Here is a 42,628-nt window from a genome sequence, read left to right on the forward strand (position 1 = left end):
GTGCTCACCTGGGACGGTTCCTCGGGGGGCTGGGGCGGCACGGCGGATCACCGTCCGAGCCAGAACGTTTGGCCGGGGTCTTGGTGCCTTCGGGGCGGCGGGGCCATCGGGGCCGCCGCATGGCTGCCGCGCGGGCCGGCCGGCGCGCTCGTGCCACAATTCCGGGGAACCGTGACCGGGCGCCGACCTGGCGGCGCGGTCGGGAGCGGAGCAGCGGCAGCATGCACGAGACGCGTCGCCGCATCGTCCAACTCGCGCTCCTCGGCGCCCTCCTCCCGGTCCGGACCGCGGCGGCCGGGACGGGTTCCGATCCCGGTCCGGCCTCGCCCCAGGCCGACGTGACCGAGCGGGCGGATTTCGCCGAGCGGGCCGACGCCCTGGTGCGGCCCTACGCCCGGGCCGGGATCTTCTCCGGCGCCGTGATCGTGGCCCGCGACGGGGCGGTGCTGTTCCGGCAGGCCTACGGCGCCGCGCAGCGCGAATGGTGCGTGCCCAACACCCCCGAGACCCGGTTCCGGATCGCCTCCCTGACGAAGCAGTTCACGGCCGCCGCGATCCTGACGCTGCAGGAGGCCGGGCGGCTGCATCTCGACGACCCGGCCGCGCGGCACATGCCGGGCCTGCCGACGACCTGGGCGCCCATCACCCTGCGGATGCTCCTCGACCACACGGCGGGCCTGCCCAACGTGACGGCGCTCCCCGACTACCCGACCACCCTCGCCCGGGCCGCTCGGACCCCGATGGGGGTGGTGGGCCGACTGTTTCGCGAGGAGCTGCTGTTCCCGGCGGGCTCGGCCCAGGAATACAGCAACACCGGCTACATCCTCCTGGCGGCGATCGTCGAGCGCGCCGCCGGCGCGCCCTTCGCCGAGGCCCTGAACCGCCTCGTCCTCGCTCCCGCCGGCCTCGCGGACACGGGCGACGCCGACCCCGAGGCGGTGATCGCGCGGCGCGCCGCGGGCTACCACCGGGTCGCCGGGCAGTGGCGGAACGCGCCGCCCGTGGTGCCGGCGGCCGCGCTGGGGGCCGGCGGGCTCGTCTCCACCCTCGACGACCTCGTGGCCTGGGACGCCGCGCTGTTCTCCGGCCGCGTCCTGCGGCCGGCCGCGCTCGCCGAGATGGTCCGGGACGGCGGCCACGGCTACGGGCTCGGCCTCTATGTCGGCCGGGCCTACGGCGAGCGCCTCCTGTCCCATGGCGGGTTCCTGAACGGCTTCTCGGCGATCAAGGACAGCTATCCGGATCTCGGTCTGAGCGTGGTGGTCCTCGGCAACACCGAGACCGCGCCGGCCCAGACCCTGTCCCGCCGCCTCGGCGCCCTCGCCCTCGGGCGGCCGGAGGCGACCGAGATCGCGGTGCCGGCCGCCGTGCTCGACCGCTACGTCGCCTTCTACCGGACCGGTCCGCGCGCCGTGGTGTCCCTCGCCCGCGAGGGGGACCGGCTCGTCGCCCGCGGGGCCGGCCCGGGGCGCCTCGTCCTGGCGCCGGAGAGCGACCGCGTCTTCGTGGCCCCGGACGGGACCCGCATCGCCCTCGACATCGAGCCCGACGGCCGGGCGACGGGCCTGCTCCTCGACCTGGCCGGCGGCGCCCGTTCGGGTCCGCGCATCGACGCCCAGACGGCGCGGCGCATCGGCAACCGCCGCCTGGCGCGCCTGACGCCGCCCTGAGACCGGTCCGGGTCGCCAATCCGTCCGAACGGGTCTACCATCCGGCCCGCGCCGCGACGCCATCGGGCGCACCGATCATCCGAGCCGCGCCCGTCCGTTGGCCAAAAGTCCACCTTGATTTGGCGCGGCGTCTGGCCTTGGCTGCGGCCCATAAGAACAATCAGGAGGATACGCGATGAACAAGCCGGAATTTCTCAACCAGGGTACGAAGTCGCCCTTCTCGGCGCGCTACGAGAACTTCATCGGCGGCCAGTGGGTCGCGCCGGTGGCGGGACGCTACTTCGAGAACACCTCCCCGATCACCGGCCGGGTGATCTGCGAGGTCGCCCGCTCGGATGCCGCCGACGTCGACAAGGCCCTCGACGCCGCCCATGCCGCCAAGGAGGCCTGGGGCCGCACCGCGCCGGGCGAGCGCGCCCGCATCCTGAACAAGATCGCCGACCGGATGGAGGAGAACCTCGACCTGATCGCGCTGGCCGAGACCTGGGACAACGGCAAGCCGATCCGCGAGACGACCCACGCCGACATCCCCCTCGCCATCGACCATTTCCGCTACTTCGCCGGCTGCGTCCGCGCGCAGGAAGGCTCGATCTCCGAGATCGACCACGACACCGTCGCCTACCACTTCCACGAGCCCCTCGGCGTCGTCGGCCAGATCATTCCGTGGAACTTCCCCATCCTGATGGCGGTGTGGAAGCTCGCCCCGGCGCTGGCGGCCGGCAACTGCATCGTGCTCAAGCCCGCCGAGCAGACCCCGGCCTCCATCCTCGTGGTGGTCGAGCTCATCGCCGATCTGCTGCCCGCGGGCGTGCTCAACATCGTCAACGGCTTCGGCCTCGAGTGCGGCAAGCCGCTGGCCTCCTCGCCCCGCATCGCCAAGATCGCCTTCACGGGCGAGACGACGACGGGCCGGCTGATCATGCAGTACGCCTCGCAGAACCTGATTCCGGTGACGCTCGAGCTCGGCGGCAAGTCGCCGAACATCTTCTTCGCGGATGTCGCCAACGAGGATGACGACTTCTTCGACAAGGCGCTGGAGGGCTTCACGATGTTCGCCCTCAACCAGGGCGAGGTCTGCACCTGCCCGAGCCGCGCCCTGGTGCATGAGTCGATCTACGACCGCTTCATGGAGCGGGCGATCAAGCGCGTCGAGGCGATCACGCAAGGGTCCCCCCTCGATCCCGCCACGATGATCGGCGCCCAGGCCTCCTCGGAGCAGCTGGAGAAGATCCTCAGCTACGTCGACATCGGCCGCCAGGAAGGCGCCGAGTGCCTCACCGGCGGCGAGCGCAACGTCAAGGAGGGCGAGTTCGCCGAGGGCTTCTACATGAAGCCCACGGTGTTCAAGGGCCACAACAAGATGCGCATCTTCCAGGAGGAGATCTTCGGCCCCGTCCTCTCGGTGACGACCTTCAAGGACGATGCCGACGCCCTGAGCATCGCCAACGATACCCTCTACGGCCTCGGCGCCGGCGTCTGGACCCGCGACGGGAACCGCGCCTACCGCTTCGGCCGCGCCATCCAGGCCGGCCGCGTCTGGACGAACTGCTACCACGCCTACCCGGCCCACGCGGCCTTCGGCGGCTACAAGCAGTCCGGCATCGGCCGCGAGAACCACAAGATGATGCTCGACCACTACCAGCAGACCAAGAACATGCTGGTCAGCTACTCGGCCAAGAAGCTCGGCTTCTTCTAGGACCCGTTCAGGCCACGCAGACCCGCGTGAGACTTGCCCCGGCCGGATGACGGCCGGGGCTTTTTCGTCTTCCGCCCTATCTCTCCCGAATGACCCGCCCCGGAGACCGCCCGATGAGCGAGACCGCCCTCGACCCGACCACCGCCGACCAGGCCGGCGCCGACGGGACGCCCCTGCGCGTCACCGCGACCCCCGCCGCCATCGCGCTCATCGAGGAATTGCGGGCCGAGCACGGCCCCGTGATGTTCCACCAGTCGGGCGGCTGCTGCGACGGCTCGTCGCCGATGTGCTATCCCGTGGGCGATTTCCTCACCGGCGACAGCGACGTCCATCTCGGCACCGTGGCTGGGGCCGATTTCTGGATCAGCCGGCCGCAATTCCAGGTCTGGAAGCACACGCACCTCATCCTCGACGTGGTGCGCGGCCGCGGCGGCATGTTCTCCCTGGAGAACGGGCGCGACCAGCGCTTCCTGATCCGCTCCCGCGTCTTCACCGAGGCCGAGAACACGGCGCTGGAGGGCGCCTGCCGGATCTGAGGCCTCAGGTCCGCGGCTTGGCCGCCCCGCCGGCATTGCAGCGCTTCATCGCCGCGAAGGCGTCGGCGGCGCCGGTCAGGTCGAACCCCGCTTTCCAGCCCTTGCCCTTGATCAGGATCTCCTCGGATTCCGCGGCCCTCTCGGCAAGGGGGGCCGGCAGGGTCCCGACGAGCTGGGTGCCGTTGCCGGTCCAGGTCGACTTGGCGCTCACGGTCTTGCCGCCGAGTTCGGTGGCGGCCACGATCTTCTCGTCCCTGTCGTGCCGCCACTTGCCGTAGGTCAGCACCACGACGAGCGCCTTGTTCTCCAGCGCGAAGGTGACGGCATTGTCGGCGTCGTCATCGTCCTCGTCGACATAGGCCCGCACGATCACGCAGGACGGACTGCCGGTGATGCTGGTGGCCCGCTCCACCTGCCAGCCGTTCAGGCTCTCGAACAGGGGACGCTCCTGGGCCCCCGCGACCCCTGCGGGAACGAGACCGGCGAGGAGGCCGAACAGCCAGGACCGGGTCGGCGACGGGCGCTTCATGAGGGGGGCTCCGGTTGGAATGGGGGTTTGGTCGCGGCTCAGAGCTTGGCGCCGGGCACCGGCGGCTCCGCCGGCTCCGTCGGCTTGGCCGCCGACCTGGCGGCCTCGCGGGCATCCATGAAGGTGGCGAAATCCTCGGGCGTCCGGGTCGAGAATGCCAGGATGGGCTGCGGATCGTCCGAGAGGTCGCGGAAGGCGGCGCAGAGCTCGCCGTCCGGCTTGGCGAAGGTCGGCTGCAGCTTGCCCTGGATCTCGCCCAGGACCGGCGCCATCTCGGGCGCCAGGGCGGCGAGCTTGGCATCGAAATCGGCCCGCTGCCGCGCCGTGGTGGGGATCTCGCAACTGGCGAGGAGCTTCTGGAAGATCAGGCCCATCCCGTAGACCTTGATCCGGGTCTCCGGGGGCCGCGCGGCCGCCCTCTTCTCGCTCTGGCGCCGCTCCGTCTCGGCCGCGAAGGCTTCCGGGGACAGGACGAGGTACTGGCCGAGGGCTGTGCCGAACCCCGCCGCATCGTCCGGCTTCGGGCAGAACGGCTCCTTCGGGTCGTTGAAGCGCTTGCCGAGTTCGATGTCGATCAGTGCCTGGATCGGGCTCATCTCCGGGCGCATCGCCGCGAGCTTGGCGTCGAGCTCGGCCCGCTGCTTGCCCGTGCTCGCGACGTCGCAATCCTTCAGCGCCTTCTGGAAGAAGAGCCCGCTGGCATAGTTGGCGATCCGCCCCTCCGACGGGAGTTCCGCCGCGGCCTCCGCCGGACCTCCGTTGCAGCGCTTCAGGGCGTCGAAGGCTTGCGCGAAGGCCGGGATCTTGAAGTCGGCGTCGCCGTCCTTGAAGCGCAGCACGATGGCGTCGGCGTCGAGGAGATGGGGCAGGAGCGTGTCCGGGAACTCGCCCGTCATCTGGGTCCCGTCCGCCTTCCACTTGGAGCGCGGGTCGATCACCTTCCCCCCGGCCAGGAGCACGACGGTCCGGTTGCCCTTGTCGTGCGACCAGCCCTGGTAGCCGAGGGAAAGGATGAGCAGGCCGGGATGGGTGGCCACGACCACCGAGCTGGCATTCTCGTCGTCCGGGTCCTGGTAGCCGCGCGCCATCAGGCACTTGGCCTTGTCGCCCCCTCCGCTGCGGCTGATCTCCCAATCCTTGACCTTGGCGACGGGAACGTCCTTGGCCGACGCGGCGGTCGCGCCGAACCCGAGCCCGGCCGCGAGCAGGGACACCAGAAACCGGGAGAACATGGGCAGCTCCGCATCGCCTGCGCGTCCGGGGACAGGTGCCCGGGTCAGGTTTGCCGATGTAGCGTGCCGAGCGTGGAGAAAGTCTTGCTCCGCCCGGCCTCGCCAATGTTCGCGTCGGTCAGAGCTAATGAAGGCGTAATGTCGCGCAGTCCGGAGGCCGTCGAATCTCACCGCCGGTGCGGATCGATACTGATTCCTGCCTTCGCCGGGGCGGCGACTGGCACATCTTCGCGCCGAAGCGGATCGAACAGGGGCGTCCGAGGCCGTTCGCGGTCGCGTTCCGGTCACGTCGAAGGCCCGTTCGCCCGCGCCCGAGGGCTGGCGAACAGGGTCGCCGAAAGAGGACGGCCAGACGTGAGGGTGCCGAGGTCACGCCTCTGTGCGGCCTCGTCGCTCCCCGGGCGGCCCGGGGAGCGACGTTCCGGTCACGGCGACCCGATCGGCCGCGCCGCCCGTTCGTTCAGGCGCGGCTGACGCTGGCCGCGGTGATCTCGGAGAGCTTCGTGGCGCCGACCTGCCGCATGATGGTCTCGAACTCGCGCTGCATGATCGCCAGCACCGCCGTGACGCCGGGCTCGCCGAAGGCGGCCAGGCCCCAGACGTAGGGGCGGCCGATGCAGACGGCGTCGGCGCCGAGGGCCAGGGCCTTGATGACGTCGGTGCCGCGGCGGATGCCGCCATCGACGAGGACGGGCACCCTGCGGTTGACCGCCCTGACCACCTCCGGCAGCGCATCGATCGTCGCTTCGAGGCTCTCCTCGGCGCGGCCGCCGTGGTTCGAGACGATCAGGGCGTCGATGCCGTAGTCGAGGGCCTTCCGGGCATCCTCGTGGGTGACGATGCCCTTGAGGACGAGCTTGCCCTTCACGATGCCCCGCAGGCGCTTCACGTAGTCCCAGGTCATGCCGGTGCCGTAGAGGTTGGTGACCTTCGACACGTCGATGCCGTCGAACATCGGCTTGCGGCTGACCTCGTTCTTGAAGCCGGGGGTATGGCAATCCGAACAGTTGCGCGTGTCCAGCCGGCGCTCGCGGAAGAGCGTCTCGGTGTTGCGGCCGCCCTGGCGGTCGACCGTGAGCACGATGGCGGGGGCGCCGGCCTTCTCGGCCCGCTTCACCAGGGCCTCGGTCACCGCCCAGTCGTCGGTGGGGTAGAGCATGTACCAGACCGGCGCGCCGCGCTCCTTGATCACGTCCTCGATCGCGGTGCTGCCCACGGTGGACAGGATCATCTGGTGACCCTTGACCTTGGCGCCGCGCGCCACGGCCGACTCGGCCTCGGGGTGGAAGGCGCCCTGGCTGCTCACCGGGGCCAGGACGATCGGGCTCGCCCAGGTCTCGCCGAAGATCTTCACCGTGGTGTCGATCCTGCGCACGTCGATCAGGCGGCGCACCCGGATGCGAATCTTCTCGAATCCCTCGCGGTTCGCCTTCAGGGTCTCGTCGCCGTCGACGCCGCTGGCGAGGTAGCCGTAATGGGCCGGAGGCAGGGCCTTCTTCGCGGCCGGTTCGAAATCGAAGACGTTGAGGGCCTGGCTCGGATCGTCGATGATCGCGCCGATATTGGCGGGAGACTGGCGCAGGACGTCGTAGCTCTGGGCCATGGCGGCCTCGCTGCCGAGGACCGAGAGACCGGCCAGCGCGCTCGCCATCGATGGCGCCACCACGGGGCTGGCCGACAGGAACTCCAAGAACGCGCGGCGGTGAATTCGTTTTTCAGTCTCGGAGCCGGACTGACGGGGAAACGTCTTGGACATGAGGCAGGCTCACAGAACGATCTCGTGGAGATGTTGTCCTGCACCAATCGTGTTGCGCTGCGCAAGCTCCGCAAGTGGATCTATATTTCTATATGTCCATAAGATTCGAGAGATATAGTACTAAGATCAGTATTCACGCCCTATCGGGTGCGTCGGAGGCTCGCGGAGCAAGGTCTCGTCAGTCGAGAATTCGCAGCCGTTCCCTCCCGCTCTGCGTCGAGCGCAGCGCGATCAAGCTTCGACGACTCGGTTTTCGCGGCGGGCGTCAGGCGTCGCGCGGGTCGAGGGCGGCACCGGCCGGACCGCGATATCCGGAGGCGAGCACGTAGAGCTCGCTCGAATCGGCCCGGCTCGCGTTCGGCTTCACGTGGCGGACGCTGGCGAAGTCGCGTTTCAGGTCGGCCAGCAGGGTCCCCTCGGTGCCGCCCTGGAACACCTTGGCGAGGTAGGACCCCCCAGGCGCCAGGATCTCGCGGGCGAACTCGGCCGCCGTCTCGGCCAGGCCGATGATGCGCAGGTGGTCGGTCTGCTTGTGGCCGGTGGTGTTGGCGGCCATGTCGGAGAGGACGAGGTCGGCTGGGCCCCCGAGCAGGTCCGTCAGCAGCTTCGGCGCCTCGGGGGCGAGGAAGTCCAGGGTGATGAAGTCGACGCCGACCATCGGCTCGATCTCGAGGAGATCGATGCCGACGATCTTGCCGCTGGCGCCGACGATCTTGGCCGCCACCTGGGACCAGCCGCCCGGGGCCGCGCCGAGATCGACGATGCGCTGGCCGGGCTTCAGCAGCTTGAAGCGCTCGTCGATCTCGATGAGCTTGAAGGCCGCGCGCGAACGGTAGCCCTCCCGCTTGGCCCGGGCCACGTAGGGGTCGTTGAGCTGGCGCTCGAGCCAGCGCTTCTGCGAGGCGGTGCGGCCCCGCCCCGTCTTGACCCGCTGCTTGAGTTCGCCGCGCAGACCCGCGCCGGCACCACGCCTGTCACTCACCGGTAGCTCCCACGGCGCCAGACGCCGTCCTCGCGCATCATGTTCATCAAGAGGCCCTCGCGCAGGCCGCGATCGGCGATGCGCAGGCGATCGGAGGGAAACGCCCGCCGGATCGCCTCCAGGATGGCGCAGCCCGCCAGCACCAGGTCCGCGCGGTCGCGCCCGATGCAGGGATTGTCCGCGCGCTGTTCGAGCCGGGTGTCGAGGAGGTCGTCGATGGCCTCGCCGACATCGGCGTCGCTCATCCACAGGCCGTCGACCCGCCGGCGCTCGTAGCGGGCGAGGCGCAGGTGCATCGCCGCCAGCGTCGTCACCGTACCGGAGGTGCCGAGCAGGTGGAAGTGCCGGGCATTGGCCGCCGGCGCCGCCCGGATGGCGAAGCGCGCCAGGAGGTCGGCCACCTCCTCCACCATGCCCTCGAAGGTCAGGCGGGTGACGTTCGAGCCGCCATGGCGCTCGGCCAGGGTGACGACGCCCACGGGCAGGGAATCCCAGGCGCGGATGCGCAGGGTCGGGTCGGCGGAGGGGTTCGTGGCCGCCCCGTCGAGCCAGGCGATCTCGGTGGAGCCGCCGCCGATGTCGAAGATCACCACCGATTCGGAGTAGGGGTCGGCCAGGGCGGCGCAGCCCGTCACCGCGAGGTAGGCCTCGGTCTGGCGGTCGACGATCTCGAGGTCGAGACCGACCTCGTTGCGCACGCGCTCGACGAACGCGGCCCCGTTCACCGCGAGGCGGCAGGCCTCGGTGGCGATGATCTTGGCGCGCACGACGCCGCGGGCCTGCATCTTGGCCTTGCAGACCCGCAGGGCCTCGAGGGTGCGCTCGATGGCGGCCTCGCTCAGGCGGTCGGAGCTGCCCAGGCCCTCGCCGAGGCGGACGATGCGCGAGAAGGCGTCGACGACCCGGAAGCCGTGGCTGGCCGGCTCGGCTACGAGGAGGCGGCAATTGTTGGTGCCGAGGTCGAGGGCGGCATAGGCGCTGCGACGGTTCGCGCGTCCCGGGGTGCCCGGCGCATCGGCGTGCGCGTCCGGTGCCGATGACGGCGTCTTCCCGCCGCTCGGGCGGGCCGGCATGGTCGCGGCGCTCTCTTCCCTCATCGGCCGAGCCGAAATCCCCGATCGTGGTCCCAGGCGGAGAGCCGGACCAACACGTTCTCGCGACGCTACAGGTCTCCCCGGTAAACTGCAAAGCCTCGATCGCCGGGGCGCACGGATCGGGGATGATTTCGGCGGCTGGAACGGAGCGTCAGCCGAGCTTGCCCGCGGCGGCCATGCGTGGCACCGGCCGGAGCAGGCTCTTCACCTGGGAGAAGGGACGGGGCCGGTTGATCACCTCGTCGAGGCGCGACCACAGGGTCTTGGGCGAGAACGGCTTGGCGATGATCTCGTTGACGCCGAGCGATATCGCCCGGTCGACCACGTTCCGGCGCGGCTGCGCCAGCATCAGGATGATCGGTACGGTGGGCGACGGCGAGGTGGTAGGCGTCCGGGCGAGCCGGATGAACTCCTCGCCGGAGAGGATGGCGAGATCCCAGTCGATGATCGTCAGGTCGGGCTTGCTCTCGGCCAGGACGCCGAGGGCCTCCGCCCCGTCCGGCGCCTCGAGGACCCGCTTGATCCCGACGCGCATCAGCATGTCGCGCACGATGCGGCGGATATACAGGCTCTCGTCGACCACGAGCGCGGAGAGATCCGGAAAACTCGGCGTGGCGATCATCGGTGCGGCGTCGGACCCGGTGGCTCGGGGCGGACCTGCCCCGTGCCCACCCTAGCGGCCGAGACTTTGCGTTTTGCTAAGATCGGCCGGACAATCGATTCGATCGGGCCGTCGGAGAATTGCCCAAGGCGCGGGCACCGCGGCCGGCACGGGCACGGGTGCGTAAAAAAGCTACGCATTTTGCCGCAGGAAAGTTACGGAACCCTCGCCAACCGGGACAGATGCATCTTGCGATCAAGGCGTCTTTCAGTCAGGACTAAGGCGTTATTCTTGGTCACCGCTGCTGGGAGTAATGATAGTGCGGAGCGTGGGCTGTCTGGGATGGCGCGCACGCGGTTATCGAAACTGATGGTCGGCGGACGGTTTTTGCGAGCTTTCTATGGGACGTGGTCGTGATTTTCGGGGGCCGCAGAAGCGCGGCTTCGATGAGGGTGGAGCCGAGCCGCGTTGGCCGGATCAGGCTCCTCCGAGCGGCGGTGGCTACGGTGGTGGTTTCGGCGGTGGCGGCGGTTTCGACCGTGGTCCGTCGCGCGCCGCCGCGGCACCCTCTGGACCGGAGCGCGATGCGACGGTCAAGTGGTTCAACAAGGAGAAAGGCTTCGGTTTCGTCGAGCTGGCTGACGGCTCGGGCGATGCCTTCCTCCACATCCGCGCCGTCGAAGCCGCTGGCCATGCCGACCTCCTGCCCGGCACGCGCCTGACGGTTCACACCGCCCAGGGCCAGAAGGGTCCGCAGGTGACCGACGTCACCAGCGTCGACACCTCCACGGCCGAGGCCGCTCCCATGCGCGACGCGCGTCCGCCCCGCAGCGGCGGCTTCGGCGGCGGCGACCGCTTCGGCGGTGGCGGCGGCTATGGCGGCGGTGGTGGCTACGGCGACCGCGGTGGCGATCGTGGCGGCGGCCGCTTCGCCAGCGGCCCGTCCACCGAGATGACCGGCACCGTGAAGTGGTACGACCCGGCCAAGGGCTTCGGCTTCGTCTCCGTCAACGACGGCGGCAAGGACGTGTTCGTGCACCGCTCCGCCCTCTCCCGTGCCGGCCTCGACTCCCTGGCCGAAGGCCAGCAGGTCGTCCTCGGCGTCGTCGAGGGCCAGAAGGGCCGCGAGGCCCAGAGCATCAACGTCGACGATTGATCGTCCCGGGCTGGCCGCGCTGCGGCCACCTTTCACGGCATGACTGAAGCGGCGGCCCCCATCCGGGCCGCCGTTTCGCGTTTCACCCCATGACATCGCCATGACATCGCCTTCGGAGACCGGGATGCGGACCGCCCTCCTCGCACTGATCGGCCTCGCCGGCCTGGCGGCCAACGCCCCGGCCGCGGCGGAGGACTTCACGGGTTTTTATGCCGGCGTGAATGCGGGCTACGGCTTCGAGACCGGCGGGCGCGATCGGCCCGGGCTCGCCGCGCCGGGTGCGCCGGGCGACGGCCCCGCGACTGCGGCGGATGCCGGGCTTCCGCCGAGCGCCCGCGACGCGTCCCGCGCCCTGCAGTCGCGCAACCGCGCGTCCCAGGGCGCCGCCGCCCTCCCTCGCTGAGGGACCGGCCGGCGGGGTCTTTCCGCGGGCTCGCCCACAACGGGAAAGGGCCGCCCTCGCGGGCGGCCCTTTCCGTATCGTCGACGATGACCCGGTGGGATCAGCGCGAGTAGAACTCGATCACGAGGTTCGGTTCCATCTGGACCGGGTAGGGAACCTCGCCGAGGTTCGGCACGCGGGTGACGCGGGCCGTCATCTTGGAGTGATCCACCTCGATGTAGTCGGGCACGTCGCGCTCGGCGAGCTGCGCGGCCACGACGACGATCTCGAGCTGCTTCGAGGAATCCTTGACCTCGATCAGGTCGCCCGGCTTCACGAGGTAGCTGGCGATGTTCACGCGCTGGCCGTTGACCTTGACGTGGCCGTGGTTGACGAACTGACGGGCCGCGAACGGGGTCGGCACGAACTTCGCGCGGTACACGACGGCGTCGAGGCGGCGCTCGAGCAGGCCGATCAGGTTCTCACCGGAATCGCCGCGCAGGCGGATCGCCTCGGCGTAGTAGCGGCGGAACTGCTTCTCGGTGATGTTGGCGTAGTAGCCCTTGAGCTTCTGCTTGGCGCGCAGCTGCGTGCCGAAGTCGGACATCTTGCCCTTGCGGCGCTGGCCGTGCTGGCCGGGGCCGTACTCGCGGCGATTCACGGGGCTCTTCGGGCGGCCCCAGATGTTCTGGCCCATGCGGCGATCGAGCTTATGCTTCGCCTGAATGCGTTTTGACATCGCGGTTCCTCTCGCAATGGAGATCTATCGAGGAACGCGCCCTCCTCTTTCCGCCGGGCCCGGGAGCCTGAAGCGGAACGACAGGACGGACATTGCCGCCCACGGGTGCGCTTGAAAATGCAGCGGGGCCCCTCGTCGGAGCCCCGTTACCGGCGCCTCGTTAGAGCACGCCACCGCCGCCGTCAATGCCGAGCCGGCTGCCGATCGTCTATTGCAGGCCAAGGGGCATGGCCTCGACGGCGACGCGGCCGATGCCGCGCTCCTCCAGGGAGCGGCGCAGCGGCGAGGTCAGGCCGGCGCCGCTCGTGAAGGCGCCGAGCACCGCTGCGTCGTCCCGGCCCGGGGCGCGGGGGCTCGGCCCGATCAGCTGCGTCACGCGCCGGGCGATGGCGGGCGCGGGGTCGATCCAGGTCACGGGCCAGGGCGCGAGGGCCTGGAACCGGGCGAGCAGGAGCGGATAGTGGGTGCAGGCGAGGCAGACCACGTCGGTGCGCCGGCCATCCTCCAGGGTGACGAAGCAGGGTGCGATCTCGCGGGCCAGGGCCGCGTCGTCGACGGGCAGCCCGGCCAGTTCGGCTTCGGCGAAGCCGGCGAGGTTCGGGGCGCCCACCAGGGTGACGGCGCACGCCCCCGCATAGGTCTCGATGAGTTCGTGGGTGTAGGCGCGGGCCACGGTGCCGGGGGTCGCCAGCAGGCTGACCACCCGGGAGCGCGTCGCCTCCGCCGCCGGCTTGATCGGCGGCACCACGCCGACGAAGGGCGTCGCGAAGCGCTGGCGCAGGGCGGGCAGGACCAAAGTCGAGGCGGTGTTGCAGGCCACCACGACGAGATCCGGGGCGTGGAGGCCGATCAGGCGCTCCATCACGCCAAGCACCCGCTCCACCAGCACCGGCTCGGACAGGCGCCCGTAGGGAAAGGCGGCATCGTCGGCGGCGTAGACGTAGGCGGCATCCGGCCGGGCGCGCCGGACCTGTTCGAGCACCGTCAGGCCGCCCAGCCCGGAATCGAACACCAGGATGGTGGGCGCCGGCGCCACGTTCCGCGCCACCGCCGCCGTGGTCGCTCCTGCCATGAGATCGATCCGCATCCGAGCCCGGCCCGACTGTCCCGCGTCAACGGGTCAATGTCGGCCCCGGAGGGTTAAGGGGTGGTCACCGTGGCGGCAAAAAGGCGATCGATCCGGCGGCGGAGCGTGGCCGCGACGAAGGACCCCGCCGGGCTTCCGTTGCCGAATGCGCGCGCGGCCATATCTCCCCTCTCACGTTCGAGTTTGAACATCCGAGTCTGGGAGTGGTCGCCATGGCAGCGACGGCAGCGTTTCGCGAGACCTCTGGGGCCGAGCCCGGTCGATCCGCCTTCCCGCCCCCGCCCCTCTCGGCTGCCCCGGTGGATCGCGCGGCCTGGATCGCGGCCTTCCACCATGTCCGCGACGAGACCGAGCGCCGCGCCGCGCCGCTCTCCCCGGAGGACCAGCAGGTCCAGTCGATGGCCGATGCCAGCCCGACCAAGTGGCACCGCGCGCACACGACATGGTTCTTCGAGCAGTTCCTGCTGCGCGAGTATCTGCCGGGCTACGCCATCTACGACGAGCGGCTGCACTACCTGTTCAACTCGTACTACGTCGCCGCCGGTCCGCGTCAGCCGCGCATCCTGCGCGGCCTGATCACCCGCCCGACGGCGGACGAGGTCGCCGCCTACCGCGCGCATGTGGACCGCGCCGTCGCCGCGCTCCTCGGCCAAGCCTCGGCGAGCGCCCTAGAGGCGGTGCTCCCGGTCCTCGAGATCGGGCTCTACCACGAGCAGCAGCACCAGGAACTGCTGGTAACCGACATCCTGCATGCCTTCGCGCAGAACCCGCTCGGACCGGCCTACGACGCAGGCTGGCGCTTTCCCGAGGCCCAGGGCCGGTCGGGCAAGGCCGAGCTGCGCCGGGGCATCGAGCCGATCGGCCATGCCGGCGAGGGCTTCTCCTTCGACAACGAGTCGCCGCGCCACGATGCGCTGATCCAGGGCGGCACCATCGACCGGGCCCTGGTCACCAACGCGCAGTGGCGCGACTTCATGGCCGATGGCGGCTACGCGCGCCCCGAACTCTGGCTCTCGGACGGCTGGATCGCCGCCCAGGCCGAGGGCTGGGAAGCGCCGGGCTACTGGCGGGAAGCCGAGGGCGGCTGGGCCAGCATGACCCTCGCGGGCATCCGCCCGGTCGATCCCGCCCTGCCCGTCACCCATATCAGCTACTACGAGGCCGACGCCTATGCCCGCTGGGCCGGGCGGGACCTGCCCACCGAGTTCGAGTGGGAGGTGGCGGCCCGCGCCGACCTGCTCGGCGACGCCTTCGGGCTGGTCTGGCAGTGGACCCGCAGCGCCTACACCGCCTACCCGGGCTACCGCCCGGTGGACGGGGCACTCGGCGAGTACAACGGCAAGTTCATGTCGAACCAGTTCGTCCTGCGCGGCTCCTCGGTGGCGACGCCGCGGGGCCACGCGCGGGTCGGCTACCGCAACTTCTTCTATCCCCATCAGCGCTGGCAGTTCACGGGCCTGCGCCTGTCGGACGCCCGGGCCTGACTCCCCGACCCCGTTCCCTGAATCGTCGCGTACCCGGAGACGTCCCTTGACCATCAATCCCGTCTTCACGGACGCGACCCCGATCGCCGCCATCGACGCCGAGCGCCAGTTCCTGGACGACGTGCTGGCCGGCCTCTCGGCGCCGCAGAAGTTCCTCTCGGCGAAGTACTTCTACGACGCGGCGGGCTCGGACCTGTTCGAGGCGATCACGCGGCAGCCGGAATACTACCCGACCCGCACGGAGCTCGGCATCCTCGATGCGCAGGGAGCCTCCATCGCCGCCGCCCTGCCGGCGCGGGCCAACCTGGTCGAGCTCGGCAGCGGGTCGACCATCAAGGTCCGGCGCCTGATGGCGCATCGGCCGGATCTGGCCGCCTACGTGCCCGTGGACGTCTCGGAAAGTTTCCTCCTGAGCGAGGCCGAAGCCCTCGCCCGCGATTTCCCGACCCTGACGATCGCCCCGGTCGCGGCCGATTTCACCCGCGCCTTCACCCTGCCCGCCGGCCTCTCCGAGGGACCGGTGGCCGGGTTCTTCCCCGGTTCGACCATCGGCAATTTCGAGCCGCCGCAGGCGACCCGGCTCCTCGCCCATTTCGGGCGGGTGCTCGGCGCCGGCGCGACCCTGATCATCGGCGTCGACCTGGTGAAGGAGAAGGCGCTGCTCGATGCCGCCTATGACGACGCGGCCGGCGTGACGGCGGCCTTCAACCGCAACCTGCTCGTGCGGATGCGGCGGGAACTCGGCGCAGAGGTCGATCTCGACGCCTTCGCCCACCGGGCCTTCTTCAATCCGGAGGCGTCCCGCATCGAGATGCATCTCGTCAGCCTGAAGGCGCAGACGATCCGGATCGCCGACCGGGCGATCGCCTTCGCCGAGGGCGAGACGATCCACACCGAGAACAGCTACAAGTACACGGTCGAGCGGTTCCGTGCCCTGGCGGGCGAGGCCGGCTGGCGGGCCGAGGCGGTCTGGACCGATCCCGACCGGCTGTTCTCGATCCACGCCCTCCGGCGGGGCTGAGGGATCAGCTCTTCTTCTCCATCATCGCCTTGACCTGCATCAGCTGGTCCCAGAGCTGGCCCGGCGAGGTTCCGAGGAAGTCGAGCGCGGCGGTGACGCCCCAGTAGATCCCGACGACGATCAGCGGGACGAGAATCCAGCCCAGGATCTCCTCGCCCCGCCGGCGGCGTCTGCGCCGCAGGCGGCGCTGCTCGCGGGCCGTGAGCTTGGGGGCCGGGGGCTGCTTGGTCGCGATCGGCGTGAGGGGGCCCTCGTGCAAGTCGTTCATCGGGGACGCCCCTCCTCAACCGATCTCAGCGATGGGGAGGCGTATCCGGCCAGTCTCTCGCAGTACCCGCTCTCCGTTCCCGCGCTTGCTAACCATCCGGCGACCCCGTGTCGACCGCCGGACGCGGTTTTTCCGCCACCCGCGGGGCCTGAAAAAAACGGCCCCTCCCATCGGGAGAGGCCGGTTCGATGCTCGCTGGTCCGCCCCGGGCCGATCGCCGTGACCGGTCCCGGGCCGTGACCCCTTAGGCCTTGACCAGCGGCACCTTCGGAACGGTGCGGACGCCGCCGGACCCGCCGCTCGGGCCGCCCTTGTCGTCGCGCTTGTCGTTCGTCTTGCGGGCGGAGGCCTTGGCCTTCGTGCGCTTGTGCTTCTTGGCCGCGTTGGCGACGTCCTTCTCGGGCTTGGGCGTGACCGGACCGGCCGGGAACTCGAAGCCGAGCCCGTCCTTCTCCGCGCCCTCGCCCTTGCGCAGGACGACCCGAACCGCGCCGCCATCCTTCAGCCGCCCGAACAGGACCTCGTCGGCCAGGGGCGTCTTGATGGTCGACTGGATCAGGCGGGCCATCGGCCGGGCGCCCATCGCGTCGTCGTAGCCGTTCTCGGTCAGCCACTCGCGCGCCTCGTCCGAGAGCTCGATGGTGACGTTGCGGTCGGCGAGCTGCGCCTCGAGCTGGAGGACGAACTTGTCGACCACCTTCGCCACCACGTCCTTCGGCAGGTGGCCGAAGGAGATGATCGCGTCGAGCCGGTTGCGGAATTCCGGCGCGAACAGCTTGTTGATCGCCTCGACGTCGTCGCCCGTGCGCTTGGCCTGGGTGAAGCCGTAGGCCGAGCGCGCGAGGTCGGAGGCGCCCGCATTCGTGGTCATGATAATGATCACGTTGCGGAAATCGACCTGCTTGCCGTTGTGATCCGTCAGCTTGCCGTGGTCCATGACCTGCAACAGGATGTTGAACAGGTCCGGATGCGCCTTCTCGATCTCATCGAGGAGCAGCACGCAGTGCGGGTGCTGGTCAATGCCGTCCGTCAGCAGGCCGCCCTGGTCGAACCCGACATAGCCGGGGGGCGCGCCGATGAGCCGGCTGACCGTGTGCCGCTCCATGTACTCCGACATGTCGAAGCGCAGCATCTCGACGCCGAGGGAGGCGGCGAGCTGCTTGGCGGCCTCGGTCTTGCCGACGCCGGTGGGGCCCGCGAACAGGTAGGAGCCGATCGGCTTGTCCGGATCGCGCAGGCCGGCACGGGCCAGCTTGATCGCCGAGGTCAGGGCGTCGATGGCGTTCGGCTGACCGTAGACGACCCGCTTCAGGTTCTCGGTGAGGTTCTTGAGAACCACCGCGTCGTCCTTCGAGACGGTCTTCGGCGGGATGCGGGCCATGGTGGCGATGGTCGCCTCGATTTCCTTGACGCCGATGGTGCGCTTGCGGCGCGCCTCCGGCACCAGCATCTGCGAGGCGCCGGTCTCGTCGATGACGTCGATCGCCTTGTCCGGCAGCTTCCGGTCGTTGATGTAGCGCGCCGACAGCTCGACCGCGGCCTTCACGGCCTCGGTGGTGTACTTGAGCTTGTGGAACTCCTCGAAATACGGCTTCAGGCCCTTCACGATCTCGATCGCGTCGGGAATCGACGGCTCGTTGACGTCGATCTTCTGGAAGCGGCGCACCAGGGCGCGGTCCTTCTCGAAGTACTGGCGGTACTCCTTGTAGGTGGTCGAGCCGATGCAGCGTAAGCTGCCGTTGGCCAGCGCGGGCTTGAGGAGGTTCGAGGCGTCCATCGCCCCGCCGGAGGTGGCGCCGGCGCCGATCACCGTGTGGATCTCGTCGATGAAGAGCACCGCGTTCGGATGCGCCTCGATCTCCTTCATCACCTGCTTCAGGCGCTCCTCGAAGTCGCCGCGATAGCGGGTGCCGGCCAGCAGGGTGCCCATGTCGAGGGAGAACACCGTGGCCTCGATGAGGACCTCGGGCACCTCCTTGTTGATGATCTTGCGGGCGAGGCCCTCGGCGATGGCGGTCTTGCCGACGCCGGGCTCGCCCACGAGGAGCGGGTTGTTCTTCTGGCGGCGGCAGAGGATCTGGATCGTGCGCTGCACCTCGGCCTCGCGGCCGATGAGCGGGTCGATCCGGCCGTCGCGGGCCTTCTTGTTGAGGTTGACGCAGTAGGCCTCGAGGGCGTCGCCCTTCTTCTTCGTGCGGCCCTCGCCCTCGTCGCCGCTCGGACGCTCGGAGGCGGATTCGTCATCCGCCCCGCGCACGGGCTTGGCCTCGGAGGCGCCGGGTCGCTTGGCGATGCCGTGGCTGATGTAGTTGACCGCGTCGTAGCGCGTCATGTCCTGCTCCTGCAGGAAGTACGCGGCGTGGCTCTCGCGCTCGGCGAAGATCGCCACCAGCACGTTCGCGCCCGTGACCTCCTCCCGCCCGGAGGACTGCACGTGGATCACCGCGCGCTGGATCACCCGCTGGAAGCCGGCCGTCGGCTTGGCATCCTGGCGGCCGTCCCCGATCAGGTTCGACAACTCGGTGTCGACGTATTCCACGAGGCTGCGCTTGAGCGTGTCGACCTCGACGTTGCAGGCCCGCATGACGGCCGCCGCGTCCTGATCGTCCACGAGGGCGAGCAGGAGATGCTCCAGCGTCGCATATTCGTGCCGGGGCTCGCCGGCGAGCGCCAGGGCGCGGTGGAGAGCTTGTTCTAGGCTGCGAGAGAAGCTGGGCAAAGCGTGGCCTCTGTGTGGGGTGCCTATTTCTTTTCCATAACGCACTGGAGAGGATGTTGGTGTTTGCGGGCGAAGTCCATGACCTGCGTCACCTTGGTCTCCGCAACTTCGTACGTGAAGATCCCGCACTCGCCGACACCGTTGTGGTGCACGTGCATCATGATCTGAAACGCGACTTCCTGCGACTTGTTGAAGAATTTCTCGACGACGTGGACGACGAACTCCTGGGGTGTGTAGTCGTCGTTCAGCAAGAGAACCCGGTAGAGGCTCGGTCGCTTGGTCTTCGGCTTGGTGCGGGTGATGATGGCGGTCCCGGACCGTCCGTCATCCGTACCGCCGGGCTCGCGTGGCTCGTCCGCCGCCCGCACATCCGCGAAACGCCGGTGAAGACTGTGGATCTCGGGGCCGTCCGCGCGTGAGGATTCGCTGCCCCGTATCAGGACGTCGGTCATCTGAATCGCATCGACCCCTTGGTGCGGCATGCTGCTCGTTGGCTGCTCATCCGCGGGTCGCGCCGGCGAGGCGCGCTCGCATCGCCAGTAATCTATAGGGCGTTCGGTCGCTTCGCCAGTCGGCTGCGCGCACTTGTCCGAGACTGCCACGGTCCGGCATTGCGTGGGGGCTTTCGGGGCACCGGCCCCCGTCGCCAGGTCCTGAACGCGGAGGGCCCCGCGCGATCGCTCGCACGGGGCCGGAGGGGAGAATCGGGAAAGCCTCCTTGGCGCGGCCCGACCGCGCCCGGGAGGCCGGACGTCAGGCGGCCTTCTGGTCGACCGCCGGGAAGCCGGGGAGCTTCGGGAAGGAGTTCAGGTCGAATGCCTTCGGGTTGAAGAACGTCTTGGGATCGAAGAAAGCCTTCGGATCGAACAGGGTCTTCATGTCGAACGGCGCCTGGGCCTGCAGCGGGGCGCCGACCTCCTGGGCGAGGCCCTGGTAGAGCTCGATCATCACCTTGGCCTGGCTCTGGAGGCGCTCGAAGGAGGCCTTGAGGTACTCGGCCTGGATCTCGAGGGCGGCCTGCAGCGTCCGGGCCCCGGCCAGCTTCTTCATGGTCTCGGCGCCGGCGCTGTAGGATTCCTTGGCGAAGTCGGCGATCTCGATGCCGGCCGTCTGGTTGGTCTTGGCGAGCGACGAGACGCCCTTCATCATGGTGGCGAGGCCGGTCTTGTTCAGCTCGGCGGCCTTCTCGTACATTTGGGTCATCTGGTGATCCTTCCGCCCCGTGGGGCTTACCCTGATGTGCCGGGCAGATGCCCGCGAGGCCGAACGCGGCCCGTGCCGTTTATGTGTGCGATGCACCATGAAACGTCAAGCGATATATTGCAGTGCACCATGGGCCGCGATCCGGCGAATTGGTCCCGCAGCATTAACCGGGCCGTAACTGCGTCCACCTAGCCTGATTGACAGATGTTGCGGGGTAACGGCGGCACGGTCGCCCTCCCCGCCGAGATGTTGCGGTGCAAGCCGGCCCGCGGGTCGTGCATGTCGAGGCAGTGAGTCGTGATGCGTAGCCATACTCCCCGCGACGGCCGGGCGCCCGCCAGGGTTCCCGCTCTCACGGCCGCGATCGCGGCGGCGGCCGTTCTGGCCGCCCTCGCCTCTCCGGCCGAGGCGCGCCGCGGCCATCACCATCGCGGTGGCGGGGGTGGCGGCTACAACCCGCCCTACGCCGCCATGGTGGTGGACGTGAAGACGGGCAAGACGCTGCACGCGATCAACGAGGATTCGCTGCGCCACCCGGCCTCGATCACCAAGGTGATGACCCTCTACATGCTGTTCGAGCAGCTGGAGCGCGGGCGCTACACCCTCGAATCGCCGCTCACGATCTCGTCCTTCGCCGCCTCCCAGGCGCCCTCGAAGCTCGGCCTGCGTCCGGGCTCGACCATCGAGGTCGAGGACGCCATCAAGGCGATCGTCACCAAGTCGGCCAACGACGTGGCCTGCGCCATCGGCGAGAACATCGCCGGCTCGGAATCCCGCTTCGCCGAGATGATGACGCAGAAGGCCAAGGCGCTCGGCATGAGCCGCACCCACTACGCCAACGCCTCCGGCCTGCCGGATGCGGACCAGATCACCACGGCGCGCGACCTGACGATCCTCGCCCGGGCGATCCAGGACCGCTTCCCGCGCTACTACCGCTATTTCCAGACCCGCTCCTTCGCCTTCCGCGGCCGGGTCATCGGCAACCACAACCGTCTCCTCGGCAACGTCCAGGGCGTGGACGGAATCAAGACCGGCTACACCCGCGATTCCGGCTTCAACCTGATGACGGCGGCCAAGCTCGACGACCGCCAGATCGTGGCGATCGTGCTGGGCGGCAAGTCCGGCGCCAGCCGCGACCGCATCATGGCGGACCTCGTGCGCCAATCCCTGCCCCGCGCCTATGCGGGCGCCCGCCAGACCCCCGCCACCACCGAGGTCGCCGAGCGCGCCCGCCCTGCGGTGGTCGCCGACGGCGCCTCGCGTACCCGCACCCAGGTCGCCTCCGCGGACGACGAGGAGGACGTGGAGACCACGGCCTCGACCCTGCGCGCCGGCCAGCCCCTCGACATCTCACCGAACCGCAGCGCCACGACGACCCCCGGCAGCGCCGGCATGAAGTGGCGCTCCGGTGCGCTCCCGGCCTCGGCCCAGGCCTATGCGCCCGCGAACGGGCAGGCCGCCTTCCCGGCCGGCGGCAAGACCGACGCCCGCCTCGCGTCCGTCGACGGCCCGCGCAGCGAGGGCCCGAAGCCGGTGGCCGGCGCGCGCATCACCCCCACGGCCTGGGTGATCCAGCTCGGAGCCATGGACGACGAGGACAAGGCGAAGTCCATGCTCTCCGAGGCCCGCAGCCGCGTCGGCAGCACGCTGGCCAAGGCGTCGCCCTACACCGTGAAGGTCGAGCATGGCGGCGCCACGCTGTTCCGGGCCCGCTTCTCGGGCTTCGCCGAGCAGGACACCGCGCAGGACGCCTGCAACGCCCTGAAGCGTAACGGCTTCAACTGCTTCGCCACCCGCAGCTGAGTTCACGCTGACGGGTTCGCAAGGGACCGGGATCGCCGTCGCGCGACCCGGAACAGCAGACGGCCGCCCGGGCTCCTGTCGCCGGACGGCCGCACCTTCGACATTCCCTGTCTGGCAACGCGCGTGGAGTATCAGCGATGTCGGTTGTTAAGCCTGTCACGGGCCGCGTTGACGCGGGCCGCCTGCTCGGCCGTGCCTCCCTGGTCGGGGTGCAGCCGTTTCATCAACGTCCGGTGAGCCGCGCGGACCTGCTCCAGGGTCGCCCCGCGCTCAAGCCCCAGGATCTCATAGGCCTCCTGCTCCGTCATCGCCCCTGGATACGCCGCGCGGCGCGGCCCCGGGTCGGGATCGCCCTGAGCGTGTACACGCCATCCGGGATGCCGGCGGTCGAGATACGCCTCTAGGCGCCGCGCCGTCGCCGCGTCGCGTCCGAACAGGGCGAGGAGGGCGGGCAGCGGAATCACCGAGAGCGGCTGACCGGCATAGGGCCCGGCCAGGGCGACCCCCTCCCCGGCCGCATCGAAGCGGATGGTCGCGCCCGTGAGCCGCCGCGGATCGTAGCGGGCGGCGAAACCCCGCACCCGCTTGTCCAGGCCGCCCACGCCTTCGTGGAGCCAGACGGCACCGGCGCCGAAGAGGATCGCGAGCTCGATGCGGCCCCGCACCAGGAACAGCCCCGCCGCCGCCAGGGCGACGTAGCCGCCGACCCGGCGCAGGACGCGGCTCGTCAGGGCGGGGTGCCGCAGGCGCAGGGTCCGCCCGAACCACCAGACCAGAAGAAGGGCGACCGCTCCGGCGAGAAAGGTCACCGGCCGATGCCGTACTCGGCGCCGACCCGGCCGCCGACGCGCAACTTCACGCCGCCGAGGTCGCGAAAGCCCTGCGCGTCCGGTGCCGACGGTCTCGGACGGGCGCTCGCGCATCCCGGCTGCGGCGGCAGGCGGACCCCTTCGGGCGCGTTCTCGGGGCAGAGATGCGGCGGCGTGCGTTCGACCGCGCCGGCACTGAGGACGCCGGCGAGCCAGAGCAGGACGACGAGGGGAGAACGGGGCCGGATCATGGATCGCCTTCGCTGATCGATCCGTCGCTTTAGCGAGCGCCGCGCGTCGTGACGAGGGGGCGGCCTCAGAGCCGGCTCTCCGCCACGTCGGTGGTGGTCACGCGGACGCGGCGCGTTCGCCCGTCGCGCTCCACGGTGAGGTCGATCGCGTTGCCGAGGCCGGCGGCCTCCATGGCGGCGGTGAGGTCCGCGAGGCGGTGGACCGGTCTGTCGCCGGCCCCGACGATGATGTCGCCGATCTCGCCCGTCTGCGCATCGACCCCCTGCAGGCCGGCGGCGGCGGCGGGCGAGCCGCGCAGCACGCGCAGGACCACGACGCCGTCGATGCCGAGCCGGGCGGCGGTGGCTTCCTGCCCGGCGATGATGCCGATGCCGGGATTGCGGGTCCGGCCGTTGCGGATCAGCTCGGGCACGACCCGGTTCACCACGTCGACGGGGATCGCGAAGCCGATGCCGGCGCTGGCGCCGGAGGGGGAGAAGATCGCGGTGTTGACGCCGATGAGGCGGCCGGCGGAATCGAGGAGCGGTCCGCCGGAATTGCCCGGGTTGATCGCCGCATCGGTCTGGATCACGCCCGAGAGCTCGCGGCCCGCGCTGGTGGGCAGGCGCCGCTGCAGCGCGCTGATCACGCCGGTGGTGAGGGTGTGGTCGAGGCCGAACGGGTTGCCGATGGCGAAGACCGATTGCCCGACCTTCAGGTCGGACGAGGTGCCGACCGCCAGGGGCTGCAGCGGGGCGGTGGTCCGCCCGAGGCGGAGAACCGCGAGGTCGTAGCTCGGCGCGGCGCCGACGAGGGTGGCCGACACCACCTCGCCCGAGGACAGGCGCACGGCGACGGAGCTGCCCCCTTGCGCGGCGGCCGCGACCACGTGGTTGTTGGTGACGATGTGCCCGGCCGCGTCCCAGATGAAGCCCGTTCCCGTCTGCGAGCCGCCGCCCTGCTCACCGGTCTCGTCGTCCACCCCCATCAGGGCCCGTCCCCTGGCCGCGGCCTGGACGAAGACGTGGACCACCGACGGGCTGGCCCGGGCGAAGAGGTCCACGGTCGCGGTCTCGGCCGGCGCCAGGTCGCCCCGGGCGGTGATCGCCCGCGGGGCATCGGCGGAGAACAGGAAGCCGGTCAGGTAGGGCTGCGCCACGAAGAGCGCGAGCAGGACGAGGGCCGCCCCGGCCGCCCAGCGCAGGAACCGATCCGCCGGCCGCGGCGGGTAGGAATCGGGCATGTGTCATCCTCTTCACCATGCGGCGAAATCCGCAGCGCAACGGCGCCCCATTAACTGGGCGGTGACGCAATGCCCTTCAACTGGAGAGGTCCCGTCACGGATCAGGGTGCGACAGCACACCGAAGGCCGTGACGACCAAAGATAAACATCGGCTCGACAGTGTCAGTCGAAGCGACAAACAGAACGAGAGGGCGTCCAAAAGCAGCCATATTCTGCGCGCTGATCAACAACGGTGTGCTTTGTATGAGGGAGGGAGCGTTCAGGCCCGGATGATGATTTCATCCTCGTCCGAAATGACCTCAAAGCTGCCTTAGAGATGCTTCCATTCACCCGGATAGACGTCCCGCAGCGAATGTTCAGGTTCGAGGTCGTACAGACCTCTCGCCGGACATCCGGCATCGCGGGGAACGACCCTCACGATTGAAGGAATTGAGACCCATGGAAACCCAAGCCCTGGAACGCCCCGCCGATCTGACGATCTGGCGCACCGCTCCGGTCCCGGCGCCCCTCGCCCAGCCCGCCCGCTACCGCACCCTGCGCGAAGCCATCGAGGCCGCGGCCGGCGCCCTGTCCGATCCGGCCAAGCAGCCCTGGATCATCACCGAGGACGGCGAGGTCCTCTCGCCGAACTGGATCCGCACCTACCTGAACTGAGAGACTTCGCCGGCGCGTTCCGCGCCCGTCGCCCCGCGAGCCGACCGCCGCCCCGTGCGCGGCCGGCCCGCGCGCCTCCGCGAGAGGCCGCCATCGATCTCCTGCGGCGCCCCATGCCGAGCTTGGCTCCGCGACCCCGCCTTGTCGGTCGCGTGCAGGTCCATCGACCCGCCGATATCACCTTCCCCGAATCGAAGCGCCGGCCGCGACGCGACCGTCCCTGCGGCGGCCGTGCTCCTCGGCCTGTGCCGGCTCGTCCGGACGGCGCACGAAAAAAAGGCCGCTCCGAAGAGCGGCCCGAAGTCTAGGGAGGAAACGCCCAAGAAGGGCTGCTGAACCGCGACGCCATCGCAGTCCTGCAATGCACAATTTAAAGTGCGTCGCACAAAATGCAAGGGCTTTGCACGTCGTTCAAGGCAGATTCTTCCTCCGGCCCGTCCGGCCTCCGCGAGTCGGCCCGGCCCGCGGCGTCGCCCTCCCGGCGGCGGCTAGTGCTCGCTCAGAAGCTGTGCGATCTCCGCCTTGAGCGCGTCGGAGAGGTCCTTGCGCTCCAGCGCGTAGGCGATGTTGGCGGTGAGGAAGCCGAGCTTGGAGCCGGTATCGTAGGTCCGGCCCTGGTAGTGCATGCCGAAGAAGGCCTGGTCCTTGGCGAGCTTGATCATGGCGTCGGTGAGCTGGATCTCGCCGCCGGCACCGGTCTCGCCGTGGGACAGGATGTCGAAGATCTCGGGCTGGAGGATGTAGCGGCCCGAGATGATGAAGTTCGACGGCGCCGTGCCGGCCTTCGGCTTCTCCACCATGCCGTTGATCTCGAAGGTCTGGCCGAAGGTCTGGCCGACGCCGACGATGCCGTACTGGTGCGTCTCCTCGGGCTTCACCTCCTCGACCGCGATGACGTTGCCGCCGTGGCGCTCGTAGGCGGAGAGCATCTGCTGCATGCAGCCGCGGCTCAGCATGTCGGGCAGCAGCACCGCGAAGGGCTCGTCGCCGACGATCTCCCGGGCGCACCAGACCGCGTGGCCGAGGCCGAGGGGCGCCTGCTGGCGGGTGAAGCTGGTCTGGCCGGCGGCCGGCAGGTCGCGCTTGAGGGCCTCGTAGGCCTCGGTCTTGCCGCGCTCCTGCAGCATCCGGTCGAGCTCGAACGCGACGTCGAAATGGTCCTCGATGACCGCCTTGCCGCGTCCCGTCACGAAGATGAAGTGCTCGATTCCCGCCTCCCGCGCCTCGTCGACGACGTGCTGCACCACGGGCCTGTCGACGACGGTGAGCATCTCCTTCGGAACCGCCTTGGTGGCCGGGAGGAAACGGGTGCCCAAGCCGGCGACGGGCAGGACGGCTTTGCGAATCGGTTTCATCAAGCGGGACCCGGTAGCGAGGAAAGGTTGAGGAGGACCTCGAATGGATTGACGTTGCCTCGATACAACCGTCACTGCCGGGGGCGATAGAGGCGTCGACGTAACGGGCATAACCGACAAGCTCGGTTTCCGATATATCGTCGGTGAGATGATTGGGGAGAAGGTGTCATGGCGGTTCTTGTCACGGGTGGCGCGGGCTATATCGGCAGCCACATGGTCCTGGCTCTGCTCGACGCCGGGCACGAAGAGGTTGTAGTCCTCGATGACCTTTCAACCGGTTTCGATTGGGCACTCCCTCCTGAGGTAAAACTCGTGATCGGCGATGTCGCCGATCAGGCCCTGGTCACGGAAACCATCCTCCAGCACCGCATCGATGCGATCGCACACTTCGCCGCGCGCATCGTTGTTCCGGATTCCGTGGCCGATCCGCTGCATTATTACTTGGCCAATACCGTCAAGACGCGGGCTCTCATCGAAACAGCGGTCCGCTGCGGCGTCAAGCACGTGATCTTTTCCTCGACGGCGGCGGTCTACGGCGAGCCCGAGGTGGTGCCGGTGCCGGAAAACCTGCTGCCCGCGCCGATCAATCCCTACGGGCGCTCCAAGCTGATGAGCGAGTGGATGATCGCCGACGCGGCCAAGGCCCACGGCTTCTCCTACGTCGTCCTGCGCTACTTCAACGTGGCGGGTGCGGATCCGCGCGGGCGGACGGGACAGTCGACTCCGAACGCCACGCACCTGATCAAGGTCGCGACGCAGGCCGCCCTCGGCCAGCGCACGCATCTCGATGTCTACGGCACCGACTACCCGACCCGCGACGGCTCGTGCCTGCGCGACTACATCCAGGTCTCCGACCTCGCCGAGGCCCACCGGGTGGCCCTGAACCACCTTCGGTCCGGCGGCGAGAGCCTGACGCTCAATTGCGGCTACGGCCGCGGCTACTCGGTCCTCGAGGTGATCGACGTGGTCAAGCGGGTCTCGGGACGCGACTTCGAGGTCCGTCTCTCGCCGCGCCGGCCCGGCGACCCGGCCCAGATCGTCGCCGAGGCCCAGCGCATCCGCGATCTCGGCTGGACGCCGCAGAACGAGGACCTGGACCGGATCGTCGCCCAGGCCTTCGCCTGGGAAGAGGCCCTGACCCGGCGCAACCGCACGTGAGGGGCTGGGCGCCGCTCGTCCTCGCCGGACTGCTCGGCGCCGGCCCTGTGCAGGCGGCGGGCGCGTCTCCTCCGGCGACCGCGACGGCGGAGGCGAAGTCCCGCTTCGCCGCCTTCGTCGCCGGCCTCCGGCCCGAGGCCGAGGCGCGCGGCGTCTCGTCGACGACGTTTTCGGCCGCCTTCGCGGGAATCGCCGGACCCGATCCCGACATCCTCGCCCGTACGGGCAGACAGGGCGAGTTCGGGCGCCCCGTCTGGGATTACCTCGTCGGCGCGGTCTCGCCCGGGCGGATCGCCCGGGGACAGGCCCAGGCCAAGCGGCTGGCGCCCGTCCTCAGCCGGATCGAGGCCCGCTACGGCGTGCCGCGCTGGATCGTGCTGGCGTTCTGGGGCGTGGAGTCGGATTTCGGGGCGAGCGCCGGCAGCGTCCCGACGATCCGGGCGCTCGCGACGCTGGCGGAGGCGAAGTTCCGCGGGACGCTGTTCCGCGACGAGCTGCTCGCCGCCCTGACCATCCTGGAGCGCGGCGACGTCACCCCCGAGCGCATGAAGGGCTCCTGGGCCGGGGCCATGGGGCAGGTGCAGTTCCTGCCGTCGAGCTTCCTGGCGCATGCCGTCGACTTCGACGGCGACGGCCACCGCGACATCTGGGGGTCGCAGGCCGATGCCCTCGCCTCCATCGCCGCCTACCTGAAGACTCTGGGCTGGAACCCCGCCCTGTCCTGGGGCTACGAGGTCGTCCTGCCGGCCGGGTTCGACCTGGCCCGCTACCGGGGCGACCTCTCCGATTTCGCCGGGCGCGGGGTCCGGCGCACCGATGGGGCGGCCCTTCCCGCCAAGGGCGGCGCCAGCCTGTTCCTGCCCGGCGGCCTCGGCGGCCCGGTCTTTCTGATCACCGATAACTTCGAGGTGGTCCGCGCCTACAACACCTCGGATTCCTATGCGCTCGCGGTGGGACACCTCGCCGATCGCCTGGCCGGCGGACCGGCCCTCGCTGCGCCCTGGCCGGCGACGGCCGCCCGCCTCGACAAGGCGGGGCTACAGGCGCTCCAGGCCGGTCTGGCCGCTCGCGGGCTCTACGGGGGCGAAGCCGACGGACGCGCCGGGCCGAAGCTGCGCGAGGCGGTGCGGCAGTACCAGATCGCCGAGGGCATGCCGGCGGACGGCTACGCCACGCCCGCGTTGCTGGAGCACATCCGCCGGCGCCCTTAGACCTCGGCGGCATCCTCCTCTAAGGTGATGGGCACCCGACCGGTCTTCCGGTCCGATTGATCGAGGCATCCCATGACCTTGCCGGCTTCGCGCGCGGCCTGGTGTCTGCTCTCCGGATTGTCCCTGCTCCTCGCCGGCGCCCTGCCGGCGGCCGCGCAGTGGGGCGATTCCTACGATGCCCCCCGCGGCGGCGACTACCAGTCGCCGCGTCGGCGGGCGCGGGACTATTACCGGGACGACGACGGCTACGGCGCCCGGCAGGCGAACCGGCGCTACGCGCCGCCGCCACAGGAAGCGCCCCGCCAGTTCTACTGGCCCTGGGAGGACCGCCCGGCCCCCGCCCAGGTCGCGCCCGCGCCGAGCGCCCGCCCGGCGCCGCCGCGCAACCGCAGCTATGCCGACGATGGGCGCGCGGGCTATGACGACGGCCGCGCCGTCCGGCGCCGTCCCCGCCCTGCCCCGGTCGTCGTCCAGCCCAAACCCACCGCCCTGAAGGTCGAGCCGACGACCCGCATCGCCGTGTTCGGCGATACGCTCGCAGGTCATCTCGGCAGCGGCCTGTCGAACGTGTTCGAGGACAATGCCGAGATCGGGGTCGTCGATCGCTCGAAGGCTGATAGCGGCCTCGTGCGCAGGGATGTGGTCGACTGGCCCAAGGCCGCCGAGGAATTCCTGAAGGCGAACCCGAAGACCAGCTACGCGCTGGTCATGCTGGGCTCGAACGATCGCCAGCCGATCCGCGACGGAGACCAAACCCTCGATCCCCTGAGCGACCGCTGGCGGACCCTCTACGCCGAGCGCGTCGATGCCCTGATCAAGGTGTTCACCGAGGCCAAGATTCCGTTGATCTGGGTCGGGGCGCCGCCCATGCGCAGCGAGTCCCTCACCAAGGACATCGCGGCGATCAACGATATCTTCCGCGAGCGCGTGGCCAAGGCCGGCCAGACCTACGTCGACATCTGGCCGGGCTTCGTCGACGACCGCAACCGCTACGCGGCGACGGGCCCGGATCTCGAAGGCCAGGAAGCGAAGCTGCGCACGGCCGATGGCGTGCACTTCACCAAGGCGGGGGCGCGCAAGATGGCGCATTTCGCCGACGTCGAGTTGAAGCGGATGATGGGTACCGGTACGCCGCCGGCCCAGCCAGCGCTCGCCGCCCCCGTGGCGGTGGCGCCGCAGCCGACGGTCGGGGGGGAAGCCGCCAAGCTCGACGATGCCGCCGCCATCGATCGTCAGATCACCGCGATGCTACCGAGCCTGCCGGAGCCGCCGGGCATCCCGGCGCTCCCGGTCAAGCCCCTGGCCGGTCCGGTGGTCCCTCTCGGCCGCGCCGAGGTGACGCCGGGCGGCACCCTGATCAGCGGTCGACCCCGCGATGCCGATCCTTCGGGGACCGTCGAGCGCGCCCTGGTCCGTGGGGCGGCGCCCCTGCCCCAGCCCGGCCGGGCCGACGATTTCAAGTGGCCACCCGGCTGACCGCCGGTCCATCCTCCGCCTGCCCGGGTGACGGGTCGGGCACTGGGCTCGGCCGCCGAGACGCTAGAGCGCTTTCCACTTACTCCGGATCGTAGCCGGCGGCAGCGAAGTAGTTTGCGCACTCGGTTGGTGTGAAGGCGTCGAGCAGATCGCCGACGACAGTCCAGAGCCGATCGACCGTGCGCTCGGCCGCTTTGCGCAGCAGCGCCTTGAGTTTGGCGAAGGCCATCTCAATCGGGTTAAAGTCGGGCGAGTACGGCGGCAGGAAGCGAAGCCGTGCGCCGCTGGCCTCGATGGCGGCCTGGATCGCTGTGCCCTTGTGGGCGGGGAGGTTGTCGAGGATGACGGTATCGCCGGGCCTGAGGGTTGGGGCGAGCACCTGCTCGACGTAGGCCAGGAACCACTCCCGCGTCATCGGTCCGTCGAGCACCATGGGTGCGCTCATCCCCGACAGGCGCAAGCCCGCAACGAACGTCGTCGTGAGCCAATGGCCATGCGGGATGCCCGAGCGCAGGCGCTGACCGCGAGCACAGCGACCGCGCAGGCGCGCCATGCGGGTGGAGAGACCCGTCTCATCGATGAAGATCAGGCGCTCAGGATCGAGGTCGGGCTGCGCGGCAAACCACGCCTCACGGGATGCGGCCACGTCGGGGCGATCCTGCTCGGTTGCGTGCGCTGACTTTTTTTCCACGTCACCGCGCGGCAGGCGAAGAAACGCCACAGCGTGCCCAATCCGACCGAGACGCTGCGCTCGGTACGTAGGCGTTCCTGCATCTCGGCAAGCGTGATGTCGTCCTTCTCTTTGGTGAGGGCGAGCAGAAAGGCTTCATGCACGTCGAGCTTGGAGCCGGGTGGACGGCCCTGACGCTGAGCCCGCGTCTCTCCTGTCATCGTTCGCATGCGCGGCCCAGCGGATCACCGTAGCGACGCCGACCCGATAGCGCAGGGCCGCGGCCCGGCGGGACAGACCTGCTTCCACCGCGCCCAAGACGCGAACACGCAGATCGTGACTGTAGGCACGGGCCATGGCGATCTCCCTGACGAACCTTCAGGGATCAACACTCACCTGGCCGCAACGACTCAGGGATCGTGGAAAATGCTCTAGCCGACGCCAACCGGATGCTTCGTCACCACGGGGCTCCGCATGGTGACGAGTTCCTCGCCGGCCGTCGGATGCACCGCGATGGTGCGGTCGAAATCCGCCTTGGTGGCGCCCATGGTCACGGCGATACCCACTGCCTGGATGATTTCGCCGGCATCGTGGCCGAGGATGTGCACGCCGACCACGCGGTCGCTCGCGCAATCGACTACCACCTTCATCAGCACGCGCTCCTGGCGGCCCGAAAGAGTCGCCTTCATCGGTCGGAAGCTCGACCGGTAGACGTCGACGGCCCCGTAGAGTTTGCGCGCCACGTCCTCGTTGTGACCGACGACGCCGATCTCGGGTGTCGAGAAGACGGCGGTGGGGATGAGCCCGTGATCGACGCACCAGGGCTTCTCGCCGAACACCGTGTCGGCGAAGGCGTGGCCCTCGCGGATGGCGATGGGTGTCAGCGCGGCCCGGTCGGTGACGTCACCCACGGCATAGATCGAGGGGACGCGGGTCTGCGAGAAGGCGTCGACGGGAATCGCGCCGCGCGCGTCCGGCTCGATCCCGACCCTGTCGAGGCCGAGGCCGGCGATGTTCGGGCGCCGGCCCGTGGCGGTGAGGACCTGATCAACCTCCAGGGTGGCGCCGTCGTCCAGTGTGACGCGGATGCCGCTCCCGGTGCGGTCCAGGCGCTCCACCGTGCGATTAAGGCGCAGGTCCATGCGCTTGGCATAGGCTTCGCCCAGAGCGTCGCGGATCTCGTCGTCGAAGCCGCGCAGGAGCCGGTCGCCCCGGTGCAGCAGCGTGGTGCGGCTGCCCAGATGGGCGAAGACGCCCGCGAACTCCACCGCGATGTAGCCGCCGCCGACCACGAGGATCCGCTCGGGCAGGGTCTCGAGGTCGAAGACCTCGTTCGACGTGATGGCGAGCTCGGCGCCCGGGATCAGCGGCTCCTTGACCGGATGGGCACCGACCGCGACCAGGATGAACCGCGCCGTGACGCGGCGGTCCGATCCGACGAGGCGCACCGTGTGCGCGTCCTCGATCACCGCCCGCTCGGAAACGATGGTGACCCCGGCCCGCCCGAGATTGGCGTCGTAGATGCCTTCCAGGCGGGTCACCTCGGCATCGCGCCGGGCCTTCAGGACGCTCCAGTCGAAGCGCGGCTCGGGCAATGTCCACCCGAAACCGGCCGCATCTTCGAACTCGTCGGCGAAGCGCCCGGCATAGACCATGAGCTTCTTCGGCACGCAGCCGCGGATCACGCAGGTGCCGCCGACCCGATACTCCTCGGCGAGCTGCACCCGGGCGCCGTATCCGGCGGCGATGCGGGCCGCCCGGACGCCGCCGGAACCGCCGCCGATGACGAACAGGTCGACGTCGAAGGTGCGGGCCAGATCGTCAGCCATGAACTCATCCTGCGGGTGTGGGCGCCGAGGGCTCTCCATCGCCTGAACGGGCCGGCACATCAACCGTCGCGTCGTCCGGGTTCACCCGCACGACGCAAACGAAAAGGCCGCTTCTCCTCGTGGAGAAACGGCCTCGAAGACACCGGTGCGGCGCAAAAAAGCGCCGGCGGGCTTACTTGATCTTGGTTTCCTTGAAGTCGACGTGCTTGCGCACGACGGGGTCGTACTTCTTCATCGACAGCTTCTCGGTCTGTGTGCGGGAGTTCTTCTTCGTGACGTAGAAGTAACCCGTATCGGCGGTCGAGATCAGCTTGACTTTAACGGTGACGGCCTTGGCCATGGACGCGGCGCTCCTGTGATCGCGGCATTCCGCATCAGCGAAACGCAAAAGGGCCGGCGTTGGCCGGCTGAATACCGGCGGGTGATTGCCTCATCGGCCGGGATTCGTCAAGGCGCATCGTGTTCGGGATGGCGGACGATGCGCAGGGCGACGACTCCCGCATAGCCGAGGAACAGCAGGCACAGGCTGTAGGCGAAGCCCTGGGGCGGGGCCAGATCCATGCCACCGCCGATGATTGGCGGTCCGAGCATCAGGCCGACATTGTAGAGCACCACGAAGGCGGCATTGGCGCCCGCAAGTTCCGGCCCGCGCACCGTCGCCCCGAGATGGGCGAGGCCCACCGTGTAGAGCGTTCCGGCGATCCCGCCCCACAGGAACAGGAGCACCAGCAGCGCGGGGAACGAGGCCGAGGCGAGCGGGATCAGGCTCGAGCCGAGGGCCCCGCCGAGGCCGGCCATCAGCAGCACGAGGCGCCGGTCCACCCGGTCGGCGAGCCAGCCGAAGGGAATCTGGAACATGACGTTGCCCAGCGCCAGCGCGCTGACGAGGCCGGCCGCCGTCTCGGCGTCGTAGCCGAGGCGCAGGCCGTAGAGCGGCAGGATCGCGAAGCCGCCGGTCTCGACCGCCCCGTAGACCAGGGCCGCCGCGGTGGCGGCGGGCGCGAGGCGCAGATAGGCGAGGAAGGACCGCCCGCCTCCGTGTCCGATCACGGGCGACAGGCCCCGGGCCAGCAGGAGCGGCACCAGGGCGACGAGGAACAGGCCGGCGCCCCCGAGATAGGGTGCGTAGCCCTGCGTCCCCAGGACGGCGAGCAGGGTCGGCCCGACCGCGAAGCCCAGCGCCAGCACCGTGGCGTAGATGCCCATCACCAGCCCGCGCCGCTCCGGCGGGGCCGCCTCGTTGATCCAGAACTCGGAGAGCACGAACAGGGCGCCCAGGCTCGTGGAGAACACGAAGCGCAATACGAACCACCAGGCGATGCCCTGGAGGAGCTTGAAGGCGACGAGGCAGAGCGCGCCGAGCACGATGGCGCCGACGAGCAGGGGCAGGACGCCGAGCCGGGCCGCGAGGCGTGGTACGAACGGCACGGTGAGGATGGCCGCGAGGCCGGCGACCGCGGTGTTCACCCCGATCAGGGTGCTCGACGCGCCCATGCGCTCCATCTCGATGGAGAGCAGCGGGATCGTCAGGCTGAGGCCGATGCCGACCACCGCCACGCAGGTGATGGCCGCGGCGATCGAGGCGAAGCGGGAGCGGTCGAGGGGCTCGGCGAGGCGTGGAACCGGCATGACGGGGTCCTGCGGGTCGCTTCCGCGACGCCGGGACCGCCTTGTCTACGCCGGGGGGCGTTCGCGCAACCTCCGGGCCGCCCTCAGCGCGCGGCCGATTTCAGCGGTTTGGTGTCGTTGGCCGGCGGCTTGCGCTCGATCTTCTGGCCGTCGCGCAGGTCGGCGGGCGGGCTGAGCAGGATCTCCTCGCCGCCATCCAGGCCCTGGCCGAGCTCGACGGTGGTGCCGAGGTCGCGCCGGATCGTCACCGTGCGCCACTGCGCCGTGCCGTCATCGCGCGCCACCGCCACCTGCGTGCCGCGCTGGTTGAAGACGAGGCTCTCGGCCGGCACACGCACGTTGGGCTCGGTACGCGGCACCTTCAGGGTGACGTAGACGTAGAGCCCGGCCCGCAGGGCGCCGTCGCCATTCGGCACGTCGACCTGGGCCGTCAGGGTGCGCGACGAGGTCAGCAGCGCCACCGAGCTGCGCTCGACCTTGCCGGAAAAGGTCCGGTCCGCGATCTGCGGCACCTTGATGGAGGCCTCGACGCCGGGCTTCACCCCGACGGCGACGTTCTGGGGCACGTTGACCGAGACGCGCAGGATGTCGTCGCGGTCCATCGAGAGCAGGGCCGTCCCCGTTCCGTCGGCGTGGACGAGATCGCCGACATCGACGCCGCGCTGGGTGATCACGCCGTCGAAGGGCGCGATGATGTCCTTGAAGCCGGTGAGCGCCCGCAGGCGCTCCACCGTGGCGGCCTGCGCCTTGATGTTGGCCTGGGCCACCTTCACGCCGGCCTCCGCCGAGGCGAGGGTCGCGGCCTGGCTGAGCACGCTGGCCTGGGAATTGTCGGCGTTCTGCTTCGAGGCCCAGCCCTGGCCGGCCAGCGTCGTGGTGCGGCTGTTGGTGACGTTGGCGAGGTTCACGTTGGCCTTGGCCTGGTCGACCATGGATTTCGCCTGCAGGAGCGCGGCTTCGAGCTGCCCCGTCTGCGCCTCCGCCTGGGCCAGCTGCTGATCGAGGTCGGGGGCGGCGATGCGCATCAGGATGTCGCCCTGGCGGACCCGGCTGCCGATGTCGACCCGCCGCTCGGCGATGTAGCCCGTGGCGCGGGCGTAGAGGGCCGCCCTGGCGAAGGCATCGGTCTGGCCCGGCAGGGTGATGTCGATCGGCTTGTCGGCCCGCTCGGCGGTGACGGTGCGTACCACCGGCACGAAGCTGTTCACCTTGCGCTGGGTCTCGGAGGCGGCGGCGCGCCGCTCCATCTGGCCGTATCCGCCCCAGGCGAGCAGGCCGATGGCGATCACCGCGGCGATCAGGAACGGCGCCTTGCCGGGCGGCGGAGGGATGTCGGACGGGCCATGGGTCTGATGCATCACGGCTGTCCCATCCCCGAACCGGGCTTCACCCTGCCATCCATGTCCCGGACCCGCCAACGGCTCACGCGTAATCCTCCAACGGCTTGACCTCGCCCCGGCGCAGCAGGGCGTACAGGAACGGCACGAAGAGCAGCGTCGCCGGCGTGCCGATGGCGATGCCGCCCATGACCGCCCGGGCCAGGGCCGCATTCTGCTCGCCGCCCTCTCCCGTGCCCAGCGCCATCGGGATGAGGCCGAGGAACATCGCGCTCGCGGTCATCAGCACCGGCCGCAGGCGGGTCTCGCCGGCGAGCAGGGCCGCTTCTACGGCACCGCAGCCGGTGGCCTCGCGATGCTCCTTGGCGAAGGTCACCAGCAGGATCGAGTTCGCCGAGGCGATGCCCACCGACATGATCGCGCCGAACAGTGAGGGAATCGAGAACGTCGTTCCGGTGATGAACAGGCTCGCGACGATGCCGCAGAAGGCGAGCGGCAGGGCGGCCAGCACCACGAAGGGATCGCCCCAGCTCTGGAAGTTCACCGCCATCAGGAGGTAGACCGCCACCAGGGCGATCGCGAGGCCGACCTGGAGCCGGAAGAAGGCCGATTCCATGTTCTCGATCTGCCCGCGCACCGTGATCTTGTCGGGCGCCGGCAGGGCCTTCTGCTCCTCGGCGACGATCTGGCGGATTTCACCCGCCACCGAGCCCAGATCGCTGTCCTGCACCGCCGCGTAGACGTTGAAGGTCGGCTGCGTGTTGACGTGGTTGATCACCGTCTGCGACCCCTCGCGACGCATGGTCGAGACGCTGGAGAGGAGCGTCAGGACGCCGGGCGCGTCGGCGCCCCCGTTGACCAGGAGCGGCGTGTTCTGGAGGGCCGTCAGCGAATCGTTGCGGTATTCCGGCGTCTGGACCCAGAGCTGGTAGGGGATGCCGGTCTTGGGGTCGGTCCAGAAGTTCGGGGTCACCTGGAAGGAGCCCGACAGCGAGACGTTCAGCCCTTGCGCGATCTGCTGCTGGGTCAGGCCGAGCTCGGAGGCGAGGCGGCGGTCGACATCGACGAAGAATTGCGGCGTGCCGACGATCTGGTGAAGGTGCACGTCGACGGCCCCGCGCACCGCCTTGAGGCGGCGGACGATGTTCTGGGCCACCTCCAGATCCTTGGCGGTGTTGCGGCCCGAGACCTGGATGTCGATCTGCGCCAGGGTGCCGAAGTTCAGAATCTGGGTGATGATGTCCGAGGGCTGGAAGTAAAACACCACGTCGGGGAAGCGCTCACGCAGAACCTCGCGCAGGCGCTTGGTGTAGTCCGCCACCGAGCCGTGGCCCTCCTTCAAGTTGATGAGCATCTGGCCGTCGTTGTAGGCGACGAACGAGCCGTCCGAGAACGCGAAATTGTAGTTGTTCGCCGGCAGGCCGATATTGTCGAGAATCTGGTCGATCTCGCCTTCGGGGATGACCTCGCGGACCACGTTCTCCACCTGCGCGAAGACCTGTTCGGCCGTCTCGATGCGCATGCCGGGCCGCGTCCGCAGGTGCAGGGTCATCTGGCTCGAAGCGACCTGCGGGAAGTAGTCCTGCCCCACGAAGACGAAGAGCCCGGCCGTGGTGGCGAAGATGACGGCCACCAGGCTCAGCGTCGCGACGCGGCGGGCGATCACGGCGTGCAGCAGGCCGAGATAGCTGCGGTGGAAGCGCGCGAACCGCGCCTCGAAGCCGTGCCGGAACCAGCCGGCCAGCCGGAACGGGGGTCCGCCGATCCAGCCGAGGGCGCGCGCGATGCGTCCCCGCCGCGGCGGCGCGCCCTCCCCGTGCTTGGCGTCGTATTCCCGCGCCACCAGCACGTCGATCAGCACCGGCACCAGGGTGCGCGACAGGACGTAGGAGGTCAGCATGGCGAACACGACCGCCAGCGCCTGCGGCGTGAACAGGTATTTCGGCGTGTCGGTCAGCGCGAAGACCGAGACGAAGGCGGCGCAGATCGACAGGGTGGAGATCAGCGCCGGCTTGGCGATGCCGGCCGCGCCCTCCACCACCGACTTGCGGAAGGGCTCCCCCTCCTCGAACAGCCGGTAGGTGTTCTCGATCGCCACGGTGGCGTCGTCGACCAGGATGCCGACCGCCAGGGCCAGGCCGCCCAGCGTCATCACGTTGATGGTCTCGCCCAGAGCGGCCAGGATCGCCAGCGAGGTCAGGATCGAGAGCGGAATCGAGACCAGCACCACGATGGTGGAGCGCCAGGAGCCGAGGAACAGCAGGATGGTGAGGCCCGTGAGACCCGCCGCGATGATCGCCTCGTGGATCACGCCCTCGATGGCGGCCGAGACGAAGACCGATTGGTCGAAGAGCGGCTTCAGGCTCATGCCCTCGGGGGCGGCGGCCTGGATGTCGGGCAGGGCCTTCTTGACGTTGTTGACCACGTCCAGCGTCGAGGCGGTCCCGTTCTTGAAGATGCGCATCAGGACCGAGTGCAGGCCGTCGGCGCGCACGATGTTGACCTGCGGCGGGCCGCCGTCGCGGACGTTGGCGACGTCGCGCACCAGGATCGGCTGACCGCCCACCACCTTGATCGGGATCTGGTTCAGGGCCTCGATCGCTTCCGGCGAGGCGTTGAGCTGCACCGGGTATTGCTGCTCGCCGATCTTGGCGAGGCCGGAGGGGATCGTCAGGTTCTGCGCCGTCACCGCGTTGGTGACGTCCAGAGCCGTCAGCCCGAGAGCCTGGAGGGCGTGCAGGTCCAGATCCACCATGATCTGGCGCGGTGTTCCGCCGAAGGGCGACGGCAGGGTCGAGCCCGGCACCTGGGTCAGGCGCTGGCGGATGCGGTACTGGGCGTAGTCGAAGACCTTGGTCAGGCTCTCGCGGTCGGAGGAGAGCGCGAGCTGGATCACCGGCACCGAGGAGGCCGAGAAGCGCAGGACAATGGGGGGCTGGACGCCGGGTGGCATGGTCGAACGGATCGAGTTCATCGCCGAGACGACCTGCGCGATGGCGAGATCGATGCTCACCGCGCCGTCGAAGTAGATCTTCTGGATCGCCGTGCCCTGGAGGGTCGTCGATTCCATCCGGGCGATGTTGTTGACGTTGTTGGAGAGCGAGAACTCCGCGTAGGTCGTGATGCGTCGCTCCATCTCGGAGGTCGACAGGCCGTTATAGGTCCAGACCACCACGACCACCGGAATGTCCACGGTGGGCAGAACGTCCTTCGGCGCGACCACGACCGCCGCCGCGCCGCCGAGCATCATCAGCACGGCGAGGACGTAGATCGTGATGCGAAACTTCAGAGCGTACTGGACGAGGCCCATGCGGCTCCCACGCGATCGCGTTGCAGCTGGTGTACCACGGTGGTCGCACGCCAGCGGCTTCTCTGTAGCCGTGACTCCGCGACGCAATCGAGGCCTGAACCCGGGTTTTTTGTTTCCGGGTGTAAATCAGCGGCTTAAGCTCTGTCGCTGCTGCCCGATGACTGTGCTGGTTTCGCCGGAGCATCGCGGCCGATGCCGTCCGGCGGCGTCTGGTGCGGACCCCTCGGGATGGTCCGTGCGGCGGTCGGCAGGGAGATTCGGCGGGCCTGTTCCCGGGGCATAAGACGGCCGCGGAGGACGGTCGCGAGGCCGCTCGATCGGCCCTTTCGCGACGCACGGGTCGCAGAGATCGTCGTCTGTCCGGTCGGGGTCGGGATCGTCGGGCCCGTCAGACCGTGGAAGACCAGGCCGGGGAGGACCGAGCGTTCGGCCGCCGCCGGCAGGGCCTGCTCGGGATCGCGGGTAGGGACGTGATCGAACCCGTCGGAGGTTTTCGCCCCGTCGATGATGTCCGACGGGAGGACTCCATGCACCGGGCCGGGTTCGCGCGTTGGAGGTGGTGTGGGCGTATCGGGAGCCGGGCCGCCAGCGCCCCGCATGCAGGTCCACCCGCCCGGTCAGCGTCTCGCAGGACAGCGGCGCGCGGCGCTCAACAGCAGCGGAATCCGCTGCGGTTGCCGACGCCGAAGCGGGCGTTCTCCCGGTTCCGGAAGAACTCCCGCTCGCTCATCGGCTCCTGATCCGCGTGCGTCTTGCGGATATGGGCGGCATAGGCCTCGTAGTCGCCCTGCCCCACCATCAGGCGGGCGCCGTCGCAGACGCATTTCGAGAAGGTCTTGAGACGGTCCCGCAATTCGGTCGACGACAGCGTCATGGGGCTTACTCCGCGGGAACGGCGGCCGGGCCGCCGCTCTCGAGGGCGGTCCAGCGATCGGCGCGGTACGCCTTCACGCAGGCCATGATGCCGAAGGTGGCGATGGCGAGCACGAGGCCGACGAACAGCACCGCGAGGGCCGCGTCGATCCGATCGTTGAAGACGATCTTGTGCATGTCGGCCATGTTCTTGGCCGGCGCCAGCACCTTGTTCTCGGCGATGGCCGCCGAGAAGCGATCGGCATGGGAGAGGAAGCCGATCTTCGGGTCCGCCGAGAAGATCTTCTGCCAGCCGGCCGTCAGCGTGCAGACGCAGAGCCACACGGTGGGGATGATTGTGACGAAGGCGTAGCGCTCGCGCTTCATCTTGAAGATCACCACGGTGGCGAGCGTCAGGGCCACGGCGGCCAGCATCTGGTTGGAGATGCCGAACAGCGGCCACAGGGTGTAGATGCCGCCGAGCGGATCGGTGACGCCCTGGTAGAGGAAGTAGCCCCAGGCGCCGACGCAGAGGGCGGTGGCCAGGATGCTGGGCGCCCAGGCGGTCGTGTCCTTGAACTTCGGTGAGACGAGGCCGAGCAGGTCCTGCAGCATGAAGCGCCCGGCGCGGGTGCCCGCATCCACCGCCGTCAGGATGAACAGGGCCTCGAACAGGATGGCGAAGTGGTACCAGAACGCCATCATCGCCTTGCCGCCGATGGCCGAGGAGATGATGTGCGCCATGCCGACCGCGAGGGTCGGCGCACCGCCGGCGCGGGAGATGATGGAGTGCTCGCCGACGTCCTTCGCCGTCTGGGCGATCTGCTCCGGCGTGATGGTGAAGGCCGGGTCGAGCTTCGTTACCGCAGCGGCGGCGCTCTCCGGCGTGGTGCCGACGAGGCCGGCCGGGGAGTTCATGGTGAAGTAGATGCCCGGCTCGATCACGCTGGCGGAGACCAGCGCCATCACGGCCACGAAGCTCTCCATGAGCATGCCGCCGTAGCCGATGAAGCGGGCATCGGACTCACGGTCGATCAGCTTCGGCGTGGTGCCGGAGGAGATCAGGGCGTGGAAGCCGGAGACCGCGCCGCAGGCGATGGTGATGAACAGGAACGGGAACAGCGATCCGGCCCAGACCGGGCCGCTGCCGTCGACGAACTTCGTGACCGCCGGCATCTGCATGTGCGGCGCGACATAGGCGATGCCCAGCGCGAGGCCGATGATGGTGCCGATCTTGAGGAAGGTCGAGAGGTAGTCGCGCGGGGCGAGCAGGAGCCAGACCGGCAGGATCGAGGCCACGAAGCCGTAGCCGATCAGCAGCCAGCACAGCTGCGTGCCGGTGAAGGTGAAGAACGGACCCCAGTACGGATCGGCCGCGACGTTGCCGCCGTAGACGATGGCGAGCATCAGCAGCACGAAGCCGATGATCGAGACCTCGCCGACCTTTCCCGGGCGGATGTAGCGGGCGTAGAGGCCCATCAGCATCGCGATCGGAATCGTCGCCGCGACCGTGAAGGTGCCCCACGGGCTTTCAGCCAGGGCCTTCACGACGATCATCGCCAGCACCGCCAGCAGGATGACCATGATCATGAAGGTGCCGAACAGGGCGATGATGCCCGGGATCGTGCCGAGTTCGGACCGGATCAGCTCGCCCAGCGAGCGGCCGTCCCGGCGCATCGAGATGAAGAGGACCATGAAGTCCTGCACCGCGCCGGCCAGGACCACGCCCGCCAGGATCCAGAGCAGGCCCGGCAGGTAGCCCATCTGCGCGGCGAGCACGGGGCCGACCAGCGGTCCGGCGCCCGCGATGGCGGCGAAGTGGTGCCCGAACAGCACGTTGCGGTTCGTCGGGACATAGTCGAGCCCGTCGTTGTGCACGTGGGCCGGCGTCCGGCGGCTGTTGTCGAGCCGCATGACCTTGGAGGAGATGAAGAGCGAGTAGTAACGATAGGCGATGAGGTAGACGCAGACCGCCGCAACGACGATCCAGAGGGCATTCACCGTCTCGCCGCGGGTCGTCGCGACGATGGCGAGGGCCGCCGCCCCCAGCGCTCCCACGAGGGCCCAGGGCCCGTGCTTCGATACCGCACTCATGACGTCTCGCTCCAGCGACCTGTCCTTGATGGCAGGTCGTCAAGGGCTCTTCTCGCGCAAATTTTGCGGAAGGGCCAGAGGCGCGCGGCTTCAATCGTTAGGGTTTGAATAACACATCCGGGGATTGTCACCGCGCGAGCGCGCTGCCTCTCCGGCTTCAATCGAGCTCGATGACCCGGTTCGGCAGGGCATCGACCGGCCTGGCCTCCGGTGGGAGCGGACCGGACAGGATGGCCCCGACCTCGACGACCGCCGCGACCAGTCCCGCTTCCGCCTCGCCGCGACGCAGGGCCGCCAGCAGGCTCTCGATGGCCCCGGCCCAGGCGGCGGCCGGGACATGCGCGGCGACGCCGTGGTCGGCGACGATCTCGGCATGGCCCTCGGCCCTGGCGAGATAGATCAGCACGCCGGTCCGCCCCGCCGTCCGGCTGAGTCCGCGGGTGGTGAACTCGCGCAGGGCCTGCTCGTGCGCCCGGTCGCGGCGGATGACCCGCGGCACCAGGGCCATGCGCAGCCGCGGATGCAGGCCGGCCAGCAGGGCCAGCAGGACCACGGCCCCCTGGGTGAGCGCGATCGCGGCGGCACTCCACGGCGTCAGCGCGATCAGCGGCCAGGGCACGGCGAGGCCGGCCGCGAGTGCGAGCAGAAGCGGCGCGGAACGGTAGAGACCGGCGCGGGCGGCCACCAGCACGACGATCTCGCCCGCTGTCCCGGTCTCGGCCCGGCGGATCGCCTCCGCGATCCGCGCGCGCGCCGCCGCGTCGAGGAAGGGAGGCCGTTCACCAGTCACCGGAGGCCCCTCCCCCACCCGA

36 protein-coding genes and 1 pseudogene are annotated in these 42,628 nt (G+C 69.6%); 12 read left to right on the forward strand and 25 right to left on the reverse strand.

The window, feature by feature from the left end; genetic code table 11:
- Window positions 1–221 precede the first annotated feature (221 nt).
- From AC3WLN_RS14115 to AC3WLN_RS14125, 3 genes are all read left to right on the forward strand, one after another.
- Window positions 222–1,670: a serine hydrolase gene (locus AC3WLN_RS14115; protein WP_492482184.1), complete on the forward strand. Its 1,449-nt coding sequence runs from the start codon at window positions 222–224 to the stop codon at window positions 1,668–1,670.
- A 175-nt stretch (window positions 1,671–1,845) separates the two neighbouring features.
- Window positions 1,846–3,366 (forward strand): aldehyde dehydrogenase, encoded by a 1,521-nt coding sequence (gene adh, locus AC3WLN_RS14120; RefSeq protein ID WP_492482186.1) that lies wholly within the window; start codon window positions 1,846–1,848, stop codon window positions 3,364–3,366.
- Window positions 3,367–3,479: 113 nt separating this feature from the next.
- Window positions 3,480–3,902, forward strand: coding sequence for a DUF779 domain-containing protein (locus AC3WLN_RS14125; protein WP_463776140.1), 423 nt, complete (start codon window positions 3,480–3,482; stop codon window positions 3,900–3,902).
- A 4-nt stretch (window positions 3,903–3,906) separates the two neighbouring features.
- Here the strand turns inward: AC3WLN_RS14125 and AC3WLN_RS14130 are convergent, their stop codons facing one another.
- The 6 genes from AC3WLN_RS14130 to AC3WLN_RS14155 all read right to left on the reverse strand — a co-directional run bounded on the left by AC3WLN_RS14130 (window position 3,907) and on the right by AC3WLN_RS14155 (window position 10,117).
- A complete protein-coding gene (locus AC3WLN_RS14130; protein ID WP_492482188.1) occupies window positions 3,907–4,431 on the reverse strand; it encodes a hypothetical protein in 525 nt (174 codons plus the stop codon).
- Between the two features lie 38 nt (window positions 4,432–4,469).
- Complete coding sequence (locus AC3WLN_RS14135; RefSeq protein WP_492482190.1) at window positions 4,470–5,663, reverse strand: hypothetical protein; 1,194 nt, start codon at window positions 5,661–5,663, stop codon at window positions 4,470–4,472.
- Window positions 5,664–6,123: 460 nt separating this feature from the next.
- Entirely contained in the window at window positions 6,124–7,314 is a 1,191-nt protein-coding gene (locus AC3WLN_RS14140; protein ID WP_492482192.1) for an alpha-hydroxy acid oxidase, read from the reverse strand.
- Between the two features lie 370 nt (window positions 7,315–7,684).
- A complete protein-coding gene (locus AC3WLN_RS14145) occupies window positions 7,685–8,401 on the reverse strand; it encodes an RlmE family RNA methyltransferase (protein ID WP_463776136.1) in 717 nt (238 codons plus the stop codon).
- Complete coding sequence (locus AC3WLN_RS14150) at window positions 8,398–9,498, reverse strand: Ppx/GppA phosphatase family protein (protein ID WP_492482194.1); 1,101 nt, start codon at window positions 9,496–9,498, stop codon at window positions 8,398–8,400. Before AC3WLN_RS14150 ends, AC3WLN_RS14145 begins: the two co-directional genes overlap by 4 nt.
- Before the next feature lie 148 nt (window positions 9,499–9,646).
- A complete protein-coding gene (locus AC3WLN_RS14155) occupies window positions 9,647–10,117 on the reverse strand; it encodes a response regulator (RefSeq protein ID WP_056189093.1) in 471 nt (156 codons plus the stop codon).
- Window positions 10,118–10,496: 379 nt separating this feature from the next.
- On the opposite strand from AC3WLN_RS14155, the gene AC3WLN_RS14160 reads away from it, so the two are divergent.
- The gene (locus AC3WLN_RS14160) at window positions 10,497–11,252 is read left to right on the forward strand and encodes a cold-shock protein (RefSeq protein WP_492482197.1); all 756 of its coding nucleotides are present in this window, start codon (window positions 10,497–10,499) and stop codon (window positions 11,250–11,252) included.
- Between the two features lie 100 nt (window positions 11,253–11,352).
- Window positions 11,353–11,655 carry a hypothetical protein gene (locus AC3WLN_RS14165; RefSeq protein ID WP_492482198.1) on the forward strand — a complete coding sequence of 101 codons (303 nt, stop codon included), beginning with the start codon at window positions 11,353–11,355 and terminating at the stop codon, window positions 11,653–11,655.
- Window positions 11,656–11,755: 100 nt separating this feature from the next.
- Here the strand turns inward: AC3WLN_RS14165 and rpsD are convergent, their stop codons facing one another.
- Window positions 11,756–12,373, reverse strand: coding sequence for a 30S ribosomal protein S4 (rpsD, locus tag AC3WLN_RS14170; RefSeq protein ID WP_055953400.1), 618 nt, complete (start codon window positions 12,371–12,373; stop codon window positions 11,756–11,758).
- 208 nt (window positions 12,374–12,581) lie between these two features.
- Window positions 12,582–13,460, reverse strand: coding sequence for a glutamate racemase (gene murI, locus AC3WLN_RS14175; protein ID WP_492482200.1), 879 nt, complete (start codon window positions 13,458–13,460; stop codon window positions 12,582–12,584).
- Between the two features lie 212 nt (window positions 13,461–13,672).
- Between murI and egtB the strand changes: the two genes are divergently transcribed.
- Both egtB and egtD read left to right on the forward strand, forming a co-directional pair.
- Entirely contained in the window at window positions 13,673–14,944 is a 1,272-nt protein-coding gene (gene egtB, locus AC3WLN_RS14180; RefSeq protein ID WP_492482202.1) for an ergothioneine biosynthesis protein EgtB, read from the forward strand.
- A 46-nt stretch (window positions 14,945–14,990) separates the two neighbouring features.
- Window positions 14,991–15,965 (forward strand): L-histidine N(alpha)-methyltransferase, encoded by a 975-nt coding sequence (gene egtD / locus AC3WLN_RS14185; RefSeq protein WP_492482203.1) that lies wholly within the window; start codon window positions 14,991–14,993, stop codon window positions 15,963–15,965.
- 4 nt (window positions 15,966–15,969) lie between these two features.
- Here egtD and AC3WLN_RS14190 read toward each other — a convergent pair whose 3' ends face one another.
- The 4 genes from AC3WLN_RS14190 to AC3WLN_RS14205 all read right to left on the reverse strand — a co-directional run bounded on the left by AC3WLN_RS14190 (window position 15,970) and on the right by AC3WLN_RS14205 (window position 20,155).
- Window positions 15,970–16,233 carry a hypothetical protein gene (locus tag AC3WLN_RS14190; RefSeq protein ID WP_492482205.1) on the reverse strand — a complete coding sequence of 88 codons (264 nt, stop codon included), beginning with the start codon at window positions 16,231–16,233 and terminating at the stop codon, window positions 15,970–15,972.
- A 244-nt stretch (window positions 16,234–16,477) separates the two neighbouring features.
- Window positions 16,478–18,952 carry an ATP-dependent Clp protease ATP-binding subunit ClpA gene (gene clpA, locus AC3WLN_RS14195; RefSeq protein ID WP_492482207.1) on the reverse strand — a complete coding sequence of 825 codons (2,475 nt, stop codon included), beginning with the start codon at window positions 18,950–18,952 and terminating at the stop codon, window positions 16,478–16,480.
- Window positions 18,953–18,975: 23 nt separating this feature from the next.
- Complete coding sequence (gene clpS / locus AC3WLN_RS14200; protein WP_492482209.1) at window positions 18,976–19,404, reverse strand: ATP-dependent Clp protease adapter ClpS; 429 nt, start codon at window positions 19,402–19,404, stop codon at window positions 18,976–18,978.
- 301 nt (window positions 19,405–19,705) lie between these two features.
- Window positions 19,706–20,155, reverse strand: coding sequence for a phasin family protein (locus AC3WLN_RS14205; protein WP_492482211.1), 450 nt, complete (start codon window positions 20,153–20,155; stop codon window positions 19,706–19,708).
- Window positions 20,156–20,455: 300 nt separating this feature from the next.
- Between AC3WLN_RS14205 and AC3WLN_RS14210 the strand changes: the two genes are divergently transcribed.
- The gene (locus AC3WLN_RS14210; protein ID WP_492482213.1) at window positions 20,456–21,958 is read left to right on the forward strand and encodes an SPOR domain-containing protein; all 1,503 of its coding nucleotides are present in this window, start codon (window positions 20,456–20,458) and stop codon (window positions 21,956–21,958) included.
- A gap of 131 nt (window positions 21,959–22,089) precedes the next feature.
- On the opposite strand, the gene AC3WLN_RS14215 is transcribed toward AC3WLN_RS14210, so the two are convergent.
- From AC3WLN_RS14215 to AC3WLN_RS14225, 3 genes are all read right to left on the reverse strand, one after another.
- On the reverse strand, window positions 22,090–22,767 hold the full coding sequence (locus AC3WLN_RS14215) for a J domain-containing protein (RefSeq protein WP_492482215.1): 678 nt from the start codon (window positions 22,765–22,767) through the stop codon (window positions 22,090–22,092).
- Window positions 22,764–23,018 (reverse strand): hypothetical protein, encoded by a 255-nt coding sequence (locus AC3WLN_RS14220; RefSeq protein ID WP_492482216.1) that lies wholly within the window; start codon window positions 23,016–23,018, stop codon window positions 22,764–22,766. Before AC3WLN_RS14220 ends, AC3WLN_RS14215 begins: the two co-directional genes overlap by 4 nt.
- 65 nt (window positions 23,019–23,083) lie before the next feature.
- The gene (locus AC3WLN_RS14225; protein ID WP_492482218.1) at window positions 23,084–24,241 is read right to left on the reverse strand and encodes a S1C family serine protease; all 1,158 of its coding nucleotides are present in this window, start codon (window positions 24,239–24,241) and stop codon (window positions 23,084–23,086) included.
- Between the two features lie 438 nt (window positions 24,242–24,679).
- Here AC3WLN_RS14225 and AC3WLN_RS14230 point away from each other — a divergent pair, with 438 nt between their 5' ends.
- Window positions 24,680–24,895, forward strand: coding sequence for a hypothetical protein (locus AC3WLN_RS14230; RefSeq protein ID WP_055953370.1), 216 nt, complete (start codon window positions 24,680–24,682; stop codon window positions 24,893–24,895).
- 488 nt (window positions 24,896–25,383) lie between these two features.
- Here AC3WLN_RS14230 and galU read toward each other — a convergent pair whose 3' ends face one another.
- Entirely contained in the window at window positions 25,384–26,250 is an 867-nt protein-coding gene (gene galU, locus AC3WLN_RS14235) for a UTP--glucose-1-phosphate uridylyltransferase GalU (protein ID WP_447675494.1), read from the reverse strand.
- A gap of 168 nt (window positions 26,251–26,418) precedes the next feature.
- On the opposite strand from galU, the gene galE reads away from it, so the two are divergent.
- The 3 genes from galE (at window position 26,419) to AC3WLN_RS14250 (ending at window position 30,095) form a co-directional block, all read left to right on the forward strand.
- Window positions 26,419–27,408 (forward strand): UDP-glucose 4-epimerase GalE, encoded by a 990-nt coding sequence (gene galE / locus AC3WLN_RS14240; RefSeq protein ID WP_492482220.1) that lies wholly within the window; start codon window positions 26,419–26,421, stop codon window positions 27,406–27,408.
- Window positions 27,405–28,619 (forward strand): lytic murein transglycosylase, encoded by a 1,215-nt coding sequence (locus AC3WLN_RS14245; protein WP_492482222.1) that lies wholly within the window; start codon window positions 27,405–27,407, stop codon window positions 28,617–28,619. Before galE ends, AC3WLN_RS14245 begins: the two co-directional genes overlap by 4 nt.
- A 72-nt stretch (window positions 28,620–28,691) precedes the next feature.
- Window positions 28,692–30,095 (forward strand): SGNH/GDSL hydrolase family protein, encoded by a 1,404-nt coding sequence (locus AC3WLN_RS14250; protein ID WP_492482224.1) that lies wholly within the window; start codon window positions 28,692–28,694, stop codon window positions 30,093–30,095.
- A gap of 79 nt (window positions 30,096–30,174) precedes the next feature.
- Here AC3WLN_RS14250 and AC3WLN_RS14255 read toward each other — a convergent pair.
- From AC3WLN_RS14255 to AC3WLN_RS14295, 9 genes and pseudogenes are all read right to left on the reverse strand, one after another.
- A pseudogene (locus AC3WLN_RS14255) lies at window positions 30,175–31,122 on the reverse strand (IS630 family transposase).
- Between the two features lie 74 nt (window positions 31,123–31,196).
- The gene (gene gor, locus AC3WLN_RS14260; protein ID WP_492482226.1) at window positions 31,197–32,594 is read right to left on the reverse strand and encodes a glutathione-disulfide reductase; all 1,398 of its coding nucleotides are present in this window, start codon (window positions 32,592–32,594) and stop codon (window positions 31,197–31,199) included.
- A 172-nt stretch (window positions 32,595–32,766) separates the two neighbouring features.
- Window positions 32,767–32,934 (reverse strand): 50S ribosomal protein L33, encoded by a 168-nt coding sequence (gene rpmG, locus AC3WLN_RS14265; protein ID WP_018044575.1) that lies wholly within the window; start codon window positions 32,932–32,934, stop codon window positions 32,767–32,769.
- A gap of 107 nt (window positions 32,935–33,041) precedes the next feature.
- The gene (locus tag AC3WLN_RS14270) at window positions 33,042–34,223 is read right to left on the reverse strand and encodes an MFS transporter (RefSeq protein WP_492482229.1); all 1,182 of its coding nucleotides are present in this window, start codon (window positions 34,221–34,223) and stop codon (window positions 33,042–33,044) included.
- A gap of 83 nt (window positions 34,224–34,306) precedes the next feature.
- On the reverse strand, window positions 34,307–35,581 hold the full coding sequence (locus tag AC3WLN_RS14275; RefSeq protein ID WP_492482231.1) for an efflux RND transporter periplasmic adaptor subunit: 1,275 nt from the start codon (window positions 35,579–35,581) through the stop codon (window positions 34,307–34,309).
- 64 nt (window positions 35,582–35,645) lie between these two features.
- Window positions 35,646–38,870 carry an efflux RND transporter permease subunit gene (locus AC3WLN_RS14280; RefSeq protein ID WP_492482233.1) on the reverse strand — a complete coding sequence of 1,075 codons (3,225 nt, stop codon included), beginning with the start codon at window positions 38,868–38,870 and terminating at the stop codon, window positions 35,646–35,648.
- A gap of 649 nt (window positions 38,871–39,519) precedes the next feature.
- The gene (locus AC3WLN_RS14285; RefSeq protein WP_492482235.1) at window positions 39,520–39,744 is read right to left on the reverse strand and encodes a YbdD/YjiX family protein; all 225 of its coding nucleotides are present in this window, start codon (window positions 39,742–39,744) and stop codon (window positions 39,520–39,522) included.
- 5 nt (window positions 39,745–39,749) lie between these two features.
- A complete protein-coding gene (locus tag AC3WLN_RS14290; RefSeq protein WP_492482236.1) occupies window positions 39,750–41,816 on the reverse strand; it encodes a carbon starvation CstA family protein in 2,067 nt (688 codons plus the stop codon).
- Between the two features lie 157 nt (window positions 41,817–41,973).
- Window positions 41,974–42,606: a TPM domain-containing protein gene (locus tag AC3WLN_RS14295; protein ID WP_492482238.1), complete on the reverse strand. Its 633-nt coding sequence runs from the start codon at window positions 42,604–42,606 to the stop codon at window positions 41,974–41,976.
- Between the last annotated feature and the right edge of the window lie 22 nt (window positions 42,607–42,628).

This window comes from Methylobacterium sp. FW306-05-D (assembly GCF_058782155.1).

Excerpts from the sequence above, each read along its gene's own strand:
- AC3WLN_RS14115 (WP_492482184.1), top strand. The coding sequence starts at position 222 with ATGCACGAGACGCGTCGCCGCATCGTCCAACTCGCGCTCCTCGGCGCC.
- adh (WP_492482186.1), top strand. The coding sequence starts at position 1,846 with ATGAACAAGCCGGAATTTCTCAACCAGGGTACGAAGTCGCCCTTCTCG.
- AC3WLN_RS14125 (WP_463776140.1), top strand. The coding sequence starts at position 3,480 with ATGAGCGAGACCGCCCTCGACCCGACCACCGCCGACCAGGCCGGCGCC.
- AC3WLN_RS14130 (WP_492482188.1), bottom strand. The coding sequence starts at position 4,431 with ATGAAGCGCCCGTCGCCGACCCGGTCCTGGCTGTTCGGCCTCCTCGCC.
- AC3WLN_RS14135 (WP_492482190.1), bottom strand. The coding sequence starts at position 5,663 with ATGTTCTCCCGGTTTCTGGTGTCCCTGCTCGCGGCCGGGCTCGGGTTC.
- AC3WLN_RS14140 (WP_492482192.1), bottom strand. The coding sequence starts at position 7,314 with ATGGCGAGCGCGCTGGCCGGTCTCTCGGTCCTCGGCAGCGAGGCCGCC.
- AC3WLN_RS14150 (WP_492482194.1), bottom strand. The coding sequence starts at position 9,498 with ATGAGGGAAGAGAGCGCCGCGACCATGCCGGCCCGCCCGAGCGGCGGG.
- AC3WLN_RS14155 (WP_056189093.1), bottom strand. The coding sequence starts at position 10,117 with ATGATCGCCACGCCGAGTTTTCCGGATCTCTCCGCGCTCGTGGTCGAC.
- AC3WLN_RS14160 (WP_492482197.1), top strand. The coding sequence starts at position 10,497 with ATGGGACGTGGTCGTGATTTTCGGGGGCCGCAGAAGCGCGGCTTCGAT.
- AC3WLN_RS14165 (WP_492482198.1), top strand. The coding sequence starts at position 11,353 with ATGACATCGCCTTCGGAGACCGGGATGCGGACCGCCCTCCTCGCACTG.
- rpsD (WP_055953400.1), bottom strand. The coding sequence starts at position 12,373 with ATGTCAAAACGCATTCAGGCGAAGCATAAGCTCGATCGCCGCATGGGC.
- murI (WP_492482200.1), bottom strand. The coding sequence starts at position 13,460 with ATGCGGATCGATCTCATGGCAGGAGCGACCACGGCGGCGGTGGCGCGG.
- egtB (WP_492482202.1), top strand. The coding sequence starts at position 13,673 with ATGGCAGCGACGGCAGCGTTTCGCGAGACCTCTGGGGCCGAGCCCGGT.
- AC3WLN_RS14190 (WP_492482205.1), bottom strand. The coding sequence starts at position 16,233 with ATGAACGACTTGCACGAGGGCCCCCTCACGCCGATCGCGACCAAGCAG.
- clpS (WP_492482209.1), bottom strand. The coding sequence starts at position 19,404 with ATGACCGACGTCCTGATACGGGGCAGCGAATCCTCACGCGCGGACGGC.
- AC3WLN_RS14205 (WP_492482211.1), bottom strand. The coding sequence starts at position 20,155 with ATGACCCAAATGTACGAGAAGGCCGCCGAGCTGAACAAGACCGGCCTC.
- AC3WLN_RS14210 (WP_492482213.1), top strand. The coding sequence starts at position 20,456 with ATGCGTAGCCATACTCCCCGCGACGGCCGGGCGCCCGCCAGGGTTCCC.
- AC3WLN_RS14220 (WP_492482216.1), bottom strand. The coding sequence starts at position 23,018 with ATGATCCGGCCCCGTTCTCCCCTCGTCGTCCTGCTCTGGCTCGCCGGC.
- AC3WLN_RS14225 (WP_492482218.1), bottom strand. The coding sequence starts at position 24,241 with ATGCCCGATTCCTACCCGCCGCGGCCGGCGGATCGGTTCCTGCGCTGG.
- AC3WLN_RS14230 (WP_055953370.1), top strand. The coding sequence starts at position 24,680 with ATGGAAACCCAAGCCCTGGAACGCCCCGCCGATCTGACGATCTGGCGC.
- galU (WP_447675494.1), bottom strand. The coding sequence starts at position 26,250 with ATGAAACCGATTCGCAAAGCCGTCCTGCCCGTCGCCGGCTTGGGCACC.
- galE (WP_492482220.1), top strand. The coding sequence starts at position 26,419 with ATGGCGGTTCTTGTCACGGGTGGCGCGGGCTATATCGGCAGCCACATG.
- AC3WLN_RS14250 (WP_492482224.1), top strand. The coding sequence starts at position 28,692 with ATGACCTTGCCGGCTTCGCGCGCGGCCTGGTGTCTGCTCTCCGGATTG.
- gor (WP_492482226.1), bottom strand. The coding sequence starts at position 32,594 with ATGGCTGACGATCTGGCCCGCACCTTCGACGTCGACCTGTTCGTCATC.
- rpmG (WP_018044575.1), bottom strand. The coding sequence starts at position 32,934 with ATGGCCAAGGCCGTCACCGTTAAAGTCAAGCTGATCTCGACCGCCGAT.
- AC3WLN_RS14270 (WP_492482229.1), bottom strand. The coding sequence starts at position 34,223 with ATGCCGGTTCCACGCCTCGCCGAGCCCCTCGACCGCTCCCGCTTCGCC.
- AC3WLN_RS14275 (WP_492482231.1), bottom strand. The coding sequence starts at position 35,581 with ATGCATCAGACCCATGGCCCGTCCGACATCCCTCCGCCGCCCGGCAAG.
- AC3WLN_RS14280 (WP_492482233.1), bottom strand. The coding sequence starts at position 38,870 with ATGGGCCTCGTCCAGTACGCTCTGAAGTTTCGCATCACGATCTACGTC.
- AC3WLN_RS14285 (WP_492482235.1), bottom strand. The coding sequence starts at position 39,744 with ATGACGCTGTCGTCGACCGAATTGCGGGACCGTCTCAAGACCTTCTCG.
- AC3WLN_RS14290 (WP_492482236.1), bottom strand. The coding sequence starts at position 41,816 with ATGAGTGCGGTATCGAAGCACGGGCCCTGGGCCCTCGTGGGAGCGCTG.